This window comes from Rheinheimera lutimaris (genome assembly GCF_013283795.1).
Taxonomy (GTDB): Bacteria; Pseudomonadota; Gammaproteobacteria; order Enterobacterales; family Alteromonadaceae; genus Alishewanella; species Alishewanella lutimaris.
This window is the reverse complement of the sequence record NZ_JABSOD010000008.1, coordinates 114,760-172,430: the sequence shown is the minus strand read 5'-3', so window position 1 is coordinate 172,430 and position 57,671 is coordinate 114,760. Positions and strand designations below refer to the sequence as shown.

Below are 57,671 nucleotides of genomic sequence, written 5' to 3'. Positions count from 1 at the left end.
TCGGCGGTCCCGGGTTTCGGCCTCAGTCGGTTTCGATACGTGGTTCGGCTGCTGGTAATTACCAGTATTTAACCGGCACTGGCGCTAACCTTGATCCGCGTATTGATGTGCGAGGTACCACCACTGCTGCGCCACGTCATCGTTACCGTATTACGGTTGACTCGCGTGTTGCTGGTCAGGCATTGGTGTCAGTGCAACGCAAAACAGGCAGCGACTTTACCGACGTTATTCCAGAATTCAATGCGCTGGCATTTGCCGGTCAGGCACCGGTACCTGAGAATTTCTTCTTATCATTTACCGGCTCAACCGGAGGCTCCAATAATAATCACGAGCTGGATAACCTGAGTATCTGTGCCTTGCGTTCCGCGCCGGTCGGCCAGCAAATTGATCACTTTGAGTTTGACTACAGCGGCCGCGCGCTGACCTGTAATCCGGAAACCTTTACCGTACGCGCCTGTAAAAATGCCGCCTGCACGGAATTGGTTACCGAAGCGGTAACAGCTAATTTAAGCCCGGCCACAATAGCTAACGGCGGCTGGCTTGGCGGTAATGTGATTAATTTCAGCGGCGGCAGTACCACTGTTGCTTTACGTCGCAGTGTAGTCGGCAGCATCACTATTGGCGTTAGCGGCTCTGTACCCACCACGCGGCCGCTTAGCCAAACACTGTGTCGCGCCGGCAGTGGTGCGCTAACTACAGCGGCCTGTAGCATTAGCTTTGCCGACAGCGGCCTGGTGTTTGACGTGCCGGACGGTATCGCCAACCAACAAACGCAGAATATTGTACTGAGTGCGGTGCGTAAAGATGACAACAGCCAGCAGTGTGTGCCGCAGTTTGCCAATGTCAGCAGAGATGTGGCGTTCTGGAGCGACTATATTGACCCGGGGGCCGGCAGGCCGGTGTCCTGGCCGGTGCAGATAAACAATACCGACGTGGGCCTTACCGAGGCGACGCAACAAAGTCTTAGCCTGAATTTTAATGCACAGGGCCAGGCCAGTTTTGACCTCAATTATGCTGATGCCGGTCAGGTGCAACTAAATGCCCGTTACACCGGGTCGGCAAAAACGCAAGACAATGGCCTGGTAATGAACGGTGCCGACCAGTTTAAGCGCCGACCGGCCGGGCTGTGTATCCAAACCGGCGGTGAATGCGCTGCTGCGGACGCCAGCTGCGGGGTGTTTCGTCGCGCCGCTGAGAATTTTGATTTAACTATCAGCGCCCGCGCTTTTGCGCAGGGCAGTACAGATATTTGCCAAAACCCCGTTACACCTAACTTTAGCCTGAATAATATTGCGGTTACGCACCAGTTGCTGGCGCCGGTCAATGGTACGGCCGGTAGTATAGCGGTAAGCCAATACCAGCACCAACGTGCAGCTAATTCGGCCAACATCATTACGCAAAGTGTATCTGAGGTGGGTGTGTTCCGGTTTAGCACGCCGGCGCTGAACTATCTGGGGATGGCGGATACTATTCCTGCGGCTGGCAGTGCACCGACCGGGCGTTTTATTCCGCAGCGCTTTGCCCTTAACGCCGGCAGTGCTATTGCAGCATGCGCCAGCTTTACCTATTTCGGCCAGCAAGGCTTTAGCACGGCTTTTACCTTGCAGGCGCTGAATGCGGCCGGCGCGGTAACACAAAATTACCGCGATGCTTTTGCCAGGCTGGACGTGTCAGTATGGCGCGATGATACCGCAGAAGAGGGCATGCGCTACAGTGCGCCGGACTTACCCGCCGGCTCGGTGCTGGGCGAGGGCGCAATAAGCCCGCTGGGCAGTTGGCAAAACGGTGTGGCGCAAATGACAGTATCGCACTATGTCAGCCGGCCACCGCTGCCGGCAGCGCCACTGGATTTAACCGTATATGCCAGGCCGACAGATGCTGACGGTGTATCAACAGATATCAGCGCCTTAAACAGCGACCCCACGACATTACGCTATGGCCGCCTGGGCATGCAAAACCTGGCCGGGCCGGAAGATGAACCGCTACCGCTGGTATTTGCCGCCGAATATTGGGACGGCAATGACTTTTTGCTAAATACATTGGATAGTTGCACGTTAATCAGCAACAGTTCAGCTTTACTCACTACAATCAGCGGCTCGCCTGAGCTTAGTCTGATTGGTAACAGCGGCCTGATGCAGTCGGGCAGTTTGCCGGGGCAGGCATTATGGCTTAGCCCAACGGGCGCAGCGGGGTTTTGGCAGGTAGAGTATACCGCGGCGCCCTGGTTGCAATATTACTGGCGCGGGGCCACACCAAACTATCAGCAAAACCCTTCAGCAGAGGTCATGTTTGGTCGCTTTAGAGGTAATCCACGGCAAATTTCCTGGCGTGAACTGTTTCAGTAAACGCTAATCTTACTGCAGTGCCCTGTTACTTTGGCATAACAGCGAGATAAATGCGGCGGGGGCTTGGTTTAATTGCACAAAAATGTAAGATAAAGCTATTCACTTATCGGGGAGTTACTTAGAATAACTCTCGCTATGTTTATCAACGCTGCTATGCTAAGGCGAAGTAGTGCCGGGTGCTCGTGCGACACCCGGGTTTATAAGGATCCGGTTCTTTCATGTTTAATAAATTACGTGGCCTCTTTTCAAACGACTTATCTATCGATTTGGGTACAGCAAATACTCTGATTTACGTAAAAGATCAGGGCATAGTGCTGAATGAACCCTCCGTAGTGGCTATTCGTCAGGAACGCGCTGGCGGGCCCAAAAGTGTCGCCGCGGTTGGCCATGCAGCAAAACGCATGTTAGGCCGTACCCCGGGCAATATTAAAGCCATCCGGCCCATGAAAGACGGCGTTATTGCCGACTTTTATGTTACCGAGAAAATGCTGCAGCATTTTATCCGCCAGGCGCACAGCAACAGCTTCTTACGTCCCAGCCCGCGCGTGTTGGTATGCGTGCCGTGCGGTTCTACCCAGGTAGAGCGCCGTGCTATTCGCGAATCAGCGCAAGGTGCCGGTGCCCGTGAAGTGTATTTAATTGATGAGCCTATGGCAGCCGCTATCGGCGCCGGCTTGCCGGTATCAGAAGCAACCGGCTCTATGGTGGTAGATATCGGTGGTGGTACTACCGAAGTGGCCATTATCTCGTTAAACGGTGTGGTGTATTCCTCTTCTGTACGTATTGGTGGTGACAAATTTGATGACGCCATCGTCAACTATATTCGCCGCAACTACGGCATCTTAATTGGTGAAGCGACCGCAGAGCGTATTAAGACCGAAATTGGTTCGGCTTACCCCAGCGATGACGTACTGGAAATTGAAGTACGTGGCCGCAACCTGGCGGAAGGCGTACCACGCAGCTTTACCATGACCAGCAATGAAATTTTAGAAGCGCTGCAAGAACCGCTGGCGGGCATCGTCAGTGCAGTAATGGTCGCGCTGGAGCAATCACCACCGGAGCTGGCATCAGATATTTCTGAGCGCGGTATGGTATTAACCGGCGGTGGCGCACTGTTGCGTGACCTTGACCGGTTACTGATGGAAGAAACCGGTATTCCGGTGGTCGTTGCTGATGATCCGTTAACCTGTGTCGCCCGTGGTGGCGGTAAAGCACTGGAGATGATTGATATGCACGGTGGTGATGTGTTCAGTTATGACTAACTGAACCTGTCTGCTGTGTCTGCACCTGTATGAATCAGATTTATAGTCGGGGCCCGTCATTGCCACTGCGGTTGTTTTTAGCCGTGGTGTGCAGTGCTGGCCTGATGTTTCTTGACCGCTACACCGACAGCTCTACACAATTGCGCAGTTATCTTACTGCCGCCGTCAGCCCGTTGTTTTATGTTGCCAGTTTGCCGGAAACGCTGTTCTCCGGAGCGTCAGCACAATTTATGTCGCAACAAGCTGTGTTGGAAGAAAACGCCAGGTTAAAAGAAACCTTGCTGCAGCAAAGCGGCCAGTTACAGCTATTGCGGTTTTTACAGCAGGAAAATGAAAAGCTGCGCGCCCTACTGGGTTCGTCTTCTGTTATTGCCGGTGAGCGGCTGGTGGCAGAAGTCCTGGCCGTGTATAGCCATCCGTTCAGCCACCAGGTGGTGTTGAACAAAGGCAGCAGTGACGGTGTTACTGAACATCAACCGGTTATAGATGACCAGGGCGTGGTCGGTCAGATTGTTAGTGTCGGCCCTACCAGCAGCCGGGCACTGTTAATTTCAGATAATACTCATGCGCTGGCCGTAAGGGCCGAGCGCACCGGGGTGCGTGCTATTGTTGAAGGCTTGGGGCAATGGGACGTGTTACGGGTAATGCACTTACCGCACAGCGCCGACATTCGCGAGGGCGACCGCTTGCTGACATCCGGGCTGGATGGCCGTTTCCCGGAGGGTTATCCGGTAGCGCGGGTGGTCAGAATCAGTCAGGATGCCAGCCAACCGTTTATGTTGGTCTATGCTGAGCCTTATGCCCAACTCGATCGCATTCGCCATGTGCTGCTGCTGTCCGATAGCCGGCAGCTTCCGGCGGTGCAAACCACTGAGGAGCAGCCCTGATGCGCAAACCTCAAGGTACAGCGTTTATTTACCTGTCGATATTTGTCGGCTTGCTGCTTACGGTAATGCCGTTGCCGCAACTGGTAAAATTAGCCCGACCGGATTGGGCGTTGCTGGTGCTGATGTACTGGACCATGGCGCTGCCGCAGCGCGTTAGTATCGGCATTGCCTTTTTCACCGGCTTTGTGGTCGATGTGCTGGTTGGCACCGTTTTGGGGGTAAATGCGCTGGCCTTTGCTGTAGTTATTTTTGTGGTGGCGCTGCATCATCTTAAAATCCGTAACTTTTCTATCGTACAGCAATCGTTGTTACTGGGCTTATTGCTGGCGCTGTATCAATTGCTTTTATTCTGGCTCAGCCACTTCTTAACCGGGGTGTATTTTTTGCCGCAGTATTTGTGGCCGGTGCTGACCGGTATGCTGGTGTGGCCCTGGGTATTCTGGCTACTACGGCGTTACCGGCGACAGTTAAAAATCCAATGAGTTCTTTGTAATGAGCTACCCCGATATCGTTTTAGCGTCTGCTTCGCCACGCCGGCGTGAACTGCTGGCCCAACTGGGTGTGTCGTTCAGCCTTATCAGCGCCGATATTGATGAAACCCCGCAGCACAATGAAGCCGCTGCCGACTATGTGCAGCGGTTGGCCCTGCAAAAAGCCCGTGCCGGCCAGGCCATGTCACAAACGTCCTTACCGGTGCTGGGTGCCGATACCGTGGTGGTAGCCGACGGTGAAATTCTGGGTAAGCCGGCTGATTTTGCTGAGTTTGCCCGCACTATGCAGTTGTTGTCAGGCCGTTGCCATCAAGTCATGACGGCTATCGCACTGGTGAATGCTGAACGCCAACTGCAACAACTGGTCAGTACTGAAGTCTGTTTTCGCCCGCTTAACGCCGCAGAGATTGCGGCTTACTGGCACAGCGGTGAGCCACAGGACAAAGCCGGCGGTTACGGTATTCAGGGGCTGGCGGCAAAGTTTGTCCGGCGAATTAACGGTAGCTACACTGCAGTGGTGGGTTTGCCACTGTGTGAAACCGAACAACTATTATTACAGTGGCAGGAGCAGCTATGAGCGCAGAACTACTACTGAATGTAACACCAAGTGAAACCCGGGTGGCACTGATAGAAAACGGTGTATTGCAGGAATTGCATATCGAGCGTCAGGCCAAACTGGGGTTGGTGGGCAATATGTATGTCGGTAAAGTCAGCCGTGTATTGCCCGGCATGCAAGCTGCTTTTGTAGATATTGGCCTGGATAAAGCCGCGTTTTTACATGCCTCAGACATAGTGCAGCCCGACAGCGCTGCCGAGCTTGAGGGTAAGCCGGCAGTAAGCAAAGATATCCGCGTGTTGGTGCGTGAAGGCCAGTTTTTACTGGTGCAGGTGGTTAAAGATCCCCTGGGCACCAAGGGCGCGCGTTTAACTACCGACATTACCCTGCCGTCGCGTTATCTGGTGTTTATGCCGGGTTCACCGCATGTCGGGGTGTCACAGCGGCTGGAAAGCGACAGCGAGCGGCAGCGGCTGAAAGATATTGTCAGCCATTACCTGGACGACAGCGGTGGCTTTATCGTGCGCACCGCGGCCGAGGGAGCAAAGGAAGAAGAGTTGGCGCAAGACGCGAAATTCCTGAAAAAACTCTGGGCCAAAATAGTAAAGCGCAAACAAAAAACCCGCAAAGAGGGTGTGGTATACGAAGATTTAACTCTGACTTACCGTATTCTGCGTGATTTTGTCGGTACAGAGTTAGAGCGGGTGCGGGTTGACTCCAAACTTACCTATCAGCAACTGACGGCATTTTGTGAAGAGTTTATTCCGCATTTATCGCCGCTGTTAGAATATTACCCGGGCGAACGGCCGATTTTCGACATGTTTGATGTGGAAAACGAAATTCAGCGCGCGTTAGAGCGTAAAGTGCCGCTGAAAAGCGGTGGCTATCTGATCATCGACCAAACCGAAGCCATGACCACCATAGACGTCAATACCGGCGCCTTTGTCGGCCACCGCAATTTGGAAGAAACCATCTTTAATACCAATGCTGAGGCCACGCAGGCCATAGCCCGACAGCTCAGGCTGCGTAATCTGGGCGGCATTATTATTATCGACTTTATCGATATGCAAAGCAGCGAGCATAAAAAGCGTGTGTTTCACAGTTTAGAGTTGGCGTTGGCCCGCGACCGGGCAAAAACCAATATTCATGGCTTCTCGGCACTGGGGCTGGTTGAGATGACGCGCAAAAGAACCCGCGAAAGTTTGGAACATATTCTCTGTTCTGAGTGTCCTGTATGTGAGGGGCGCGGTAGTTTAAAAACGGTAGAAACGGTGTGTTTTGAAGTGCTGCGTGAAATTGTACGGGTAAACCGCGCTTATGCTGCTGATAAGTTTGTGGTTTATGTATCGCCGGCGGTAAAAGATGCGCTGACCAACGATGAGTTTCATAATCTGGCTGAATTGCAGGTGTTTATCGGTAAGCAAATCAGTATTCATACCGAACCTCTGTATACCCAGGAGCAATTTGACGTGGTGATGATGTAGTGCAAGGCACAAAGCGGGTTTGTTTTTATTGCTTACATAAACTCTGGCTGGCGTTAGCGCTGACGCTGGTGTTGCTTGCTGTGCTTATTTCCGTACTACGTTACAGCCTGCCGTATGCCGATGGCTACAAACAGCACATTGAACAACTGATTTATAACCGCTATGGCGCCGATGTCAGCATTGGTCAGCTCAGTGCCGGCTGGCAGAAATACGGCCCGGCCTTACTGCTCAAAGATGTACAGCTGCATGACGAGCAGCAACAACTGCAATTGAGCATTGCCCAAACCAGCGTCCGGCTGGATTTTTGGCGCAGCTTACTCAACCGTCAACTTACTGCACAGCATTTTGAACTCAGCGGCCTGAAATACTATATCGACGCCGACAGGTTGCTGCAGGCAGGGCAAAATGCCCCGCTGGATGCCGCGCCGGTGCTGGATGCGCTGGAAACGTTGTTTTTTCGCCAGTTGGCGTACTTTTCGGTGGTCGATAGTCAGCTGATCCTGCAAAACGACAACAACCCTGATTTCAGCATCATGATTAAGCAGCTGGATTGGGCCAACAGCGGTAACCGTCACCAGGGCTATGGCGACTTGTCGCTGGCCGGTGTTACTGCCAATACCGTGTCTTTTGTGCTGGATTTATACGGCGACAGCCTGGCGCAGGCATTCGGCCAGTTGTATTTACAAAGCGAACAGCTGGATGTGTTGCCATTGTTCGGCAAGTTATTACCGCCCAGCCGTAAGCTGGACCAGGCCAGCATTAACTTCGCCGCCTGGGGCCGGATAGATAAAGGCTTATTGCAACGCATCCAGGTCGAATTAGCGGACAACAGTCTGAGCTGGCAACACCAGGGGCAGCAGCACAGCCTGCAATTGGGGCAGGGCCAACTGCTATGGCAGCCGGCTGAGCAGGGCTGGTCAATGCAGTCAGGTGACTTAACGCTCAGCACCGCCACACAAAGCTGGCCGGGCTTGCAGTTTCAGCTGCACCGCCAGCACAACCAGTGGCAGGCAGGGCTGAATCAGTTTGCGCTGGCGGCTTTGTCGCCGTTGGCACAGCTGCTGGCTGAGGATATCGCGCCGTTGCAACAGTTAATGCAATATCAACCCAATGCGACGCTAACGCAGTTGCAATGGCACAGCGATGACGGGCAATGGCAATTTAGCGGCGATATTAATGCGCTCAGCAGTGAGCCGGTAGCTGATGTGCCGGGTTTGCAGCAGGTCAACGGTGACTTTGTTATCGGGGCCGAATTGGCGCGGCTGCGATTGCACAGCGAGAAGTCGCAGCTCAGCTGGGATAAACTGTTTAATGTGGCGACCGGGTATGACGAGCTGGCCGCAACCCTGTATTGGCAGGCTGGCACGGCAGACCGGCACTGGCGTTTAACTGCGCCACAGTTACAGTTAAAAGCCGGTGCCATGCAACTGGATGCCAGCCTGCAACTGGACGACAGCTTGCAGATATTAGCCAAACTGCAGCAGGCTGATGCCAGCCAGGCCGGACGTTTCTTCCCTGCACCTTATATGCTGGACAAAGTACGCGCTTATTTAGATCAGGCCATTGTCGCCGGCACCGTGGCTGAGGCTACTGTACTGTGGCACGGCAAGCCGGCCGACTTTCCTTATCGTGAACACCAGGGCGTGTTTCAGGTGCAGGCACAATTGGAGGACAGTCAGTTTGAGTTTGCACCGGAGTGGCCCCAGCTTAGCGGCTTAAGCGCTGAATTGCTGTTTGATAATGCCAATATGCAAATCCATACCCGCGCAGGCGAGCTGGCCGGTATCGCTTTGCATCAGACGGTCAGCGCTGAAATTCCTGACTTATTTGCTGCCGATACGCTGGATATCCGCATCAATCAAACGGTGGAAGCGTCAGCTTTGACCCAACTGATGCTGCAATCACCGCTGGCGGATAACCTGGGTAAAACCCTGCAGCACCTCGGCGCTACCGGGCAAGTGCATGGTGATGTATTGCTGGCCGTGGGCCTGAAGCAGCCGACTGTACAAGCCATTGGCACTGTGACCTTTGACGACACTGAACTGGCCCTGGCGGCGCCGGCGATGCAGCTGAGCCGGCTACAAGGTAAATTGACATTCGACAATGAGCAGATCAAAGCCGACAGCCTGAAGCTGCATTGGCGCGGTTTGCCGCTTAATGCGGCGCTGCAGGGCGAAAACAGTGCGCAGGGTTATCAGTTAGCCCTGCAGTTAACCGGCCGGCATCAGGCGCAGCAGTTAGCGCAGGCGCTGCATCAACCGCTGCAGCCATTGGTAGAGGGGGCAACAGACTGGCAGTTAAACCTGGCGCTTAACCTGCCGCAAAGCGGTTTTACTTACCAGGCTGAGCTAGTCAGCGATCTGCAGCAGACGGCGTTGTTATTACCGGCACCCTACGGCAAAACCGGTGCTGACCGGCGCAAGCTCAATGTCACCGCCAACGGTAATGAGCAACGCTCGCTATTGGCGCTACATTATAACGACCAGTTGCATTTTCATGCCGAGCTGTCGCATGAACAGCAGCGTTTAAGCCGTGCTCATCTGGTATTGGCTGAGACAGACATCGGGCTGAACAGCAACGGCTTTAACGTCAGCATTGATTTGCCGCAGGCAGAGTTTTTGCCGTGGTTTGAGCTGCTACAACAGCAACTGAGCGACAGTGCTGAGACTGAACAGCCGTTTTTTCCGCAGCTGAGCCTGGTGCGGGGCAAAGTGGCCAGGCTGGATATGGCGCCGGGTATAGTACTGAACAATACTGTGTTTGAATTAACCACTCTGCCCGATAGCTGGCAACTGCAACTTAACGGCACTGAAATTGCCAGCCGTTGGTCGTTCAGCAAAGACTGGCAGGGCAAGGGGATCAGTGCTGCACTGGATTATCTGCACTTGCCGCTGACCAACGCGGTGCTTAATACCGATGAATTGCCGCAAACCGTGGCAGAAGTAATACAGCATCCACAGCGCTGGTTGTTGCAGTTGCCACCACTGCAGTTAACCTGTGGCGATTGTTCGGTGGGTAATTACCGTTTTGGTAAAGTAAATGCCAAAGCGCAAAGCACTGCAGAGCAATGGCAGCTAAATGAATTCAGCGCCGACTACAAACGCAGCCGCTTAACGGCCAGCGGCAGTTGGCAAAACGACAGCAACAGTGCCGGCCGCAGCCAATTTAGCGGCCGGCTGCAAACCGCTAATCTGGGCGCCATGCTCGATGAGTTTCAGCTTACATCAGCGATATCCGGCAGCAGTGCCGATATTGATTTTGACCTGAACTGGCCCGGTGCACCACAGCAGTTCGCGCCGGACGAATTGGCCGGCAAGGTGAAATTTGCTTTAGGTGAAGGCTCACTTACTGAGGTCAGCGACCAGGGCTCGCGCTTGTTCTCTATTTTCAGCCTCGACTCATTACTGCGAAAATTGCGGCTGGATTTTCGTGATGTGTTTGCCAAAGGGTTTTTCTACAACAGCATGAGCGGCAATCTGGCGATTACACAAGGTGTGGCGCAAACCAGCGATGCCGCCATTGACGGTGTGCCCGGCAACTTACAAATTCAGGGCTATGCCGATTTAGTCGGTAAAGAGCTGGATTACCAAATGGCGTTCTCACCTAAGGTGACCTCCAGTTTGCCGGTGATCATTGCCTGGATGGTTAACCCGGCAACCGGGTTGGCCGCACTGGCGCTGGATGAAGTGTTTCAAAGCGCTGAGGTTATCTCGAAAATCAATTTCACCGTTACCGGCAGTTTCGACAAGCCGGTGGTAACCGAAGTAAACCGTCACAGCACCGAAGTGCCGGTGCCGGTGCGGGTAGCGCAGCCGGAAGCCATTATTAACCTGCCCGCAGCAGATCAACCGCAAGGGAAACAACCGCATGGCTAACTGGCGGCTGTCTGCCATCCAGCTTAGCAGCGTACCGCAGCCGGAGCAAAATCTGGCGCAAGTGGCTGAGTATTTACAGCAACTTTGTGCCGGCGTCGATAATACCTTACCGCATTTGGTGGCATTGCCGGAATGCTTTGCTGTGTTTGGCGGGCGTGACGGTTTGCAACTGCAGTATAAGGCTGCATTGGGGCAGGGCGTTATTCAGCAGGGCTGCGCCGCGTTGGCAAAACAGTTTGGTGTGTATTTGCTGGCCGGCTCTTTGCCCACCGCCAGCAAGGATCCACAGCGCTTTAGCGCCAGCAGCATAGTGTTCGCGCCTGACGGCAGCATAGTGGCCGATTACCAAAAAATGCACCTGTTTGATGTAGAGATCAGCGACAGCACCGGCAGCTACCGTGAGTCGGCCAGCACTTACGCCGGAGAAAAAATCAGCTTAGCCCATATCGACCGGTTAAAGCTTGGCTTGTCGATATGCTATGATGTGCGCTTTCCGGGCCTGATGCAGGCATTAGCGGCACAAGGCATGAATGTGCTTAGCGTACCGTCGGCTTTTACCAAAGTGACCGGCGCGGCGCACTGGCATACCTTGTTAAGGGCGCGGGCGATAGAAAACCAATGCTTTGTGCTGGCGCCAAACCAAACCGGGGTACATGCTAACGGCCGCGAAACATATGGCCACAGCCTGATCATCGATCCCTGGGGCTGCGTATTAGCCGATGCCGGCACGGCGCCGGGCTGGATATCAGCAGTAATAGATTTAACCGACTGCGTACAGCTTCAGCAAAAGATGCCGCTGGCGCACCATAACCGATTTAACAGTGAGCTCAAACCATGACTGCACCAGAGCAGAACCTGATCACCGCCTCCGGGCTGACCGCTGATGATTTACAGCAAACGCTGGGGTATTTATTTGATCATCAGCTGAATTTTGCCGATCTGTATTTTCAGTCCAGTGTGCACGAATCCTGGGTATTGGAAGATGGCCTGGTAAAAGACGGTTCGTTTAATATCGAGCGCGGCGTAGGCGTGCGGGCGATAAGCGGTGAAAAAACCGGCTTTGCCTATGCCGATACCATTAGTGCAGCAGCGTTAAAGCAAGCGGCAACGGCAGCGCGCGGCATTGCGGCGCAGGGCAGCAGTGGCAAAGTTAAAGCTTTCAGCAAAAGCGGCAACAGTGATATTTACCTGCCGTGTGAGCCGCTGCAAAGTTTAAGCAATACCGACAAAGTGGCGTTATTGCATCAGATTGAAGCCTATATCCGTACCCTGGACAACCGTGCCGAGCAGGTTATGGTGAGTTTATCCGGGGTATACGAAGAGATTTTAGTCGCCGCTACCGACGGTACCTTTGCCAGCGATATCCGGCCGTTAGTGCGGTTAAACTGTTCGGTATTGCTGCAACAGGGCGACCGGCGCGAGCGCGGCAGTGCCGGCGGCGGCGGGCGTACAGATTATTTATATTTCACTGAAACCGTGAACGGCGAGCCACGCTGGCAGCACTATGCCCGCGAAGCGGTGCGTCAGGCGCAGGTAAATTTAACCGCTATTGATGCGCCGGCCGGTACCATGCCGGTAGTGCTGGGCAGTGGCTGGCCCGGTGTGTTGCTGCATGAAGCGGTAGGCCATGGCCTGGAAGGTGATTTTAACCGTAAGGGCTCATCTACCTTTGCCGACCGTATTGGCGAGCAGGTCGCTTCTAAGCTGTGTACCATTGTTGATGACGGCACCTTAGCACACCGGCGTGGTTCGCTGAATATTGATGACGAAGGCGTACGTGGCCAATACAATGTGTTAATCGAAAACGGCATTTTAAAAGGTTACATTCAGGACAAACATAACGCCATGCTGATGAATGTCGACCCTACCGGCAACGGCCGGCGCGAGTCTTTTGCTCATTTGCCGATGCCGCGCATGACCAACACCTATATGTTGGCCGGCCAGCATGAGCCGGAAGAAATTATCGCCAGCGTGAAAAAAGGCATTTATGCGCCTAACTTTGGCGGTGGTCAGGTAGACATAACCTCGGGTAAATTTGTGTTTTCTGCCTCTGAAGCCTATTTAATTGAGAACGGTAAAATTACCACGCCGATTAAAGGCGCCACCCTTATTGGCAGCGGCCCTGAAGCCATGCAGCAGGTGTCGATGGTAGGCAACGATTTAGCGCTGGATGCCGGTGTCGGTGTCTGCGGTAAGCAGGGCCAGAGCGTACCGGTGGGCGTAGGCCAGCCGACACTGAAGCTGGATGCCATGACCGTAGGCGGCACGCAGTAAGGTGAGCTGCAGATATAAATTTTAGTGAGGGCAGCTTACTTTAAGCGAACCGTTGCAGGCCAGGATGGCCGAATCGAGCCTACAGGGATGTATTCACGGCGTGTTTGCGTAAGTAAGGTGCCCGGCTTGACACACAAATACAGTAAATAGAACAAATCACAGGGACATAACGCAAATGGCAGCATTTGGCACCGTATTTACCCCGGAGATGATCATCTCCCGTTTTAACAACAACAGCTGGAGCACGCCGGAAATTGTCGCAACCGACAGCATCAGCCTGCACCCAGGCGCGCATGTGCTGCATTATTCCAGCACCTGCTTTGAAGGCTTAAAAGCCTTTCGTCATGCCGACGGCGGTATTTATACCTTCCGCATGGAGAAAAACGTTGCCCGCTTAGCGCAAAGCAGCCAATTGCTGGCGCTGCCTGGCTTTGATAAAGCCATGTTAAGCAAGATGATTCTGGATATTGTCAGCCGCTATGCTGCCGATGTGCCGCAGCCTCCCGGCTCAATGTATATCCGGCCAACCCATATCGGTACTGAAGCATCAATTGGCAAAGCCGCGGCGCCAAGCCTGGAGTCTATGCTGTATGTGTTACTGTCACCGGTAGGCGACTATTTTGCCGGTGGTGCCAAACCGCTGCGCTTACTGCTGGAAGACAATGCCCGCTGTGCACCGCATATGGGCATGGTAAAAAGCGGTGGTAACTACGCCAGTGCGCTGCAGCCGATCATGAAAGCCCGCGCCAGCGTACAAGCCGACCAGGTGCTGTTTTGCCCGAACGGCGATGTACAGGAAACCGGTGCGGCAAACTTCCTGTTGATCGACGGTAATGAAATTATCACCAAAGCGCTGGACAGCTCGTTCCTGCACGGCATCACGCGTGATTCTATCTTAACCCTGGCCCGCGACCGCGGTATGACAGTATCTGAGCGCGAGCTTACGGTAGATGAGTTATTGGAGCGCGCCGCTAAGCCTGGCACTGAAGCCGCGTTATCCGGCACTGCAGCGGTATTAACCCCGGTGGGTACCTTAATTCACGGCGGCAAAGAATATCAGGTGGGTTCCGGTGTGGCCGGCGCTACTACCAATGCGCTGCGTCAGGCCTTAAATGATATTCAGTGGGGCAAAGCAGAAGATAAACACGGCTGGCTGACTAAGGTCTGCTAAGGCAGGCTACAACTCCGTTAGCGCAGCCACAGATATTTTCGCGTATAGCGAAGGCGGGTAAGAAATTCGTCGGGAACGAATTTCGTCAGCGTAGCTGGCCCGCCGGATGAGGGGCAGGATTGCCCCCGAATTTCGCTGTGGCGAGCATAACGGAAGTTGTTGCTGGCTTTAAAGTGAATTATTCTTCAATAATCAACGGTTTAATCAGCTGAAACAGCTCGCGGTAGGCTTTGGGCGGCTGCTGCCTTTCCTGCTCTTTCTTCGCATTGCGAATAAGCTGGCGCAGCTGCTGTACATCGGCTTCCGGATAGGCGGCTATAAAGTCGGTTAAGGTGTCGTCATTGGCCAGTAATTTATCGCGCCATTGCTCTACCTTATGGAATTGCCGTGTTGCTGCTTGGTTGGTGTTACGCAGTATGGCTAAGGCTTGCTCAATCGGCTCTAAATCGCGGGTACGCATTAAGCGGCCGATAAACTGGATATGCCGGCGCAGCGCTTCACGCTTGTTGCTCAGCTTGTCAGCTAATTGCAATGCATCGCGTAATTCATCGTCCAGCGGCACTCTGGCGCGTGAAGCGCCACTCAGTGCAACCAGCTCTTCGCCCAGCTTTTGTAACTCGTGCATTTCACGCTTTACCTGTGATTTACTCTTACCTTCTTCTTCATCCCAGGTATCGCCGTTTATAAAATCGGTCATGCTTGCTTCACTCTTAACAATAATGCGCTAAGTATACATGATAGTAGCGCGCAGCAGCAGCCAGCATAAGCAGACTATGATAAGCTTGTGGCAAATAATTTAGCTGAACAGACATTATGCAAGTAACTCAACCGACTATTTGGCAGGAAATTGACGAAGTAAAACACGCCGTAGCTGAAGTGCTGGCGCATGCGAAGCAATTGGGCGCCAGCAGTGCTGAGGCCTCTATGAGCCGCACTAAAGGTTTAAGCGTGGAAACGCGCCATGGTGAGGTAGAAACCGTCGAGTTTAATCAGGACGGTGGCCTGGGGATCAGTTTGTACTTTGGCCAGCGCAAAGGCTCAGCCTCTACAGCCGATTTAAGCCCCGACGCCCTGCGCCGCACGGTAGAAGCGGCGGCTGATATTGCCCGCTACACCTCAGAAGACCCGCATACCGGTTTGGCAGAAGCCGGCTGGTTAGAAATGTCGCCGCCGGATCTGGATTTATACTACCCCGAGAGTATCGGCACCGACGAAGCTATCCGCTTGTGTGCCGGCGCCGAAGAAGCGGCCTTTGCCACCGATAAGCGCATTACCAACTCCGAAGGCGCCTCGTTTTCGTCGCACACCGGGTTAAAGGTATACGGCAACAGCCATGGTCAGTTAGTCGGCCACCCGAGTTCACGCCACAGTTTCAGCTGTGTGGTAATAGGTGAAGATGGCGATGATATGCAACGCGACTACAGCTTTACCGTCGCACGGCGTTACAGCCAACTGCTGGATCCGAAACAAATTGGCCGCGAAGCCGCACTGGAAACCGTGGCCAGGTTAAATGCGCGTAAAATTGCTACGCAAAAAGTGCCGGTACTGTTTCGTGCCGACATTGCCAGCAGCCTGTTTGGCCATTTGGTGTCGGCCATCAGCGGCGGCAGCATTTACCGTAAATCCAGCTTTTTAATGGATAAGGTAGGCCAACAAATTATGGCACCGGGTATTACCATCCTCGAGCAGCCGCATATTAAGCAGGCGCTGGCCTCCAGCCCGTTTGACGGTGAGGGTGTAAAAACCCGCGATTTAGCCATAATAGAGCAGGGCGTATTAAACACCTACCTGACCACCAGCTACTCGGCGCGTAAGCTGGGTATGGCCAGTACCGGCCATGCCGGTGGTATTCATAACTGGCTGATACAGCACGGCGATGAAGACTTGCTGCAGCTGTGCCGCAGTATGGGTAAAGGCTTGCTGGTTACCGAACTGATGGGTCAGGGCGTCAATACCGTTACCGGCGATTACTCGCGCGGTGCAGCCGGTTTCTGGGTTGAGCACGGTGAAATTCAGTTTCCGGTGTCAGAAGTTACCATCGCCGGTAATTTAAAAGATATGTTTATGAATATCAGCGCCGTAGGCAACGACGTTGACCGTCGTGGCGGTGTATTAACCGGCTCAATATTAATCAGCCAAATGCAGGTCGCCGGCAGTTAATTAAGCAAGCGGCAATAAAAAGCCCCGCTAACTTAGCGGGGCTTTTTTGATGCATCAGCGGCAGGCGGCTAACTGGGTTGCTCACATCAACGCGCCGTAAATACATCCCTGTAGGCTCGATTATAAACTTCATCCATGAAGTTTATCCTTTCGGACCAGCGCAGCTGTTCAAATTCGCTCCCGGCGAATTTGTCAGGCATCCATGCCTTCAACGGTTGATTTAGGGTAAACCAATACCCGCCGGAATATTAATCTACTTTGGTTTTCAGGCCGCGGCGGATTAACAGTGCATCTGTAGTAGGCTCCTGACCACGGAAGGCTTTGTAAGACTCCATTGGCGGCCGTGAGTTACCCACAGACAGAATGTTTTTCCGGTAGTTCTGGCCGTTTTCCAGCTTTAAACCACCCTGCTGTTGCACATAAGCAAAGGCATCAGCAGCTAAAATTTCACTCCACATATAGGCATAGTAACCGGCAGAATAACCGCCACCCATAGAGTGTGAAAAGAAGGTTGATTTATAGCGCGGTGGTACCGCCGCTAAATCTACGCCGTGTTTTTTCAGTGCTGCTGCTTCAAACGCATTAACGTCCTGCAGTGGTTCATCGGCAGACAGTGAGTGCCATTCCATATCCAGCAAGGCTGCCGACATATACTCCAGCGTATCAAAGCCCTGGTTAAAGCTGCGTGAGTTCATTACTTTTTGCAGCAGTTCAGCCGGGATGGCTTCACCGGTTTGATAGTGCTTGGCGTAGTTAGCGATCACTTCCGGATGCGCGGCCCAGTCTTCCTCAAAGGTAGACGGAAACTCAACAAAGTCGCGCGATACTGAGGTACCGGCCAGGGTTGGGTATTTCACATCAGAGAACATGCCGTGTAAGCCATGGCCCAGTTCGTGGAACATAGTGGTCACGTTGTCATAGCTAACCAGCGTAGGTTCGCCGTCCGGTGCTTTAGGAATGTTCATCACGTTAACCACTACCGGCTTTTGTCCGGTTAAGTGCGACTGGCCAACGAACGAGCTCATCCAGGCTCCGCCGCGCTTACCTTCGCGGGCGAAGTAGTCGGCGTAGAAAATCGCCAGGCTGGTGCCGTCGGCATCAAACAGCTCATAGGCATCTACATCCGGATGGTAAGTCGGTAAATCCGGCCGTGGTTTAAAGGTAATGCCGTACAGACGGTTAAAGGTAAAAAACACACCGTCTTTTAATACGCGGTTAAACTCAAAGTACTGTTTAACTTCGTTTTCGTCCAGGTCAAACTTCGCCTGGCGCACAAACTCGGCATAGTATTCCCAGTCCCACGGTTGCAGCTCAAAATCACCGCCTTTCTCTTTAATCATCTGCTGAATGGCCGCAGCTTCCTTGTTAGTGTTGGCCACTACTGCCGGCACCATGCTGCCTAACATATCAAACACGGCTTGTGGCGTTTTCGCCATTTGGGCTTCCAGGCCATAGCTGGCCCAGTTGTCGTAGCCTAACAGTTTGGCGCGTTCAGCACGCAGCTGAGCCAAACGGGCTACCAGCGGGCGGTTGTCAGTTTCGCCGCTTTGCGCGCGGTTGGCAGAGGCTTCCCATACCCGCTTACGCAGCTCGCGGTTGCTCAGCTGTGCCAACACCGGCTGGCGCGTGGTATTGGTAATGCTTAACAGGTATTTGCCTTCGTGGCCGGCTTCTTTGGCTGCGTTGGCGGCCGCGGTAATTTGTGAGTCAGATAAACCGTCCAGTTCTTCTTTGGTATCAACCACTACGGCGATATTTTTGGTTTCAGCCAGCAGGTTCTGTGAGAACTGGTTGGTTAGTTTTGAGTGCTCTTCGTTCAGCGCGCGAATCGCGGTTTTTTGCTCTTCAGTAAGTTGAGCACCGGCGCGGACAAAGCGCTCGTAATACACTTCAATTAAGCGTACTGACTCGCTGTCCAGTTGCAGCTCGTTGCGTTGGTTATACAGGCTTTTAATCCGTGCAAACAGCTGTGGGTTTAAGTTGATATTGTCTGAGTGTGCGGCCATTTTCGGCGCCAGTTCAGACTGAATTTTACGTCGCTCAGGGTTAGAATTCGACCCCGCCAGGTTATAGAAAATGCGCGAAGCACGGGTAAGCAGCTCGCCGCTTTTTTCCAGTGCAACTAAGGTGTTGTCAAAGCTGGCCGGCTCCGGGTTATTGGCAATGGCCAGTACTTCAACCATATGCTGCTTCATGCCTTCTTCAAAAGCCGGCAGGAAATGCTCGTCTTTTATTTCATTGAAGTTTGGCGCTTCGTATTGCAGCATGCTTTTAACAAATAACGGATTAGTAGAAGTCACTTCAGTTACCGCGGCAGAGCCTTGTTGAGTAGTGGTTTGATTTGGCGCCGTATTATCTGAACAGGCGCTAAGCGCCAGCACGGCACTAACGGTGGTGGCTATCAGTGTTTTACGCATGAATATCTCCCTGGAAGATGTTAAAGCTTATTGTAATAGTTGCGCACAGGCGCATGGCTAACCCGAGTATGCCAAAAAGCAATACTAAAGCATTGTGTTTGCAGCCAGACGCCAACAAATTAAGACAAAAACCGGCTCAGGGCAATGTTTGTTGCTGTATGGCGGCAATAAAGGGCAAGTCGATGTAAAAACAGGCGCCATGTTGCGGTGCCGGTTTGTAGCCGATGCTGCCGTGCATTTGTGTTATCAGGCTGCGGCTGATGGCTAATCCCAGCCCGGTGCCGCCATGCTCGCGGGTATCGCTGTTGTCGGCGCGGCTAAAGCGGCTGAATAAGCCGGGGGCAAATTGTTCAGCCACACCCGGGCCGCAGTCCTGCGCGGTAACCCGTACTTTATCTCCGGCCATATTAATACTTAGCCGCACCGGCGTACCGGCGGGAGAGAACTTCACTGCGTTAGACAATAAGTGCATGATCACCTGCGTCAGTCGCGGGGCATCGGCACTGACATTAACCCCGGTTAGTGTAGCATCGCAGTGCAGGCTGATACTGCGGTCGGTGTTCAGCAGTTGTGCTTCGTCAACACATTGCTGCAGCAGCGGCCGCAGCGCTATAGCGCTGAGTTGCAGCGTCATGGTGCCACTGGTAATTTGCTCTATATCCAGTAAGTCAGTTACCAGGGCACTGAGGCGCTGGCAGTTGGTATGAGCCAGTTGCAGCATACGTTGTTGTGATGCGTTCAGATCGCCCAAAGCACCTGACACTGCCAACCCCAGCGCAGCCGATACCGAGGTTAGCGGGGTACGCAGCTCATGGCTCACGGTAGAGATAAATTGTTGTTTCAGTTGCTCGGTTTGCCGGCGCTCAGATAAATCACTCAGCACCAGTAATTGCCGCGATTGTTGCTGCAAACGAATATGACTGCGGTGCACCGACATCGGAAAAGTACTGCTGTCACGCCGCCGGCCGGTGGTTTCGTATTCCGCATTGCCGTTAGACGTGGCACTGTATACCTCGTCCAGCCGCTGTGGCTCGGCTAATAACACCGACCAATGTAAGCCCGGTAAAGTCGAGGTGGCATAACTAAACATCGGGTAGCAAGACAGGTTAACCTGCTCGATAATGCCATCTTCGTCAGTGGTAATAATGGCATCGGCGACATTATCCATCATGCTGCGCAAATACACTTTGCTGCGCTGTTGTTCTGCCACGCTGTCGCGTAAACGCTGGCGTGACATCAACAACCAGCCAAGCAGCCCCAGTAGCAGTGCTGTTATGCCATAGGCCGCGGTGCGTATTTGGCCCGAGCGGTCCGGCAGGCGTGCCAGCGAGCGCACCGCCATTTGCCACAGCGCTCCGCGCAGGCTGATCCCCAGCAACAGGCTGTCATCGTAAAACAAGCGGTCATCACCATAAAACGCCGCGCCGGCATGGCCCCGGGGTGACAAGCTGCGAATAGCTACCTGCACTTCCTGCTCGGTGGTTTGCTTTTCCAGCAAACTCCACACTGAATCTATATTTACTACAGTGCTGATGATGCCCCAGTAATTGTCGGCATTAAGGTACACCGGCAGGCGGTAAATAAAGGCATTACCGCCCTGCACCAGAGCAATGGGGCCGACCAGTCGCGCTTCGCGCTGAGCGATAATGGCAGCGATATCCGGCCATTGTTCTGTTAAATCAGGGTAATACAGGCCAATGGCCTTCTCGTTGCCACTGAGCGGATAGACATAGCGCAGGGTATTGCCGGGCGCGACACCAATATTGCGGATATGCCGCGCCTGATGCACTAACTCCGGCAGTAATAAATGCAGCTCGGCCGGTGAAATATCCCCGTTGTTAGCCTGTACATAAGCGGTAAGGCCAATGGTGAGGTACAGCGGAATATTCAGCTCCGATTCCAGCAGCGCTCTTAGCTGGCCGGCACTGGCGATTTCATGGCGCAGTTGTTGACTGCGAACATGCTGTGCTTCATGTCGCACCAGGATTTCAGTGCCGTACAACGCCAGCAACAGTAAAGCCAGCAGTAATATCCATTGCCAAAGCGGAATTAACTTAGTATCCATATTAAGTCGTAACACCAACGCTGAATGAGTTATCACTCTAGCTGTTACAGCTAAGGCTTGTAAATACGTGATTTGGAACTGAATGCTGAAAAAACGCACTGCCGGGCAATAGACACACAGGGCAAGGCTGTCTATAATGCGCAGCTTCTGCTTATTCGCAGATTGTGCACCCGTAGCTCAGCTGGATAGAGCGCTGCCCTCCGGAGGCAGAGGTCATAGGTTCGAATCCTATCGGGTGCACCAAAACAAACAACCGCCAATCAGGCGGTTTTTTGTTTTGTGTACCTGTGGATGAGAACCTGCGTTCGACAAAACGGCAGGACCGCCGTTTTGGACGTTGCGTGAGCAACGCCCGTAGGGCGAGCTACAGGATGTAGCGAGTCAATCCTATCGGGTGCACCATAAACGTCAAAACCGCCACTTCGGCGGTTTTTGCGTTTATAGCCCCGTAGGAGGCGAACCGTTAGGTTCGACAAAAACGTCAGGAACGTTTTTGAACAGCTCCGCTGGCCCGTAGGGTGAGGGCAGGACAGTCCGAATAATCCTATCGGTTATGCCATATAAATCAAGGTCTTAGCTGAAATCGAGCCCTTTTTTATGTCTTAAATTTGTTGGTGTAGCGCGTATGTAGCACATTTATAGCAAGTTGATCTTTATGTGATTGCCAGAAATTTGAAATAACTTCTATTTTTAGTGTTGATAATGCGGGTCTCAATCCGCTTTTGCAGATGTTCTGAAGTAACTTATGCTCTTATCAAGTAATCATTTTCGTAAATACCATTTGGGTTTAGATGGGTCTAACATCGAAACGATGGCTTCGATTTCTATGGGGCGGTCAAGCCCAATTTTAAAAGACGACGTATTGTTGAGAAAAAAATCTAAGTGAAATCTCGGGTGAATATCACCATTCTGATTTTCCTCGTCGTCATCAAACCTAAAGTAGCCATGATCTTGTGACACTAAGTGAAAGAAAATATCGCAGTAAAGGCATGCTGTCTGAACATCTAAACCAAAGGATTCTGCTAAGGTGAGTGCTATTTCGTCCGTAGAAATATTGCTGTCCAATGCTGTGTTTAAAGCAGATCTCATTAGAGATGTAAATCTTCCATCAACTATTTCGCCGAAATCTTCGAGAACAAGTGAAATAGTCTCCCCATCATCAATGATTTGAAAGGGAAGTTGAATACAGCTAAACCCATTAGCTCTTCTAACCAATACTCTCGGATTATGTGCGCCAAATACGATTATATCGAAGCCATCACGTAAATTTGATGCTTTGAGCTCGCTGTAATAATTAATGCACTCACATACCTGAAACACATTGTGTAGATGGTCAAAAACAGTTCTGGATGCACGAAATCCGTCAATTATGTGTTGAGGAACCCTATTGTAGATATATGCCGTCAAAATTGTTTTGTCCTCGAGAATTCGAGATCCAACAATCTTTCGAGATATTCTTCATCATAATCATCGTCACCTATACTCTTTGTTACTTTTGCCACCATTTTAGCAATATGACGAGGTGTTGCCCCTCGCTCCACACAAAAATCCGTGATTTGCTGTTTCAGAGTTGGTTTCTCATCGACTAATATCATTTGTCTCTGGTTTTCAATTTCGACTGGTTCAGGCAGCCTAACATCCATAAAATTGTTTTTATTTATGAATGCCAAACCGTTTTCAATGCTTTTAAATGCTTCGCTGTCTCTATTAATGCCAAGTAACAGATGGCTTTCTAAAAAAGACCTTGCCATCATCGTGTATAGTGCATTTCGAAATGTTCTTGTTTTATTAAGGTTGAATGTTACACAGATTACAAAAGGGAACTCGAGGCCTTTCGCATTGTTAACGTTGGATATAAAAAATCTACCAGGAACTCGCATCTTTGATTCATGTGAGATATTTACTTTCCAATTAAACCTGTCATAGATACCTTTGCTTATTTCATTGATAACGTTGTAGATATACTGATCTCTATCTAGAAGTATGACTGCAAAGTCATCTATTGTTGCAGTCTTGTTTCTTTTGATTATGTCTTCTATTGTTTGTAAGATTTGCTCTGTTGTGTCTGCATAGCTAGGAATCGTGTGCAATACGGTACTGGCATGTTCAGTAGGGATATCTTCAAACCTTCTTAATGGTGCCCTAGATAACTGCACTCTATCGTTTGATTCGGAGTATCTGTAGCCGCAAGCATCCCACTCTTGTTGAGTCAACCATCTTAGAACCGGCCTTTCGAATAGCCCCATACCGAGGGCATGAGAAAACATTAAGTTTCTAGGATCTGTGCGATAACACTTTCTTAGTACTAAGTCAGACTTAAACACCATCCCATCTATCGGGCTAAATATATTCTGGAATACATCACCCGCGACATATACTTTTTTTGATGTGACAAGGCAGCAAAGCTCAATAAAGCTTTCAGGAAAATCTTGGCTTTCATCAATGAAAACATAGTCAAAAAGTTGATTAAATTCAGTTGTTAATTGATTTATTTCTTTAATTGCTTTTTGACATAAATAGTCAAAACTTCCTGCTTGAAATGTACCGAATGTTATTCCGTAGGCGTGACATATATATCTGTACATGCCTGAATAAGGATCTCTCCCACTTCCCCATGCATGAAAACAGAAAAGCTTGTTATTCCAATCTATCTGTTTTTCAACTCTCATAAAATCAAAAAAGTCTGGAATTCGAGATTTCATTGATGAAGCAAGTATTCTGTTGTAACAAGTGAATGCGATCTTTGAATCACGCTTTGAATATATTTCCTTCATTTTATGAAGGAGGAGTTCTGTTTTCCCAGAACCCGCAAGTCCTTGTATGATATATTTTTTATCACCGCCGGTTCTAAATACAAATTCTGTTTGGTCGGTATCAAAAAGGATTATTTTTGATTTTACTTTGTCTAGTAAATTGTCAGCATCAATATTTATTGTAGATATATCGTTTATGCTGCCAATAACAAGTGATGTTATAAGGTCGCTTAGGATTTTTTCTGAACTATTTTCGGTTTCGATTAAGCTGAAATTAAAGCTAGAAATGTCGCTGCTTACAAATAAAGCCTGCCATTTTTTTCTACGACCAATTTTGTCTTTATATTTAAACTTCTCTGAAAGATAAGATAAATCGTCAGTGAACTCATCTGTGAACTCTTCAAACTCCTCTTCGTCTCCGCCAAGGTTTATGAAGCAAGGTTTCATGCCAGACGTAAATAACACTACGGAATTCTCATAGTCATATGTAGCGTCATTTTTAGATAATGGCTGTCTGAGTATATAAATTTGCTTTTGTCGCTGGTCTGCAAATGAATTTATGACGCCAAAGAGTGGTGTATCCTTGAGCAGGTCGTGAGCTTCGGGAGAGTAATAACAATACGAAGACATAAATATTTGCTCCGAGCCAAGTTAAAAATTTGGTTAGGCTGCTTAGAATTGAGAGTAGTTAATTGATTAGATTAATCACATCGTAGGCTTAAAGCCATTAAAATTCTTCCATGTACGATTACAAAGCTTTCAGTAGTACACTTATTTACAGAACTCCAAGTGAGAGCGAAAAGCGCTTTGACAGATTTCAAGCCTCCATTGGTGCAGGCGTGTGATTATTGCCTGGCCAAGGTAGCAAATGCATTTTAGCTTGGCTGTATTGACGAACGTCAGTGTCTGGTTTAAGTTTACAACCGAACTGGAAACACGCCCCTGAGGGGCTGATAGCAGTATTAACGAAGAGTATGAGGATATCTCAGAAATTCGGGACTGGCCTCCGTTACTGCTCGATACAAACGATACGTTGTATAGTGCTTCTTAAATTATTTAGGGACAAACCAAAAGGTTGTCTCTGTCGTTAGCGATGTAGCCACAAAACACGCAGCGGCATTAATTTTTGGATTAACTATGCCACTTAAAACCTCTGTTTTAGCTTCAGAACAACATCGTCATTACCAAAGCCACTCTTTTGAGCAATATGCCGCCAGCCTCTTTATGAATGATGGCTGGGAAGTATTTCACCCAGCTTTAGACCATGGTCGCAAAACTGATTTGGTCATTTCTGACGGCCATGTGTTTTATCGGGTTCAGATAAAGTCACTGGAAGCCACTGATGATACCGTTCTGGTGAAGAACCAGTGGAAAAACACTGATACCAAAATCGACTACGTGATCTACTTCTCACAAAAGGGTAATTGGGGTTACGTAATCAAGCCTTTCAACTGTAATCAAAAACGTTTAAATGCAGCCGGCGGGCAGCGATTTCACAAACATCAAAAGCACTTTTCACATGCGTTTGCCAAGATTTAATTGCGTGGATTTCCTTTGATTATTAGGGCGGCGATTCCACCTGTTTACTCAGTTTCAGGTTTCTTTGCCCTAATTTCACTAATTGAGTCTAATGGAATTATTGCCACTTGTTCTTGAGTTATATCAACGGCATCACTATCTTATCTGTTCATTTTTCAAACAGAGCGACAAGTGCAGGGAGTTAAATGTGAGTATTAAGCCAGGCCCAAAAAGAAAAAATGAAGATGGCACGCCAGATAAACGCCAGCGTGTTACGCCAGAGAAAAAGAAGGGTCACCCTGATTTAAAGCCCCACAAGCACAAGAAAGGCGAATGAGCATCTGAACTACATGCCTGACACTCTTTGTAAATCTGTGCTCGTGCTGTACAACATACCTAAAGCGATGCTGTATGACATGGGCGGTTTTGATTTCCATTTAACTGATACTGGTTACGAAAACGTAGCTACTTTAGGCAGTAAGAAATGAGCCACACCTACCAAAACAGACTCTGCCTTTTCCTTGATATTTTGGGCTTTTCGGCCTTGGTAAAGGGAGAAAATTGTGATGCCGTTCATCAAGTTATCCGAAAAATTAAGCGTGAGCTTAAATCCAGCAAGGATTACATGGAAAAAATTGGTAGCAGCCCTATTGCCACTACATTTAGCGATTGCATCGTGCTCTCTATCGAAGTTAAAAACGAGGATGTTGCAGAAGCATCGAACATCCTGGTTACTGCTACTGTAAAAATGCTGCAGGATACGTATCTGAACCAAGCTATCGCTCTACGAGGCGGCATGGCTTATGGAAAGCTATACCATCGAGCGGATGGCGTCTTTGGCCCGGCTATGATTAAAGCCTATGAACTTGAAAGCCAATATGCAGATTGGCCAAGAGTTATTTTTGACCGGAGTATTGTAGAGCATTTTACGGGTGAAAATGGTTTATTAAGTATCGGTTTTACCAACTATGGTGATGGTTTCTTCGGTGTGGATTGCTCAAATCGCATTGAAGATGTACTAAATACTGAAAGTATTTATCTATTTCAACGAGGTGAAGGAAGAGAGAATTTAGAAAAGCTGCACAAGATGAGCCGGATCACGCTATCCAAGTTGGAAGAGCACTATGGCAATCCAAAAGTCTATTCCAAATACCTTAAGTTAAACGCTCGTATACGTTCGCTATTGAAAAGGTTTAATCAGCTTCCTGCTTTTATCGACGATCTTGATTGATACTTCTCCCGTGGTGTTTGCGGCGGACTGCTACTTGCCATTTTTGTCAAATGGTTAGGAACGATTTGGAACAGCTCCGCTGGCCCGTAGGGTGAGGGCAGGAATGCGCTCAACCGTTTACCGCATGGGTTAGAAAATTGCCTGCTTTCAGCGCTGTCATGCTAAGGTAAAGCGATAAAACGCAGCCCTTTGATTAGTCTGGAGAACACCCGTGCTCAGGTCCCGTAAACTTATAACGTTATTAACGCATGTTTTATTTAGTCTGGCTTTATTGGCCGCAGCCCCGGCCATTTTGGCCGCTACTGCAACGGAGCAACTGCAGCAGGTGATTGACGATCACTGGCAATACAGCCTGCAGGAAGATCCGGTTACCGCCGGCCGCATGGGGTTGGCCGGCTACAATGACCGCTTGCCGGGTGTTACAGCGGCAGACCGTGCGCGGCGTCTGGCCAGCGAGCAAAAGCTGCTGAAGCGGCTGGAGGCGATTGCGCCGGAACAATTAAGCGATGCCGACCGGGTTAATCATCAGTTGCTTAGCTGGGTGCTGCGCAATTCGATTCAAGCCAACCAACTGTTTCTGGATCGCATTCCGGCCAATACCTTTTACAGTTTCTGGAGTCTGGCGTTAGATGCCAGCAGTGGCTTGGCCATGCCGAAAGTAACTGATTATCAAGACTATATCAGTCGCATCAAGGATTTTGGCCGCTACTTTGATGAGAACATCAATAATATGCGTCAGGGTATAAAAGACGGCTTTGTATTGCCGAAAATTGTTATTCAGGGCATAGCCCCCACGGTGCGGGCACAGGTGTACAACGACCCGGAGCAAAGCAGCCTGTACCAGCCGTTTAAAGAGCTGCCGGCGGCGTTTTCCAAAGCCGAACAACAGCAGCTGCAATATGCCGCAAAACAGGCTATTGCGCAGGTTGCATTACCGGCATTTGCACGGTTAGCCGATTTTCTCGAAGGCGATTACATGCAGGCTGCCACTGTCAGCTTAGCGGCAGAGCAATTACCCAACGGCAAAGCCTATTACCGCCATACTATAAACACTTACGTTACCCTGGATATGGACCCGGCTGAGATCCACAACACCGGCCTGGCTGAAGTAAAACGTATCCGCGCTGAAATGGACGAATTGATAAAACAAAGCGGCTTTAGCGGCAGTTTTGCCGACTTTACCCACTTTTTACGCACCGATCCGCAGTTTTATGCCAGCACGCCGCGTGAGTTACTAAAAGAAGCCTCTTACATTGCCAAGCGCATTGACTACCGCCTGCCGGAGTTTTTCGGCAAGCTGCCACGCCTGCCTTATGGTGTGGTACCGGTACCGGCCGAAATCGCGCCGAACTACACCACCGCCTCTTATAATTCAGCCGCGATTGGCGGCACCCGTGGCGGTGCCTATTGGCTTAATACCGACTCATTGGATCAGCGGCCCTTGTATGAACTGGTGGCCTTAACGCTGCACGAGTCGGTACCTGGCCACCACTTACAAAGCGCTTTGTCACAAGAGCTGGAAAATGTGCCACAGTTTCGGCGTAATTTATATTTAAGCGCCTATGGCGAAGGCTGGGGCTTGTATGCCGAACGGCTTGGCGTGGAAATGGGCGTGTATGAAAACGCTTATCAACAATTTGGCCGTCTCAGCTATGAAATGTGGCGCGCCTGCCGGCTGGTGATCGACACCGGCATTCACTCGCAGGGCTGGAGCCGCCAGCAAGCGCTGGACTTTTTATCAAGCAACACCTCGTTATCACAAGCCAATGTGCGCGCCGAGGTAGACCGCTATATCTCCTGGCCCGGCCAGGCGCTGTCGTACAAAATGGGTGAAATTAAAATTCGCCAGCTGCGCGCCAAAGCGGAGCTGGCGCTGGGCAACAACTTCGACATCAGGGCGTTTCATGATGCGTTATTAGCCAATGGTGCGCTGCCGCTGGAAATTCTTGAGGCCGAAATGGAGCGCTTTATTGCCACCGCTGCCAAAAGCAGCAGTAGCCGTCACTAACATTAACTAAAAAGCTAAACACAACCGTAGCTGTCGGTTGGTTTAGCTTTTAGGGTTATGCCGCTATGGCGGCTGTTGTGTTACACCTTACAGGTTTTAATCCCCAGCAAGCTGTACAGCGGGCAAAAGTTAAATAATCCGGTCAACAGCGGCACTATGCCCAGCCAGCCCCATACACCTATGGTGCCGGTTGCGGCCAGCGTCATTAATGTCATACCGGCAATAATACGCAACCCTTTATCAATACCACCTACGTTTGCTTGCATCACTCACTCCATAAATTAGCGTAACCTTATTTATGATAGTCCGGCTTTGATGGCCGCTGCTAAGGTTATCGCGCTAAAACTTGCGCTGCGTCAATATATCGTGCAACAGGTCAATGCCGTTGCAACAAGACAGTAAAACCGGCATGTGATACTTTCTGCTCAGGCTTTTTGTGGAGCAGCTCAATGTCATCGTCTTACCATTATTTTGATCAGCAGCGTTTAACTCTGCACTGCGGTAGCCATTTACCGGCGGCGCAATCCTTGCTGCAGCTGGCCGGCAACAGTGCTTTGGCGGCGCAACTTATGCCGGCACCGACAGCACAGCAATTACTGGATGCAGCAGAGCAGGCCTATAAGGCCGGTTACGAGCAAGGCGCCTCTACCGAGTTTGAGCTGCAGGGCCTGGCCATCGCCGGTATCGGCGATCCGCTGCTACACATGGACTTGCTGGCGGAGTTTTTACCGGCGTTCAAAGCCAAACGCCATGGCGTGCCGGTAACCTTAGTCAGTTATGGTCTGGTGGCACCCGGCGAGGCCACGGCATTATGCCAACAGCTTATAGCGCTGGAAGTAGAAAAACTGGAAATTTACCTGCCGGCCAGCAATCCGCCGGCGTATCAGCAGGCGGTTAAGCCAACACAATTGGGTTTTAGCGAGGTGTGCCAGTTTATCCACAGCGCCAGCGATGCGGGCTTACAGGTCACCTGCTTTGCCTATGCGCCGGTAGCACAGCAAAGCGAACTGCGCGCGCTGGCGCTGGATTTAGGCGCCCGCGGCTTTGTGGTTAAACCTCAGTATAGGGCTTAAGCAAGCTATCCAGTTCAGTGCGTTGGCGTGGCAGCACCGCCAGTTCTAATCCGAGCAATTTAAAATAGCTGCGTAAATTATCTAACCGCGGGTTGCCATTATCGTTTTCTATATCGCTGACAACCTGGCGGCTCAAACCGGTAAGTTTGCAAACTTCGGTTTGTGACATCTGCAAGCCTCCGGTGCGTAAGGCTTTACCAATCTGGCCCAGAGTTGTGTTGCCCGACAACATTTGCTGCACCAGACGTTGCTTTAGTTCAAAGCGATCCGGCACCGCGTCCGTCCGGCGTTTTTGTTGTGTCATGCTAATAATCCCCACTTTTGCAGCCTGGTTTCCAGATAAGCAAAGCCCATCACCGGCATCTGCATGATACTGGCCGGTACGCCGCGCTTGGTTAAGCGCCCGGCTAAGTGTTGTAGTTTGGCGGCCAATTGGCGTAATTCAGTTTTAAACAATTCAGGTTCACCATAACAGGCCAGGCTGTCACATAACTCCAGCCAGTCAATATCTCCACCGCGCTCAAATGTGTTGCTCCAATGGGTTGTACGCATAACCACTTCCGGGTCTGCCTTCATTGGGGCAAAGTCATAAATAGGGGCCAGTGATACCACCGCCGCATGTTTTAGCACCGCCATATTGCGGCCATGGTTATCAGAGTTACCAAATACGATGTTTAACAAATCACGCTTCAGGTATTCTGCGGTTAATTCTGCCGTAGTTTGGCTATTAACCACTTGTGTAAGCGCTTTTAATACCTCTTCATGTTTCAAGTGGCTGCCAGCGGGTTTATTTAACAGCGAGAACACAGACTCAACACCATAACGTTGTACAGCACCGGCAATAAACGCCCTGTCAAAGCGCGGTAACCAAAGCGAGGGCTGCTTGCTACCTTCGTGTAGCTGCAGTTTGGTAACGTCCATGCTGGCGAACCCCAGCTCTGCCAATTCACAGTAGTAGTGGTATTCCGTGCGCAAAATATCCTGGTCTATCGCAGTGTTACCGCGTGGAAACTTCACCAGATAGTGCTCATCTGCACTGTTATCGTTTTGCAGGGTGTCTATCCACACCTCGCGCTGCGGGGTTAGCCTGACCAACAATTTAGGTGCAGCACCACCGGCACCTGTTGCGCCGCCCGACACTGCGCCGCGCTGCCTGGCATAGTTTAGAAAGTCATGGTTGCGCTCTACTACCTGCTGTTGTTCAAAGCGCATTTGCTGCAGTGCAGTTACCTGTTGCACTGCGGCCATTTCAACAGACTCTTTCAGGCGCAAGTTACCCACAGGTGCAATGGTACCGGCTTGCAATAAGGTGATATCCTGCATGGCAACCGGCTGTTGCTGCAGGCCCAGCATATCCAGCCACAGCGCGCGGGCGTAGCCCATCGGCATAATATCTTCAAACACGCCGGGCCAACTGGTAAAGCTGTACACGTCCATAGGGTTAACCGGGTACATTGCCGAAAAACTACGTGAGCCCGTTTCATCAAAATAAGCTGCGGCATATGTTGTCCGGGCCTGCAAAGATACCCTGCTATGTTTACCTGCCTCCGGGGAGGCGATGGTAATAACAAAAGCATCCTGCCAGTGGCCATCATTAAAAGCTTGCAAAGTAAGCTGCATAAATGTTTTTCAGTTGCTGCGGTTCTGTCTAATATAGCGTACAAAAAGCCAGAAAGGACAATTTTTTGTCTAACATAAGGCGCAATTTTGCTAGAAAGACAATTATTTGTCTGACATATTAGACAAATAATTGGCTTGCTAAACCCTGCGCGGTTAAGGCTTAAGTTTAACGCCTGGCGGCGGCCGGTTTTACCCGGGTGTCATATAAATGCTGCAGTGCTTCGGTTATGGTCATATCAATGTTTTCACTCAGGTAGCGCTCTACCTGTTTGTGCACAAAAATTACCGCTTGTTTATGCTGTTTGGCAAAGGCCGCGCACTGCTGTTTTAGCTGCTGGTTAAATTCTTTCTCTGCCGCTTGCTGGTGTATGGTGTTAATCGCCTGCTCAAAGCTGTTGCCGTTATCAGCAAAGGCTTCTTTTAAGGCGTTTTTCGGTATGCGGTAGGCTTTACTGGCAAAATCCAGCGCCTCACGAAAGCTATCAAAGCTTTCGCCAAACACGTCAAAGTGCAGCGGGGCGCTATCGTGCACCTGTTGGCTAACACCACCGGCTTCATAGTCAAAACCAAAAAAGTTAAGCCGCTCGGTAGTTTCCGCGCCCAGCTTTAAGCCCGCTTCAATACTGTGGCGCAGGCTAAAATCCAGCCCTTCCAACTCTTCCACCGTCCACATGTCATAAATGCTCAGCGCTTTGGCATACTTTTTAGCCAGTTTGGTTTTGGCAAATTTGTGCCGCTCATCCAAGGTGCCGGCCTTGCAGGTTTTCAGCAGTTCATGGCACTCATTGCAGCTGGGTATTTTTAAAAACTCACTGGCCTCGCGGGTGGCCAGGTAAAACTCCAGGTACTGTTGCGGCGGCGCATAGTCATGCGTAGCGGCAATGCAACCGCAGTAATAGCAGGTGTTAAAGTGGTTGCTACGGGTGGGTACCAGCAGGTTGTAATCGGTATCAGTTGGCATAGTAGCGTCCAAAGCTGAGGATTATAACTAAATTGGGGGGAGGGTGTTGGGGTTATTCAACGATGCCTTTTAGCCTGGCGAAAGTTCGCATGGTTTCATCGGCTGCAAGTGGCGGATAATCCGTGTTTTTAGCTATTAACAGGTATTGCCCGTCAGCGACCTTTTTAACATCACGCAGTAGATATTGGTTGTCGCCACTTGCATCCTGACGTTCTATGGCAACAGTGCAGTTTTGCAAAGAGCCTGCGCTGGTCGGGCTAATCAGCTCCAGCAAAAGCAGTTGGCCGTCTAATATAGGGTTCTTGCCTCCGTTCATTGAGTTGCCGCTGGCGTGGGCTAAGAAGTGTTTTTCCGGGTTAAGCGTGCCAAACCCAATTGGGGCTGCAACGTGTTCGGCATTACCGGCATCGCCGGTTTTAAAATGGCCGCAGGCAATTTTAATGTCAGGAAAATAGGGTAGCAACAGGCTGTCGGCGGCCTGTTCCGTTGCGACCTGATCATTGGCGGCAAGTGCATTAATGTGCAGTATCAACGGTTTAGCTACTACTGTGGTAGTGGTACCAGCATACACAAACTCATCTTTGCTTAGCCACAATTTAGCGCCGTTGGCCTGTGCAACACTGTAAGCCCAGTCACTTACTGCGCGTGATTTTTCGGCATCACAGTAAAAGTACGCTGCCAGCTCAGAACTTAGTACCGCAGTGTGCTCTACCAGATTTTGCTGTTGCCAGTTGTCACGATGTCGCTGCGCTGCTAAATGATCTCGTTTGCTGTTGTTACAAGCGCTGTGGGCAGCAACAAAGTTGTGGCCCAGGTCGGTGGAGTAGCGGGCAAACGGAATAAAGTGATCAACATCGGCGCTGTTATTGTTTAGCGGTTTATTGCAGTAAAAACATTGACCACGCTGAATTTCAATCAGTACCGGCCGCGCTTTATTCAATGCATTACGATCGACACCAAATAAAAACTGCTGCAACTGGCTTTGCGGGCCTATCAGCTGTTGGTTGTCTTTAATGCTTTGAATTTTCTGCAGCCAGGCATTTTTTGCCAGGTACACTACCAGATCATAAAAGCGACGAAACGAATAAGCGATACCTGAATTCAGCGTAATAAACTTGCTGCTATTGGTATGCAGATATAAAAAACACTCTGCTTGCTTAGACAAGATCTGCAAGCGCCATAGGGGGCCATCTTTTAATGTTGCCAGCGTAGCGCGATAAATCTCGGACCAGTATTGGCTTTGTTTTAACTGGCGGATATTTCGAATATTATTTTGCTGACATTCGTACAACACACTGATCACTTTGGATTGTTTACCAGTGTTTTGTTTTAGCAGCGCGGCATCGCCGTTACTGCCGGCGGTAAAAGGCACAGCATGATGCCAGTACAGCAGGATAAATTTATCTACCAGTTCATCCAATGTAATAACCAGTTCGCTGTCTGGTTGTTGCAATGGGTGTTCAACGCAGATATCGGCAATAGCATGCAATAGGGCGAACTTATAGGTAGCGCTAAAGTCGCCTTCATTTAACATGCGCTGGATATAAGCGATAAAGTCGAGCTGCTGTTGCATACCAGCCATAGCTAAACAGCTTCCTTTATCAGTAATGCATTAAGCCAGTTTTCGTTGTCACGCTCTGGCCGCTGGTCGCAGGTTAACCAGATTTTTTTAGGTGTTAGCCCTGGTATATCTGCCAGCAGTGCTGTTAGTTGTTGCTCGTTCATATCGGTAAAACGTCGGCTGGTTACTTCACGCTCTGAGTCACCATATTTAAACGACACATACAACACCGCCGTTGGTTTAAGCGCCCGTTGTAACCGGGAGAAAACAGCAGGTAAGGTTTTGCTGGCGACATGCAGTAAGCTGGCGCAACACCAAATGCCATCAAAGGTTTCCGGTTCATCCAGTTGCTCAAAGCTAAGCACTGTAACAGTTTGTTGTAAACGCTCACTGGCAATTTTCGCCATTGCTGTACTGGCATCAAAAGCACTGACGGTAAAGCCCAACTGCTGAAAATAATAAGCATCACGGCCACTGCCGCAACCGGCATCCAGAATATGGCCACCGGATTTAACCATAGGCAGAAACTCAGCATACAGTGCAGCCATATCGACGTTAACCGTTGCCTGCACATATTCCGCTGCATGCTGATTGTAATAATCTATTGTTTCAGATGACATTTATCTGGCCGTGATGTCGCTACAAACGCCTTGATACTACCTGTGTTCTTTACTATTTCAAAGTAGTGCATCTGAGTATTGCAGATGCAGGCTCATTGTATATGTTCTGCGTTCGCAGAATAGTCGCGCTTGGTTGGGTAAACATCAGAGTTGCGAATTGTTCTTAAAATGTAAACTGTGTTATATTTCCGGTTTTCAAGGATGAAGCCCTCTTATGAAAACACTGCACGATATTCAACGTACTAACCAAATTCGCCAGCAAGCGCAGCAAAATCAGCAAAGAGAAGCGCTGGCCAAGGCATTAGCTGCCAATTCACACACTATGTTTGTGATGAACGAAAATGAGTTTTTTGAACTGGCGGTAAATATTAAACGCCAGCAAGGTATGCAATCAGCACAGATCCGGGCGTGGATGGAGCAATTAGTGCTTCAAAGTCCGGCGTTAGGCCAGCTATGGCGCCGCTATGATGACCAAGTTAAAATTTTTACGTCTGCTATTCCTGTAACCGTAGATGCTGCTGCACTGGCCGTGCTGGCAAAAGATTTAAGTAAAGGCGGCAATATACTGACGAAATACCAGATTAAAAATTTCCATGGCCGTACTTATGTAATTATTAAAGGCTATCCAGCGCTGAGGCAGCATCTAACCGGCACCCGCTATCTGGCTAGCCACCCCAAAGTGCTGTCAATGGGTATAGGTAAGACAGATGCTGTTAAATCGATTCGAACAGGCTTTGTGCTTTCATTGGTATTATCAGTGGGTTTTCATGCTGTTGATCAGCTGCTAAATGATCAAAAAACTTGGCATGACTTTGTGGGAGGTGTAGCGGCAGATGTTATTTATGCTGGAGCCGCCTCGGCGATAGCTCTGGGGTTTCTGTCCTTGATTGCAGGAGGCTCCGCAACTTTAATTGTTGGGCCACTTTTAATCGTATTGGCCGTTGGCGTACTCGCAACAACTCTGTTTCTGTTGATTGATGAGCATATACAACTTGGCCGTCATATTTCTCAGATGCTATCAGAAGCTCAAGCTCAAATTGAAACTGATATGCTCAGAGCAGAAATGAAATCTAAAAAGTTAAAAACTCAGTGGAGCGAAGATACGCTGGCGTTTTTACATAAGTTATTTGCAGTCCCGAAGTGGAGCTTAGAGTAATGCCGCTGCAGACTGAGAATTTTGAACGTAAAAAAGGGCTGGCAGTTTCTTTGTCAGTAGTAATGTTAGCTATGACTGCTGGATACGCCTTTTTTTCCGCTGAGTTTTTACACCAGCTTAGCAGTTTGGATGCGCAAGCGTTTTACCTCAGAGTATCCATGATGGTAATACCTGGTTTAATTGCTGCACCCATTTTCTTGATGTCAATTTACATTATGTTGCGGCGGCATTTCGGCCGTTTGCCAGAGCAGCATTTTGCATTGTGGGTAAAAGTGTCATTGGTGTTGTTGGCCGGGGCTTTTGTGCTGCGCATTGTGCTGGGTTTTTGGTTACCTGGCTATGTAGCTGCGAATGGTTTTACGCATTGCAGCAAGCTTGAGAATCCTTCGCCTTTTGCCTCGCAAGTATGGGTGCGCCAGCCGGAATACTGCCATGAATTATCGTATTTGGTTAACGGTGAAGTGCTGGATTGGTTTGACGAACAAGAAGTCGCTGGTAAGCGCCCCTCTGTTGACGAAGTCACCGCACAGATTGAATTATTAATCGCTCAATACAAACAGCGCTATCAATAGAACTATAGCGAACTGGCACCGGCCGGTTAGCTATAACTCGTATTCACCTCTGTGGTCGCTGCTGTCATCAGCTTATGGATCGGGCATTTATCGGCGATGGCCGCCAGTTGGCTTTTTTGCTCGTCGGTTAATTGCCCCAGCAGGCTTAAGGTAACGTTTAACACATAGACACCCTGGGCTTCGCGGCTGTTGTCGCGCTCTATTACGATGTCGATATAGTCCAGCGGTAGTTGTTTGCGCTTGGCGTACATCATTACCGTGATGGCTTTGCAGGCCGCCAGGGCGGCGTCGTAGTAGTCGTGCGGATCGGGGGCGCTGTTATCACCGCCGAGGTCTTTGGCGACGTCGGCAAAGACGGTGTACTGATTAATACGAATGGTTTGGCGGTATATGCCGCTGTCGCTTTTACGTAGTTCTATGCTCATGCTGCACCTGTTTTGGTTGGCTTGCCCGGGTTAATGTCGGGCATTAAGGGTACGGAATAAACTCGTCTTCATCACCGACAACTTTAGCAAAGCGGCCGGCTTGCCAATCTTGCTTGGCTTGCTCGATACGCTCTTTGCGGCTGGAGATAAAATTCCACTCTATATAACGCTTGTTCATGCTTTCACCGCCGATAAGTGCAATGCGGCTGTCGGCGTTGGCTGTTATTACCACGCCCTCAGCGGCGTGCAGTATGACCATGGCGTGTTCGGGCACTGTGGTATCTTTTAGCTGTAATTCACCTTTGGCAACGTAAATGGCGCGCTCGGCACAGTTGGGCAGGGTAAGGCTTTGGCCGGCTTTTAATTCGGCTTCGACATACAGGGTTTGGGCGTAGGTTTTTACCGGTGAGGTATAGCCGTATGCGCTGCCCATTAATACCCGCACGGCCACGCCGTCGATGCTGGCGGCAGGGATGCCGGCGCCGGGGTAGTGGTAAAACGCCGGGGCAATTTCTTCGTCGGCTTCAGGCAGGGCCAGCCACAGTTGCAGGCCGTGCAGGCGATGCGCTGTGGCGGTAACTTCAGGCCGCTCGCGCTCAGAGTGGGTAATGCCCCGGCCTGCGACCATCAGGTTGATATCGCCAGGGGTAATGGTTTGGTAACTGCCTAACGAGTCGCGGTGCAGTATTTCGCCTTCAAACAGGTAAGTGACGGTAGCCAGGTTAATGTGCGGGTGGGGCCTTACGCTGATGCCTTTGCCGGCGGCAAATTCGGCCGGGCCCATATGATCGAAGAAAATCCACGGCCCGACCATTTTACGCTCTTTAGTGGGCAGGCTGCGGCGCACGGAAAAGCCGCCCAGGTCTTTATCGCGTGGTTGGATAAGTAAATCGATGGCACCGCAGCCGTTATCGATATCGCAATCCTGCTCGTTTACTTTGGTTTCAGTGCTCATGATGGGTATCCGATTGTATTGCAACCGCCAGATGGCGCAGCAGGTTGAAAGAAATCAACAGTATAGGATAAGTTGGGCAGAATAAAGAGTTAATAAAACTGTCGATTAACTATAGTTTTTTGCACTGTTTGCTGCCGGCCCGGCCTACGGCACAGGCTATACTGGACACAGTTTACCATTGGTCAGCTTTTTCCGGCTGTTGGTCGCGGGGGTTAGCCACGGCGCTTGATTACATACACTCTTGTATGTATATTGCCAATCTTATTCTGCCTAAGCTGTGCACAGCGTGTTAAGGCAGTGTCTCACAGGAGTTTGTATGCGTTTAAATGTAAAGCTGTTAACTGTTGCGTTGGCAGCATTAACTTTGGTGGCCTGTAGCGAGCCACAGCAAGGCGCTGCGCAAAGCGCGCCGGCACCGGAAGTTGAAGTGGTAACTCTGGCTACCACGGCGCTGGCGCTAACTTCAGAGCTACCCGGTCGCACTACTGATTACCGCCAGGCTGAGATCCGGCCACAGGTAAACGGCATTTTACAGCAACGCTTATTTACCGAAGGCCAGTTAGTAGAAGCCGGCCAGGTGTTATACAAAATTGATGCGGCGCCTTACCAGGCAGCATTAGCCAATGCCAAAGCCAATCTGGCCAGCAGCAAAGCGGTGCAGCATAACGCTAAGCTAAAAGCCGACCGCTATAAAGGCTTGTTAAGCAGCAAAGCGGTAAGCCAGCAGGATTATGACGATGCACTGGCCACATTAATGCAGGCTGATGCCGCCGTTGCCAGCAGTGCAGCCGCCCTACAAAGTGCGCAGATAAATTTGGATTACACCGAAATTAGCGCGCCGATCAGTGGCCAGATTGGCCGCTCGCTGGTAACAGAGGGCGCCTTGCTTACTGCCAACCAAAGCCAGGTTATGGCGACGATTCGCCAGTTAGACCCGATCTATGTTGATTTAACCCAGTCCAGCTCTGAGCTGTTAAAGCTGAAAAAACAACTGCGCGGCGACAGCAGCGAAGCGGTAAGCGTTGATTTGCTGCTGGATGACGGCAGCGAATATGCGCACCAGGGCAGTCTGCAGTTTTCTGAAGTTAACGTAGACCCGGGCACCGGCATGGTTACGCTGCGGGCGGTATTTCCGAATAAAACCGGTGATTTACTACCAGGCATGTTTGTGCGCGCCCGTTTGCACCATGGCAGCGATGACAATGCCCTGTTAGTGCCGCAGGCTGCGGTAAGCCGCACGCCAAAAGGCCAGGCGTCGGTAATGATAGTAAACAGCGACAACAAGGCAGAAGCCCGGTTGATTGAAATTGGCCGTACGGTGGACCAAAGCTGGCAAGTACTGTCGGGCCTTAACGCCGGTGACAAAGTCATAGTAGCGGGCTTACAAAAAATACGCCCCGGCGCTGCGGTAAATGCGGTAAACGCAAAGGCTGCAGATAGCCAGACTGCGACAGAATAACGGGAGCAGCAGATGGCTAACTTTTTTATTAACCGGCCTATTTTTGCCTGGGTAATCGCCATTGTGATTATGCTGGCCGGTCTTTTATCGATTAAACAATTACCGATAGAGCAATACCCGCGTATTGCGCCACCGGCGATCAGTATCAGTGCCTCTTACCGTGGTGCCTCGGCGCAAACGGCGGAGGATGCGGTAACTCAGGTGATTGAGCAGGCGATGAATGGCCTGGATAACCTGATGTATATGTCTGCTAATTCAGATTCTTCCGGTAATGTCAGCTTAACCCTGACCTTTGAAACCGGCACCGATGCCGATATTGCCCAGGTGCAGGTGCAAAACAAGCTGCAGCAAGCCTTGCCGTTGTTACCACAAGAAGTGCAGCAAAACGGCGTTCGCGTTGCCAAAAGCAGCGGCGGCTTTTTGATGGTGGTGGGCTTTATCTCAGAAGATGGCAGCCTGGCACGCGATGATATTGCCGACTTTGTGGTGGCTAATGTTAAAGATCCGCTCAGCCGCACCACCGGGGTGGGTAATGTGCAGGTGTTTGGTAGCCAGTACGCTATGCGGGTGTGGTTAGATGCCGATAAGCTGAACCAGTATCAGCTGACGCCGGCTGATGTTACCTCGGCTATTCAGGTGCAAAATAATCAGGTAACAGCCGGTCAGTTAGGCGGTGCTCCGGCGCTACCCGGCCAGCAGTTTAATGCGGCGATACTGGCGCAAACCCGGCTGACGACGGCGGAAGAATTCGGCCAGATTTTACTGAAAGTGAATGCCGACGGCGCTATGGTAAAGCTGTCTGATGTGGCACGGATTGAACTGGGCGGTGAAGATTATTCAGTTATTGCCCGCTACAACGGCAAAATGGCCACCGGTTTGGCCATTGAGCTGGCCACCGGCGCTAACGCACTGGATACCGCTGATGCGGTGCGGGCCAAACTGGCCGAACTGGAGCCGTATTTTCCTGAAGGTTTAAGCACGGTTATTCCTTATGACACCACGCCCTTTGTTGAGGTGTCGATAAGTTCGGTAGTACAAACCCTGATTGAAGCCATTATTTTGGTGTTCCTGGTGATGTATCTGTTTTTACAGAACTTTCGCGCCACGCTTATTCCTACGCTGGCGGTGCCGGTAGTACTGCTGGGCACCTTTGGTATTATGTCGGTGTTTGGCTTTACCATTAATACCCTGACCATGTTTGGTATGGTACTGGCGATTGGTTTGCTGGTAGATGACGCCATAGTGGTAGTGGAAAACGTTGAGCGGGTAATGTCTGAGGAGGGCCTGGGCCCGGTAGAAGCTACGCGCAAATCGATGGGACAAATTACCGGCGCTCTGGTGGGCATTGGTTTGGTGTTGTCGGCAGTGTTTGTGCCAATGGCGTTTTTCGGTGGTGCCACCGGTGCTATTTATCAGCAGTTCTCTATTACCATCGTAACCGCCATGGCGTTGTCGGTGCTGGTGGCGTTAATTTTTACCCCGGCACTGTGTGCCACTATGTTAAAACCGGTTAACGGCGATCATCACGCCAAAGGCGGCTTTTTCGGCTGGTTTAACCGTGGTTTTGACAGCACCAACCGCAATTATCAGCGCGGTGTTGCCGGTATGTTGGCACGGCCAAAGCGCTCGATGCTGGTGTACGGCGCTATCGTTGCGGTAATGGCAGTGATGTTTATGCGCTTGCCTACCTCGTTTTTACCGGAAGAAGATCAGGGCGTATTTTTATCCATGGTACAGCTGCCTACCGGCGCCAGCCAGGAGCGCACTGAAGCGGTATTGGATAAAGTGTCGGCACATTATGTGTCTGAGCCTGCGGTGCAATCGGTATTTACCGTATCGGGCTTCAGTTTTGCCGGCCGTGGCCAGAATATGGGCCTGGCCTTTGTGCGGTTAAAAGACTGGAGCGAGCGCGGCCCTGCCGATAGCGTACAAGCGGTTATCGGCCGTGCCTGGGGCTTTTTCGGCACGGTAAAAGAAGCGCAGATTTTTGCCTTTAACCTGCCGCCGATTGCTGAGCTTGGCCGTGCTACCGGTTTCTCGTTGTTCTTGCAAGACCGCGGCGGTGTCGGCCACGAAGCCTTGCTTAATGCGCGTAATCAGTTACTTGGGATGGCCGCGCAGCAAGCCAACCTGGTGGGTGTACGCCCCAATGGTATGGAAGATGCGCCGCAACTGAAAATCTCAGTAGACCAGCTTAAAGCGCAGGCACTGGGCGTATCGCTCAGCAACATTAACCAAACCTTGTCTATTGGCTGGGGCTCTACCTATGTTAATGACTTTGTCGACCGTGGCCGGGTGAAAAAAGTGTATGTGCAGGCCGAGCCACAGTTTCGCATGACGCCGGAAGATATTAACCGCTGGTATGTGCGTAACAACAGCGGTGAGATGGTCAGCTTTGCCTCGTTTGCCAGCAGCGACTGGGTATATGGCCCGCAGCGGCTGGAGCGCTACAACGGTGTGTCGGCGATGGAGATTCAGGGTGAGCCGGCACCGGGCACCAGCTCGGGCGATGCCATGGCCACCATGGAGCAGCTGATCAGCCAGTTACCGCCGGGTATTGGCTTTGAGTGGACGGCGACCTCGTATCAGGAAAAACTGTCCGGCTCGCAGGCGCCGGCGCTGTATGCGTTATCAATACTGGTAGTATTTTTATGTCTGGCGGCGCTGTATGAAAGCTGGAGCGTACCGTTTGCGGTAATTTTAGTAGTGCCGCTGGGTATTATCGGCGCCTTAATTGCTGCCTATATGCGCGGCCTGGGTAATGATGTGTACTTCCAGGTAGGCTTATTAACCACCATGGGCTTAGCGTCGAAAAACGCCATTTTAATTGTCGAGTTTGCCCGCGAGCTGCAACAGCAGGGTAAAGAGCTGACCGCTGCGGTACTCGAAGCAGTACGCTTACGCCTGCGGCCGATTATTATGACCTCAATGGCGTTTTCGCTGGGCGTACTGCCGTTGGTAATAAGTAGCGGTGCCGGTTCGGCCAGCCGCAATGCCATTGGTACCGGTGTACTGGGCGGCATGATATCAGCCACGGTATTAGCAGTGTTTTTAGTGCCGGTGTTTTATCTGGTGATAATGCGCTTTTTTGCTAAAAGCGCAAGCGGCAGAGCAATAAGGCGCGGCTGAAACATTACGGGCAGCTAAGCTGCCCGACAGTTTGTACCTTTACCGGCATTTCAGTCCCACGCTGACTTGCCGGTTTTTTTATGGCTGAGCTAACCGGTTAAGGATTTTTCAGGCCTTGCAACATGGTATTAATCAGCGCCGGCGCATGTTGTTGCAGATCGCACTGCTGCGGGCGTAATAAGAAGTTACTGATGATACCGCCAACATACATATGCATAGCATTGGCGGCCAACGCCGGCGATACACCCTCGCGCAAGGTACCGGCTGCTGCGGCACGTTCAAAGGCGCGTTGCATTACGGCCACGGTTTGCGCGTCTAATTCATCTTGTTTGGTTACGGCGGGGTTAAGCTCGTCGATATATTCACAGCGATGAAATACGATGGTGAGTACGCGCTGCTTTTGCTCGCTGGCGGCAATCAGTTGCAGGCCATTGGTAAATAACTGCTGCAACTGCGCAAAAGGTTCAGCGTTGGTGTCGTTATCTAATTCGGTTAACATGGTTTGAAACGGCAAGCGTACCCGCTCCATCATGGCGTTAAATAAATCGGCTTTATTTTCAAAGTGCCAGTAAATGGCGCCGCGGGTAACGTTGGCGGCAACGGCAATTTTTTCCAGTGTAGTGCGTGACACGCCGTGCTGAAAAAACAACACTTCTGCCGCATCTAAAATGGCGGCGCGGGTGCTCTCTGCTTCGGCCTTGGTACGTCTAACCATTTTGCTGTCTCTTAACCATGTTATCTGCTTAATACGGCAGCAATTTTAACATAACTTAACGGTTTCGGCCTAACCTAATCTGGCCGTTGGCAATGGACGGTTTAGCGTGCAAATGCTACCTGATTACGGCCGGCTTTTTTTGCGCTGTACAGCGCTTCGTCGGCGCGTTTAAGCAAGGCGGTAGTGCTTTCGCCGCTTTGGCGGATGGCACAGCCGAGGCTGATGGTTATGTGCACGGTTTTGCTGCCGGCGTCTTTACCACGCTGTTGTTTGCCTTCGCTGCTGTCTTTCGGCCGGGTTTGCTGGCGGATCACCAGCGGGTAGTCCGCTACCGCCGCACGCACCTGCTCCAGTTTTTCTGCCAGGTTGTCTTTATTGTTGTGGCTGAACACCAGGGTAAATTCTTCGCCGCCGTAGCGGTAAGCTTTGACGCCGCGCTCACTGCCCAGCACAGAACCCAGCAGTTTTAATACCTGGTCGCCGACATCATGGCCCCAGGTGTCGTTAAACTTTTTAAAGTGATCGACATCCAGCATTACTAAAGCACTGCGCCGGCCCAGCCGGCTTAAGTGGCTGAGCAACGCGCGCCGCTGCGGCAGTTGCGTCAGCTCGTCGATATAGGCCAGTTGCAGCATTTGGCTGGCTAAGCTGAACAGCAGGGCAAAGCAGGCGGCCAGTGTCATCCAGCCGGACATATGTGGCTGTTGAATGGCCAGATAAAACACCATGATAGCTAACCAGGCGCCAAACTGGCCCCAACGTTGGCTGCCGGCGGCGTAAAAGTTCAGCAAACCCAGCCAGCAGGCGGCAACAACCGCCATCCACCACAGTTGGCCCCAGCTAAACAGCAAGGTTGTGCTTACCGGCTGTAAAAATGCTGCCGGCAAACCGGCGTTAGCTAACACGCCGGCTAACGGCAACAGCAAGATGGCAATCGGCACCAGTACAGTAAGCAGCAACAGTGAAATGCCGCGTGGGGTAGGCAGTTGCGGTTTATTTTGCAGTTGCAGCAACAGCATTACTGCAGTGAAAGCCAACGGCAGCACTATGGCGATAGCAGCGGTGTCGGCGTTAGTCAGGGGTTGTTGTAAGGCGCTTTGCACTACCCAATAATGGCTGGCCAGTAAGCTGAGGGTGTACAGCCAGTTCCATTGCCGCATCAGGCCTGCCAACAGCCCGGTAAGGCCCAACATGGCGTAGATAAGCAGCGGGAAAGCAGCGCTGAACGTAAGCATCAGTTCAGGTAACATCCATTGCAGTACAATCAGCAGCAATAGCGGCAATAAAACAAAAAGATGCACCTGAACCTCAATAGCAAAAGGGTTTAGCCGGCAGCGCCTGTAGTAGTAGCGACATTTAATGCCTTTACATCACGGCTGTTGCCAACGGCGGCAGGCTTGTCCTTCAGCCGCAGTTCTTTTTGGCTGTCGGCAGCATGAATTTCGCCGATAAAGCGGCCGCCTTGCTCAATGCTGAGATTATCGCTGTAAATGGTACCGCTGACCAGACCGGATTGCAGGATCTCGACACGGTCTGCATAAAACTCGCCTTCAGCACGGCCTTTAATAATAATGTGGTCGGCATAAATTTTGCCTTTTATCCGGCCCGGTTGGCTTACCGTAACCGAATGGCTGCAACGAATTTGGCCGAGTAACTGGCCGTCAATTTGCATATGGCAATCCAGTATCAGCTCGCCTTCGAGCTCACAACCCTGGGAAATTAAAGTCGCATTTTTCGGACTGGCTTTTACGCTGTCAGTTTTGGCAGAGAACATGGCTATGGGCTTCCTGTAGTAAACCGGCCGCGGTTTTACAGCGGCATGGCGGGGTAGCTGGTACGGCTGTGCATCCCGGTAAGTTTTTGCATTAACTGGCGCTGGGAGGCCAGCAATTTACCGCTTTTTTCGTTTTGCGCATGGCATAAACGCGCTTTTAGTGTCAGCTCTTGCAACAATTGTCGCGTGCCTTGTTGCACAGCTGCCGGCAAACGGCTAACAAGGCTGTGCATGCCGCTGCGGTTATGCTGCAGACCAAACTGCTGCAACAGTTGGTCACGTTCAGCATGGCTTAACTCCACCGCCGCCATAAGTTGCAGCGTTTGTTGATTCAGCTGCTCTAATGGCGCAGTGTTACGCCGGCTCATCAGTTCGTATTGCTGATCCAGCAACTGACTGAGTTGATCCAGCCGCTGCACGTCCTGTTGCAGGCTGCTGATAAATTGTTTCAGCAGCTGTGCACTCATCGCTTATGCATGTCCAGCATGGCGCTGACGATGGCATCGTCATCCAGTTTCAGCTCGCCATTGGCAATGGCCAGCTTTAACTGCTGCACTTTGGCCATGTCGACGCTGTCATGCTCTGACAACGCCTTATAGCTTTCGGCTACGGCATGGCTAAAAGCGCTGACCTGGCTTGCCGGGGCATCATTGTTAACGCTAACCGCGGTTGGCGTGGCTTTGGCAGCAGGTTGCTGCTCATTCTGCAGCCGGTTTACCGGGTTTACCTGCAGGTTGTTTTTCGGGTCTATTTGCATGGCTGTAGTTCCGCTAACTTACTCTGTTTATCTAAAGCGGCAGAAATGCCCGCTGACTTAAATTTATTTATTGCCGGTTTCAACTAAATCTTCACCTACCACAACAGCGTCAATTACCTTGCCGGAGCTGAGGTTTTGCACACTGATTTTTTCGCCCAATTGGCCATTGCTTAATGCCAGGCCTTTGGTGCTTACGGCAAAGCCGTCACCGCTGAATTGCAGTGTAACCTGCGCGCCTTTTTGCACCGGCCAGGCTTGTTGCAGCAAGTGCCGGCTTACCGGGCTGCCGGCATCAATGCGGCGTTTTACCGTCATACCGAGCAAGGCGCTGCTGTCAAACTCCAGGCCATGGCGCAAGGTGGCGATATCCAGGCTCTGCGTGGTCAGCATAGTGTCGTCCAGTATTTCGTCACGCTCCAGCGTGCGGCTGGCTACTACCAGGTTTAACCACAGCGCCACTTTAGCCGTAGCGCGGCTTTGCCAGCGCTGCGGGCTGTCGCAGCTTAGCGTATAGCTTACCCGACCCAGCGGCGGCTCCTGTTGCTGGCGTCTGGAAACCTGCAAGTTATCGCATTGATTACCGCTCAGGCCGCCCGGCAGCGTCAGTTGAATATCCTGTTGCTGCGCCGGCATGCCCAGTTGCTGCAGGTATAACGCCAGCTCTTGCTCAATATGGCTGCGTAGCTGCGCCTCAATATCGGCCGCTGCAACCGGCATAACGGTAAGCCAACACAACCAAAGCGGAAGCCGGCACAGAGCCGGGAACGCGGCGCGCTTCCGCTGCGGAAGTATTGCTTCCGCTTTCTGGCGGAAAAACAGGCTGCTTGTAAAGTAAATCATTAATAATTATCGCTTTTTAATTGTGGCACAGAGCTTGTAATAGCAACCGCAGCTAATGACAACCTGTGTTATGAGGTCATCCGGAATATGTTTGATAAAGCGCTCGGTGTACACCCTTTTTCATTGCAACTGCGGCTGGACAGAGCAGAAATTATTGCAGGCAATCTGGCCAATGTCGATACGCCGGGCTTTAAGGCCCGCGATATCGACTACAAGCAAGTTATGCAAGACGTGGCTTACGGCATAGAGCAGGGTAAGGCGCGGCCCTATGCGGCGGCTGAAACCGGCCACCAGCTAATGTTTCGCACGCCTTACCAGCCTTCCGCTGATGGCAACACCGCCGAGTTGAATATTGAGCAGGCTAACTTTGCTGCCAACAGCATGGATTTTCAAACCAGCCTGACCTTTATGAATATGAAAGTCAGTGGCTTACATAAAGCCATTAAAGGAGAGTAAGGATGTCATTTAACAGTATTTACGACGTCAGCGGCAGTGCCATGCGGGCGCAGGTAATGCGGTTGGACACCATAGCGTCGAACCTGGCCAATGCCAACACTGCCGCACCGACAGAAGCTACGGCCTACCGCGCCCTAAAGCCGGTGTTTGCCGCCTTATATAAGCAAACGGCGGAGCAGCAAAGTTTATCTGCCGAAGTGCAGATGCTGGGAATTACCACCTCAGCCAAGCCGGTTGAGCAGCGTTTTGAGCCAAATAATCCGCTGGCGAATCAAGACGGTTATGTTTTTTATTCCAACGTTAATGTGCTGGAAGAGATGGCTGACATGATGTCAGCGTCGCGCAGCTACCAAACGTCGGTAGAAGTTATGGGCCGGGTATCGAGCATGCAGCAAAGTGTGCTGCGGCTTGGCCAGTAAAGGAGTTATCGCGTGAGTGCAATCAGCGGCCTGGGGGCCGGCAATACAACAGCCAACAATAATACCATAGCGCCAAACGGAGCCACCTCCGCTGAAGGCTTATCTACCATGTTTTTAGATTTGCTGGTGGCACAAATCAGCCACCAGAATCCGCTGGATCCGATGGACGGCACCCAGTATGTCAGCCAACTGGCCGAGTTTGCCAATGTTGAAAGCCTGCAAAGTCTGAAAATTGATTCCGGCAAAAACCTTGAACTGCAAGCCAGCCAGCAAGCACTGCAAGCCACGGCATTAATTGGCAAGCAGGTAGATGTGGCCGCCGACACCATTTTGCTGGAGCAAGCAGCACCGGTAAAAGGCGCTGTTAACCTGGGTGTGGAAGCGCAAAGCGTAACCGTACGGTTGTATAACGCTCAGGGCCAATTAATGGAGCAGCAAGAGCTGCCGTTTACCGGTGTCGGCACTCTGCGCTTTGCCTTTGAGCAACAAGAGGCAGGCGGTTACTACGTGCAGGCCGACGCCAATATAAACGGCAAGCCACAGCCTTTAACCACCTTGCTTAGCGGTGAGGTAGAACGGGTGTCGGTAGGCAGCAACAAAGACGACATTATTTTGCAAGTCAACGGCCTGGGTAACCATGCCCTGTTAGATACCAATCAGCTGGCCTTTGGCGGCAACAGTTAAGGAATTTGTACTATGTCTATGTTTAATATCGGTTTAAGTGGATTAAAAACCACGCAGAAAGCCCTGGAAGTTACCAGCCATAACATTGCTAACTCCTCTACTGCTGGTTTTAAAAGCGGCAGTGCTGAATTTGCCTCGGTGTATAACGGTGGCCAGCGTGGTGGTGTCGACGTTAGCGATATTAAAGAAAACTTTACCCGTGAAGGCGGTGTGGTAAACACCGGTTCAGCACTGGATTTAGCCATTACCGGCAAAGGCTTCTTTGTGGTGTCGGAAAACGGCCGTACTGCTTACACCCAGGCCGGCCAGTTTGGCTTGGATAAAAACCAGAATATTATTAATGCCAGCGGTAATAACCTGCAGGGCTACGGTATTGACGCCCAGGGCAACCTGGTGCCGGGTATTTTAACTGACCTGAAAATTGAAGCGGCCAATATACCGGCTGAAGCCTCTACTGAAGTGGCGTTTTCGCTGAATTTAAGTTCGGCCAGCGATGTAATAGACCCGATAGGCCCGCCGGCTAACCCATTCGATCCGGCTGTTGGCAGCAGTTATAACTACTCACAGTCGAGTGAAATATTCGACTCTTTGGGTAACAGCCATACGTTAACCCAGTATTTTGTCCATACCGCGCCTAATACCTGGCAAGCACACTATTTTGTTGATGGTGCAGATTTACTCACACCGTCTACCATGACCTTTGATGCTAACGGTCTGCTGACTTCTGCTACAGCAGTGCCGTTAACGCACAACCCGGGTACCGGTGCTGCTGTAATGAACTTCGATATTAACCTAACCAACAGCACCCAATTCGGTAGCGGTTTTAATATCTATAAAAACGATGCTGACGGCTTTACTGCCGGTGAATTTGCCGGGGTGGCTGTAGCCGAAACCGGCGAAGTGTTTGCCACCTTTACTAACGGTGAAACCAAGCTGCAGGGCCAGGTGGTGTTGGCTAACTTTGCCAACGTTAACGGCCTGGAAACCGGCAATAAAACCGTATGGTATGCCAGCAACGAATCCGGTGCTGCTCTTTACGGCACGCCGGATGCCGGCAGCTTTGGCTCACTGTTATCCGGCGCCTATGTTGGCTCTAACGTTGATATCAGTGAACAGCTGGTAGATTTAATGGCGTTTCAGCAAAACTACCAGGCCAATGCCAAAACCATCAGCAGCGCTGATGAAATGATGCAAATTTTGTTTAGCGCCACCTAAGGTAACGCATTATGGAACGCTTAATTTATACCGCGGTATCCGGCGCTGAGTTAAACCAAACCGCGCTGCGGGTTAGCGCTAACAATCTGGCTAACGTTAATACGCCGGGTTTTAAAGCCGATATTGAACAAGCCCAGGCCATGATGATTGCCGGTGACGGCTTCCGCACCCGTTACCAGGCCCAGTTAATGCCGGTGTTTACCAGCTTAAGCGAAGGCCCGGTGCAGCAAACCGGCCGCGACCTTGACATAGCGCTGAGCGAAGGCGGCTTTTTAGCTGTGGCCGACGCCAACGGTAATGAAGCTTACACCCGTGCCGGTAACCTGCATGTCGATGCCGACGGCCGTTTAATGCTGAATGGCTATGCGGTACAGGGCGAGCAGGGCGACATCGTATTGCCGGAGTTTGGTGATATCGACATTGGTGCCGACGGCACTATTAACCTGCTGCCGGTGGGCGGTGGCGTAATAGAGCAGGAAGGCCGGCTGAAACTGGTGAGTGTGGGTGATGATACCTTAACCAAAGGCCTGGACGGTTTGTTGCGGCCACAGCAACAAGAACAATTGGCGGCGGATCTGACTATCACGCTGCGTACCGGTGTACTGGAAGGCTCTAACGTTAATGCGGTAGAAGAAATGGTTAGCACCATGACCATTAGCCGCCAGTTTGAAATGAATATCCGCATGATGAAAACCGCCGATGAGCTGGCAACAGCCGGTAATAAATTGATTAGCGGCAACAGCTAACAGGAGCAGCACAATGAATTCAGCCTTATGGGTCAGTAAAACCGGTTTAGCCGCGCAAGATATGCGCATGACCACCATCTCTAATAACCTGGCGAACGTCAGCACTGCCGGCTTTAAAAAAGACCGGGTGGTATTTGAAGATTTGTTTTATCAGGTGCAACGCCAACCGGGCGCCCAGGCCGATGAATTAAACCAGGTGCCGTCGGGCATTCAGGTGGGCACCGGGGTGCGGGTAAACGGTACACAGAAAATTTTTACCGAAGGCAACTATGAAACCAGCGGTAATGCACTGGATGTGGCAATTACCGGTCAGGGCTTTTTTCAGATAGAAAATCCGGACGGTGAAATTCTGTACAGCCGTAACGGCCAGTTTCAGCTAAATGCCGAGTCGTTAATGGTTAACGCTAACGGCCTGCCACTGCTGCAGAATATTGCGGTGCCGGAAAACGCCATGAGCGTAACCATCGGCCGCGACGGTACTGTTACGGCAACCGTTGCCGGCCAGGCTGAGCCGGTTGAGCTGGGCCAAATTCTTACCGCTAACTTTGTTAACCCGGCAGGTTTGGAAGCGCTGGGCGGTAACCTGTTCCGTGCTACAGCAGCGTCCGGCGAAGCAATTGAAGGCATTCCTGGTGAAGACGCGCTGGGCGCATTGCAGCAAAACACCATTGAAGGCTCCAATGTCAGTGTGGTGGACGAGATGGTCAGCATGATAGCGGTGCAACGTGCCTACGAAATGAATGCCAAAGTGGTATCGGCAGCCGATGAAATGCTGCGCTTTATTAACCAGAGCCTGTAAGCCAATGAAAAGCCTGTACTTACTGTTGTGTATTTTGAGTGTTGTTTTGCTGAGCGGCTGTGCCAGCCAACCGGAGCCGGTGCATCAGGCCGACTGGGAGCAGGTAGTGGCCGAACGCACCGCAGATGAGCCCTTGCCATCGCAACAGCAAGGCAGCCTGTACAACGACCGCTATATGTTCACGCTATACGAAGATAAGCGCGCTTACCGCGTCGGTGACATTCTTACCGTTGAGCTGAACGAGCGTACCCAGTCGAGTAAAAGTGCTGACAGCAGTATCGACAAAAGTACCGGCATTAACGTTGGTGTGCCGCTGGTAGGTAACTTAAATGTGGCAGAGCTGGCAATGGAGCTTAATTCCCGCTCCCAGTTTGACGGCGAAAGTGCTGCCAGCCAACAGAACTTTTTACGCGGCTCTATTACCGTGCGGGTGACCGATGTGCTGCCAAACGGTGCTTTGGCCATTCGCGGTGAAAAGTGGATTAAGTTAAACCAGGGCGATGAATATATTCGTCTGCAGGGTTTAGTGCGGCCGGAAGACATCGATGTAACCAACCGCGTATCATCACAGCGTATTGCCGATGCGCGCATCAGTTACTCCGGCAAAGGCGACTTAGCCAATGCCAGCCAGCCCGGTTGGTTTACGCGGCTGTTTAACCGTTTTCTGAACCCGTTTTAACGCAGCTGAGGTGTTATGAAAGCTTTTATAAGTGCGCTGGTGTTGCTATTGCCGCTGGCATTGCAGGCCAGACCGCTGCTGGATTTAGTCGATATTCAGGGTGTGCGCGATAACCAACTGGTGGGTTATGGCCTGGTAGTGGGTTTGCCGGGATCAGGTGATAAAGCGCAAATTAAATTTGCCGCCCAGTCACTGAACAATATGCTGAAACAGTTTGGTGTGCAGTTAGATGAAAACAGCCTGCCAAAATCAAAAAACGTGGCGGCGGTTGCGGTTACTGCTACCTTGCCGGCCAATGCCAGCCCGGGCCAGGCGCTGGACGTGACTATTATGTCGCTGGGCGATGCCAAAAGCTTACATGGTGGCAGCTTAATGCTGACGCCGCTGCGTGGGGTAGACGGCAAAGTGTATGCACTGGCACAGGGTAATCTGGTGGTGGGCGGCTTAAATGCCAGTGGCCAGAATGGTTCTTCCGTTACCGTTAACGTGCCAACCGCCGGTATTATTCCGTCCGGCGCTATTGTGGAGCGCGCCGTACCGCAGTTTTATCAGCCGCACGAAGTGGTACTGAATTTAAAGCAACCGAATTATCAAACCGCGCGCAATGTGGTTACCGCGGTAAATGCCGTATTTGGCCCCGATGTGGCCCGCGCCGAACACAAGGGTAAGTTGGTGCTGAGCGCACCGCAAGATGCCAACAGCCGCATTACCTTTATGTCGTTGTTGCAGGACATAGAGGTAACAGAAGGCAGCCAGCGGCCACGGGTAGTGTTTAACAGCCGCACCGGCACGGTAGTAATGAACGACATAGTGCGGGTAAAACGCGCCGCGGTAAGCCATGGCAGTTTAACCATTACTATTACCGAGCAGCAGGGCGTAAGCCAGCCGTTGCCGTTTTCTAACGGCACTACCACGCCAATACAAAACAGCGGTGTAGATGTACAGGAACGCACCGCCAATATGATGTTGTGGCCGGAAGGCAGCTCGCTGGATGCCATAGTGCAGGCGATTAATGCGCTGGGGGCAACCCCGGCAGAACTGATGTCAATCCTGATTGCGCTGGATAACGCCGGCGCACTGGATGCTGATTTACTGGTGATCTAAATGACTATTACCTCTTTATCCGGCCATTTTTCCACCAACCAGGCGCTGGCTATCGATCCGCGCACAGCCGGCAGTATTGCCACGAATCAGGCACCGGCAGAGCGGTTAACTAAAGCTGCCGAACAGTTTGAGGCGATATTTTTGCAATTGGTGTTAAAAAACATGCATGCCGGTACCGAAGCGATGGCCGGTGAGAATGGCATGTTCAGCAGCAAAGAGGCCGGCACTTTTCGTGATATGCACGATGCCCAGCTGGCGCAATCGTTAGCATCTAACCAGCAATTGGGCCTGGCAGAAGCCATAGTGCGTCAATTGGGTGATGGTCTGGTGCAGACAGAAAATAAATTTAAGCAGTTAGCTGACGCCGTCGCTTTACCCGATAATGGGGCGCTGACGCCAGCGGCGCCGGAATACAACAACAGCGCGTTTAACCAGCCATTGTGGCCGGTTGAAAACGGTGGGAAATCCAGCTTATGAGTATGCTTTTAAACGGTGTGTCGGGGCTTAATGCCGCCAACAGTGCGCTGAATGTGGTTGGCCAAAACGTCGCTAATGCGGCGGTAAAAGGTTACAGCCGTCAGACGGTATACCTGGAAACCGCCGGCGGCAGCTTAAACGGCGTGAAAGTCACCAAGGTCGATCGTATCGTTAATGATTTCTTAAACGATGATATCTGGCGTACCGGCTCGGATGTTGGCTACTACGAAGGCTTTCAAAGCTACCTCGGCTATCTGGAGCAAATCCTCGGTACTGAGTCATTAAACCTGAATGATGCCGTAGCCGATATCAGTGCCGCCTTTAACGCGGCCATGTCGGCACCGGACTCGAATGCCTATCGGCAGCAGGTGTTGTCATCGGCGCAGGCACTGGTGCAGGATTTATCGCAAATCAACGGCGCCTTATCCGACCAGCAAGACAAGCTGAGTAACGAATTAAGTAACCTGGCCGGCAACAGCAGTTCGTTGTTTGAGCAAATTGCGGAACTGAACGGCAAAATAAGCAAGGCACAGGCGCTGGGCCAACCCACGTCTGAGTTATCCGATGCACGCGAAGTACTGGTAACGGAATTGTCGGCCTATATGGGTGTCGACATTGTTGACCCGGGCGACGGCAATATTAATATCAGCAGTAAAAACGGTGCGCCGTTGGTGGTAGGTTCGAAAGCCGCGGCAGTATCGGTGACCGGCACTGCGGTAAATGTAGATTTTAACGGCCAGGGCTTTCCGTTAAATGAGTTTGTCGGTGGCCGTATCGGTGGTTTATTAAATGTTGACGTCAATGTGCTGCAACCTTCCAAGCTTAAACTGGAACAAATTGTGACTAACATTGCTGACTCGGTAAACACCGCTTTATCTCAGGGCTTTGATTTAAACGGCCTGCCGGGCGAACCGCTGTTTGAATATAACCCTGCCGATGTGCTGGGCACCATTAGTGTTAACCCGGATTTAGAAACCGACGACCTTGCTTTTATCGGTGACGACGGCTTCGGTAACCCGGCAGGTGGCCGCGGTGACAACGGTAATATCGCCAACCTGGTAGCGTCATTAAACGGTGGTACGGCAGGCTACGATACCCTGATCGGCGACCTGGCGATTCAGAGCAAACAAGTACAAAGCAGTATTAAAACCGCGCAGGTACTGAACAACGATGCAACCGCAGCGCGTGACAGTGTAAGTGGTGTAAACCTGGACGAAGAAGCAGCTAACCTGATGTATTATCAGCAGTTGTACGATGCTAATGCCCGGGTGATCAGCACTGCTGATCAATTGTTTAAAACCCTGATTAATATTTTCTGAGGTAGTGGCCATGCGCGTTAGCAGCAATCAGTATCATTTAACCACTATTCGCAATATTCAGCAGTCCACTGCTGAGTACAGCAAATTATCTACCCAGCTGGCCACCAACCAGCGTATTCAGCGGCCGTCTGACGATCCGCTGGGCTCGGTAATGCTACTGACGTTGAACAGCGAGCTGACCAAGCTTGAGCAATACAAAAAAAATATGGATGCGGTGCATTTTAACCTGGGCCAGCAGGAAACTCAGCTTAGCAGCATTGTAAATACACTGGGTTCGATACAGGAAATCGTTACGACCGCGGCTGATGGTTCTATGGGCCAGGCCGAACTGGAGGCATTCAGTCAGGAGTTGTCGGTATTGTTTCCGGCTATTGTCGACTTGCTTAATGCCAAAGACGGCAATGACAACTATTACTTCTCCGGTAGTTTAACCGATGTTAAACCCTTTGAGCGCGATGGTGCCGGGGTGTTTCAGTACAACGGTGACGACCGCGTGCGTGATGTAGCCGTGTCGGACAACTCAAGTGTACCGGCGAATATTGTCGGCAGTGAGTTGGATCCCGGGGTGAATTTCTTAAACGAGATGCAAACCTACCTGGATCTGATCAGTACAGCACCGGCAGCCGGTGTCGGCAACGAATCACGGGATATGCTGAATCATATCAGTACTTTTCTTGGCACCATAAGCGGCGAAATTACCCGCATTGGCGGTACCCTGGCGTCGTTGGATGAAATGGAGCTGGGCAATGATGATATCGCGCTGTTTACCGAAACACTGCGCGATGACATTAAAGAGGTGGATTACCCGGAAGCCTATGTACAGATGAACCAGGCGATGGCGGCGTACGAGTCGTCGCTGAAAGTGTATTCCAGTGTGTCTAAGATGACGCTGTTTTCTTACGTCTGAATAAGGTAAGGCTATGCAGGTATCCGCTACGCTCGATAAAGTCAGTACCAGTGCACTTAGTCCGTTAAGTGCCACTGACCGCGCCGCTGTAATTAAAGCCGTTAGCGCAGATGACAGCGGCCGGCGCGTGCCTGTATCGCGCCAGGCACGGCAAATTCAGGTATTAAGCAAATGGGCGCAGGCAGCAGATGTCAGCAAGCAACTTAGCCAAACCGACCAGACCGAACGTAATATCCGCCAGGCTTATCAGGCACTGGAGAATTTAAAACGTCAGCTTAACTCGCCGGCGTACAGTAAGTTAACCGCCGAACAGCAGCAAATGGCGCAGCAGCAGTTGCAACAGCTGGAGCAAAAGCTGCAAAAACCTGCTGCCGGCATCAATGCCGATTTGTTGCTTACCGGGCCGGACCCGGCACCGGTTAAAGCCGGTTTAAACCATAACATTGATTTATTAAGCGAGCGGCGCCAAACCGAGCAGGTACAAATTCTGCTGGGCCGAAGCGGCGGCGCAGTGAGCCTGGTGCTGGAAGCCGGCCAAACTGCAGAGCAAAACCTGCACACCATGAAGCAAGCGTTCAGCCGCCAGCAAATCAGCGTAGAGGTTAACCAGCAACAGCATTTGTATTTTTCTGCCGAAGCACGTGACGCGCGTAAACTGCAGGAACCCTGGCTTATCACCGGCCAGGGCGTGCGGGTGGCGGCCGGTAATCCGGTTAGCGTAAAATTACAACCGGCTGACAGCAGTCTGGCACAGCTGGGTAAAGCGGCAGCAACGGCAGCTAATGTGCAGGTGTATCAGCAGCAAATTCAGCAAGCCCAGCAACAGTTGAAAGATGCGTTGGCAAAGGTTCAGGCGCAGCGCACTGCACTGCAGGCGCAGTTGGCGGCCATTCAGCAAAGCCAGGGCAGCAATACTGAACTTAACGCGTTGAGTGAACAACTGCAGCTGGACATGCGGGGTGGTAGCAAAAGTGCGGTGTCAGTGGTGATGTCGCAAGCCAATATCACCCGCAGTTTGGTCGAGTTTGGTTTGGGCTGAGCGGATGACCAATGACTGTTTTAAGCAAAATATGGCGGTTATCCGCCGCCGCTGGCCGCAACTGGCCGATGTAATACAACAGGCTGCGGCAGAGCAACACCGGCCGGCAGTGCGCTTAGCTGAAGGTCGCGACAGCACCCTTATTATTAACGGTGTGCAACTGACCAGCCGGCACGACCGTCAGCGTGAAGCCTTGCAGCAAATCAGCAAAATACCCGGCCACAGCAAACAGGTTACCGTGTATGGCACCGGTCTGGGTGACTTGCAACAACAGTTGCTGAACCGTGAGCTGCTGCAGCAACTGACAGTATGCATTTTAAACGAATATATTTTCGCCCTGGTGCTGCAATTGTTAGATCAGCGCCACTGGCTGAATAACCCTAAGGTAGAATTGCAACTGGCGGCAACGCAAGCCGATTTGCAGCTGCCCTATGCCGTGTTGCCGTCGGAGCTGGTTCTGGCCGGTGACGGCGGTTTAAAAATACGCGACCGGCTGTACGCCGAGTTGGAAGCCGGTTATGCCGCTGCCCGCCTAAAGCAGGATATCAGTGAGTTTTTGCCACGTTTGCAGCAAAATAAACGCTTTTGGCAGCATGATAGTCCCGTGCAAAACTTATTTAATTCGCTTGCTGCCAACAAAGACGTTTATGTTATTGCTACCGGCCCTTCACTGGAGACGCATTACGCTTATTTGCGCCGGATACAACAAAACGCCGGCGCGCCGCTGCTAATCTGTGTTGATACTGCTGTAGCCGGCTTACTGGCAGAACAAATCCGGCCGGATATTATTGTCAGCCGCGATCACAAAGTGACTGCGGAACATTTGCCCTGCAAGGCCTTAACCGCGGCCAGCAGCCTGGTGTATTTCCCGTTGACTAACCCCGATGTACTGCAACATTTCCCCGGCCCGCGCTATGTGGCGATGAGCGACAGTGCTGTATTTGAACCGTTGCGCAAGCAGTTGCCGGCAGCGCCATTATTCAGTTATGGCAGCGTTATTCATCCGGCAGTAGATTTAGCGGTAAATATGGGCGCCAAACGTATTTTTTTATTTGGTGCCGATTTTGCTTTCAGCCACCAGAAAACCCACGCTAATTGGCAAAATGGCAGTATTGGCCCAGCTTTTCAACAAGCCACCGAACAGGTGATTAACGGCTTTGGCGAAAAAGTGCCGACGCTGCGTAATCTGCTAACGTACTTAACCGGGCTGGAGCGCTATATAGCCAAGCAGCCTGCAGTGCAGTTTTTTAACACCTCGAAAGCCGGCGCGGTTATAGCCGGTACGGAATATTACCCGGAGCTGACAGCCTGATGCCCACTATTGCTAAATGCCGGCAGCACGCCGCGAAACTGGCGCTGCAATTTCGTCTTGGCTCGACCACTGCGCCGGCGCTTGAATTAGCGTCTTTGGCCGAGCAGTTAATTGCCTTATTTTCCCGCGCAACGCCACAGCAATATGGCCAGTTGCAGCAAATTCTCACTGCTGTATTACAGTGCCAGCAACAACGGGATTGGTTAGGTCTGGCCGATTATCTGGAATATGAGCTGGCAGAGCTGTTGCAATAAAGCCGCTAAAAATTTCAAAAAAATAATTTCAGTTCTTTTTCGCCGTCGTCGCTTTATATCCCTGAGCAATCAATCACAGGAGATTCCACGATGGCTTTATCAATTCAATCTAATGCAGCTTCAAAGTCGATCCAAAACCAACTGGGT

At 51.2% G+C, this 57,671-nt stretch carries 53 protein-coding genes, 1 tRNA gene and 1 pseudogene (2 of these 55 only partly in view); 36 read left to right on the top strand and 19 right to left on the bottom strand.

The window, feature by feature from the left end:
* The 10 genes and pseudogenes from HRH59_RS10430 to HRH59_RS10385 form a co-directional block, all read left to right on the top strand.
* A protein-coding gene (locus HRH59_RS10430; protein ID WP_173501205.1) for a DUF6701 domain-containing protein crosses the window boundary here: on the top strand, positions 1 to 2,345 show its 3' portion. Its footprint begins 1,231 nt before the window's first position; 2,345 of the gene's 3,576 nt are visible here — the last part of the coding sequence; its start codon lies beyond the left edge, outside the window; its stop codon occupies positions 2,343 to 2,345.
* A 218-nt stretch (positions 2,346 to 2,563) separates the two neighbouring features.
* Entirely contained in the window at positions 2,564 to 3,607 is a 1,044-nt protein-coding gene (locus HRH59_RS10425; protein ID WP_008219881.1) for a rod shape-determining protein, read from the top strand.
* A 29-nt stretch (positions 3,608 to 3,636) separates the two neighbouring features.
* Complete coding sequence (gene mreC / locus HRH59_RS10420) at positions 3,637 to 4,494, top strand: rod shape-determining protein MreC (protein ID WP_173501204.1); 858 nt, start codon at positions 3,637 to 3,639, stop codon at positions 4,492 to 4,494.
* The gene (mreD, locus tag HRH59_RS10415; RefSeq protein WP_173501203.1) at positions 4,494 to 4,976 is read left to right on the top strand and encodes a rod shape-determining protein MreD; all 483 of its coding nucleotides are present in this window, start codon (positions 4,494 to 4,496) and stop codon (positions 4,974 to 4,976) included. The genes mreC and mreD overlap by 1 nt, the downstream gene beginning before the upstream one ends.
* 10 nt (positions 4,977 to 4,986) lie before the next feature.
* Positions 4,987 to 5,562, top strand: a complete 576-nt coding sequence (locus HRH59_RS10410) for a Maf family protein (protein ID WP_173501202.1) — start codon at positions 4,987 to 4,989, stop codon at positions 5,560 to 5,562.
* Positions 5,559 to 7,025 carry a ribonuclease G gene (rng, locus tag HRH59_RS10405; RefSeq protein WP_173501201.1) on the top strand — a complete coding sequence of 489 codons (1,467 nt, stop codon included), beginning with the start codon at positions 5,559 to 5,561 and terminating at the stop codon, positions 7,023 to 7,025. The genes HRH59_RS10410 and rng overlap by 4 nt, the downstream gene beginning before the upstream one ends.
* A complete protein-coding gene (locus HRH59_RS10400; RefSeq protein WP_173501200.1) occupies positions 7,025 to 10,900 on the top strand; it encodes a YhdP family protein in 3,876 nt (1,291 codons plus the stop codon). Before rng ends, HRH59_RS10400 begins: the two co-directional genes overlap by 1 nt.
* On the top strand, positions 10,893 to 11,738 hold the full coding sequence (locus HRH59_RS10395) for a carbon-nitrogen hydrolase family protein (protein WP_173501199.1): 846 nt from the start codon (positions 10,893 to 10,895) through the stop codon (positions 11,736 to 11,738). Before HRH59_RS10400 ends, HRH59_RS10395 begins: the two co-directional genes overlap by 8 nt.
* Positions 11,735 to 13,174 (top strand): metalloprotease TldD, encoded by a 1,440-nt coding sequence (tldD, locus tag HRH59_RS10390; RefSeq protein ID WP_173501198.1) that lies wholly within the window; start codon positions 11,735 to 11,737, stop codon positions 13,172 to 13,174. The genes HRH59_RS10395 and tldD overlap by 4 nt, the downstream gene beginning before the upstream one ends.
* Positions 13,175 to 13,325: 151 nt before the next feature.
* Positions 13,326 to 14,345, top strand: a pseudogene (locus HRH59_RS10385) (branched-chain amino acid aminotransferase); the annotation flags it as partial.
* Between the two features lie 178 nt (positions 14,346 to 14,523).
* Here the strand turns inward: HRH59_RS10385 and yjgA are convergent.
* Positions 14,524 to 15,042 (bottom strand): ribosome biogenesis factor YjgA, encoded by a 519-nt coding sequence (gene yjgA, locus HRH59_RS10380; protein ID WP_173501196.1) that lies wholly within the window; start codon positions 15,040 to 15,042, stop codon positions 14,524 to 14,526.
* A 116-nt stretch (positions 15,043 to 15,158) separates the two neighbouring features.
* Here yjgA and pmbA point away from each other — a divergent pair, with 116 nt between their 5' ends.
* Positions 15,159 to 16,505, top strand: coding sequence for a metalloprotease PmbA (gene pmbA, locus HRH59_RS10375; protein ID WP_173501195.1), 1,347 nt, complete (start codon positions 15,159 to 15,161; stop codon positions 16,503 to 16,505).
* Positions 16,506 to 16,753: 248 nt separating this feature from the next.
* On the opposite strand, the gene HRH59_RS10370 is transcribed toward pmbA, so the two are convergent.
* The gene (locus HRH59_RS10370) at positions 16,754 to 18,922 is read right to left on the bottom strand and encodes a M3 family metallopeptidase (RefSeq protein WP_173501194.1); all 2,169 of its coding nucleotides are present in this window, start codon (positions 18,920 to 18,922) and stop codon (positions 16,754 to 16,756) included.
* Positions 18,923 to 19,058: 136 nt separating this feature from the next.
* On the bottom strand, positions 19,059 to 20,987 hold the full coding sequence (locus HRH59_RS10365; protein WP_231702454.1) for an ATP-binding protein: 1,929 nt from the start codon (positions 20,985 to 20,987) through the stop codon (positions 19,059 to 19,061).
* A 166-nt stretch (positions 20,988 to 21,153) separates the two neighbouring features.
* On the opposite strand from HRH59_RS10365, the gene HRH59_RS10360 reads away from it, so the two are divergent.
* Positions 21,154 to 21,230: transfer RNA gene (locus HRH59_RS10360), tRNA-Arg, on the top strand.
* A 519-nt stretch (positions 21,231 to 21,749) separates the two neighbouring features.
* Here the strand turns inward: HRH59_RS10360 and HRH59_RS10355 are convergent.
* Complete coding sequence (locus HRH59_RS10355; protein WP_173501193.1) at positions 21,750 to 22,394, bottom strand: hypothetical protein; 645 nt, start codon at positions 22,392 to 22,394, stop codon at positions 21,750 to 21,752.
* Complete coding sequence (locus HRH59_RS10350) at positions 22,391 to 24,370, bottom strand: DEAD/DEAH box helicase (protein ID WP_173501192.1); 1,980 nt, start codon at positions 24,368 to 24,370, stop codon at positions 22,391 to 22,393. Before HRH59_RS10350 ends, HRH59_RS10355 begins: the two co-directional genes overlap by 4 nt.
* 507 nt (positions 24,371 to 24,877) lie before the next feature.
* Here HRH59_RS10350 and HRH59_RS10345 point away from each other — a divergent pair.
* The 4 genes from HRH59_RS10345 (at position 24,878) to HRH59_RS10330 (ending at position 28,497) form a co-directional block, all read left to right on the top strand.
* A complete protein-coding gene (locus tag HRH59_RS10345; RefSeq protein WP_173501191.1) occupies positions 24,878 to 25,279 on the top strand; it encodes a group I intron-associated PD-(D/E)XK endonuclease in 402 nt (133 codons plus the stop codon).
* A gap of 91 nt (positions 25,280 to 25,370) precedes the next feature.
* A complete protein-coding gene (locus HRH59_RS10340; protein ID WP_173501058.1) occupies positions 25,371 to 25,595 on the top strand; it encodes a hypothetical protein in 225 nt (74 codons plus the stop codon).
* A 147-nt stretch (positions 25,596 to 25,742) separates the two neighbouring features.
* Entirely contained in the window at positions 25,743 to 26,489 is a 747-nt protein-coding gene (locus HRH59_RS10335) for a hypothetical protein (RefSeq protein WP_173501190.1), read from the top strand.
* Between the two features lie 211 nt (positions 26,490 to 26,700).
* Entirely contained in the window at positions 26,701 to 28,497 is a 1,797-nt protein-coding gene (locus tag HRH59_RS10330) for a DUF885 domain-containing protein (protein ID WP_173501189.1), read from the top strand.
* Positions 28,498 to 28,577: 80 nt separating this feature from the next.
* Here HRH59_RS10330 and HRH59_RS10325 read toward each other — a convergent pair whose 3' ends face one another.
* Complete coding sequence (locus tag HRH59_RS10325; RefSeq protein WP_173501188.1) at positions 28,578 to 28,763, bottom strand: YgaP family membrane protein; 186 nt, start codon at positions 28,761 to 28,763, stop codon at positions 28,578 to 28,580.
* Positions 28,764 to 28,946: 183 nt separating this feature from the next.
* Between HRH59_RS10325 and HRH59_RS10320 the strand changes: the two genes are divergently transcribed.
* Positions 28,947 to 29,570, top strand: a complete 624-nt coding sequence (locus HRH59_RS10320; RefSeq protein WP_173501187.1) for a chlorophyll a-b binding domain-containing protein — start codon at positions 28,947 to 28,949, stop codon at positions 29,568 to 29,570.
* Here the strand turns inward: HRH59_RS10320 and HRH59_RS10315 are convergent.
* The 5 genes from HRH59_RS10315 to HRH59_RS10295 form a co-directional block, all read right to left on the bottom strand.
* The gene (locus tag HRH59_RS10315) at positions 29,548 to 29,874 is read right to left on the bottom strand and encodes a helix-turn-helix domain-containing protein (protein ID WP_173501186.1); all 327 of its coding nucleotides are present in this window, start codon (positions 29,872 to 29,874) and stop codon (positions 29,548 to 29,550) included. The two genes, HRH59_RS10320 and HRH59_RS10315, sit on opposite strands and share 23 nt — an antisense overlap.
* Positions 29,871 to 31,190 (bottom strand): type II toxin-antitoxin system HipA family toxin, encoded by a 1,320-nt coding sequence (locus tag HRH59_RS10310; RefSeq protein WP_173501185.1) that lies wholly within the window; start codon positions 31,188 to 31,190, stop codon positions 29,871 to 29,873. The genes HRH59_RS10315 and HRH59_RS10310 overlap by 4 nt, the downstream gene beginning before the upstream one ends.
* Before the next feature lie 166 nt (positions 31,191 to 31,356).
* Complete coding sequence (locus tag HRH59_RS10305) at positions 31,357 to 32,151, bottom strand: hypothetical protein (RefSeq protein ID WP_173501184.1); 795 nt, start codon at positions 32,149 to 32,151, stop codon at positions 31,357 to 31,359.
* Between the two features lie 52 nt (positions 32,152 to 32,203).
* Entirely contained in the window at positions 32,204 to 33,733 is a 1,530-nt protein-coding gene (locus HRH59_RS10300) for a S24 family peptidase (RefSeq protein WP_231702453.1), read from the bottom strand.
* 2 nt (positions 33,734 to 33,735) lie between these two features.
* Positions 33,736 to 34,332 (bottom strand): class I SAM-dependent methyltransferase, encoded by a 597-nt coding sequence (locus HRH59_RS10295; RefSeq protein ID WP_173501183.1) that lies wholly within the window; start codon positions 34,330 to 34,332, stop codon positions 33,736 to 33,738.
* A gap of 214 nt (positions 34,333 to 34,546) precedes the next feature.
* Between HRH59_RS10295 and HRH59_RS10290 the strand changes: the two genes are divergently transcribed.
* Entirely contained in the window at positions 34,547 to 35,488 is a 942-nt protein-coding gene (locus tag HRH59_RS10290) for a hypothetical protein (protein WP_173501182.1), read from the top strand.
* Positions 35,489 to 35,559: 71 nt separating this feature from the next.
* Positions 35,560 to 36,060 carry a hypothetical protein gene (locus HRH59_RS10285; protein WP_231702452.1) on the top strand — a complete coding sequence of 167 codons (501 nt, stop codon included), beginning with the start codon at positions 35,560 to 35,562 and terminating at the stop codon, positions 36,058 to 36,060.
* Between the two features lie 26 nt (positions 36,061 to 36,086).
* On the opposite strand, the gene HRH59_RS10280 is transcribed toward HRH59_RS10285, so the two are convergent.
* Both HRH59_RS10280 and HRH59_RS10275 read right to left on the bottom strand, forming a co-directional pair.
* Positions 36,087 to 36,485, bottom strand: coding sequence for an OsmC family protein (locus HRH59_RS10280; RefSeq protein ID WP_173501180.1), 399 nt, complete (start codon positions 36,483 to 36,485; stop codon positions 36,087 to 36,089).
* Positions 36,486 to 36,528: 43 nt separating this feature from the next.
* The gene (locus tag HRH59_RS10275) at positions 36,529 to 37,440 is read right to left on the bottom strand and encodes a pirin family protein (RefSeq protein ID WP_173501179.1); all 912 of its coding nucleotides are present in this window, start codon (positions 37,438 to 37,440) and stop codon (positions 36,529 to 36,531) included.
* A 316-nt stretch (positions 37,441 to 37,756) separates the two neighbouring features.
* Between HRH59_RS10275 and HRH59_RS10270 the strand changes: the two genes are divergently transcribed.
* The gene (locus HRH59_RS10270) at positions 37,757 to 38,899 is read left to right on the top strand and encodes an efflux RND transporter periplasmic adaptor subunit (protein ID WP_173501178.1); all 1,143 of its coding nucleotides are present in this window, start codon (positions 37,757 to 37,759) and stop codon (positions 38,897 to 38,899) included.
* 12 nt (positions 38,900 to 38,911) lie between these two features.
* A complete protein-coding gene (locus tag HRH59_RS10265) occupies positions 38,912 to 42,028 on the top strand; it encodes an efflux RND transporter permease subunit (protein WP_173501177.1) in 3,117 nt (1,038 codons plus the stop codon).
* A gap of 97 nt (positions 42,029 to 42,125) precedes the next feature.
* Here the strand turns inward: HRH59_RS10265 and HRH59_RS10260 are convergent, their stop codons facing one another.
* The 6 genes from HRH59_RS10260 to flgA form a co-directional block, all read right to left on the bottom strand.
* Positions 42,126 to 42,743: a TetR family transcriptional regulator gene (locus tag HRH59_RS10260; RefSeq protein WP_173501176.1), complete on the bottom strand. Its 618-nt coding sequence runs from the start codon at positions 42,741 to 42,743 to the stop codon at positions 42,126 to 42,128.
* Between the two features lie 101 nt (positions 42,744 to 42,844).
* Positions 42,845 to 44,044: a GGDEF domain-containing protein gene (locus HRH59_RS19555; protein WP_173501175.1), complete on the bottom strand. Its 1,200-nt coding sequence runs from the start codon at positions 44,042 to 44,044 to the stop codon at positions 42,845 to 42,847.
* Positions 44,045 to 44,067: 23 nt separating this feature from the next.
* Positions 44,068 to 44,517 (bottom strand): bactofilin family protein, encoded by a 450-nt coding sequence (locus HRH59_RS10250; RefSeq protein ID WP_173501174.1) that lies wholly within the window; start codon positions 44,515 to 44,517, stop codon positions 44,068 to 44,070.
* Between the two features lie 35 nt (positions 44,518 to 44,552).
* Positions 44,553 to 44,984 (bottom strand): flagellar export chaperone FlgN, encoded by a 432-nt coding sequence (gene flgN, locus HRH59_RS10245; protein ID WP_173501173.1) that lies wholly within the window; start codon positions 44,982 to 44,984, stop codon positions 44,553 to 44,555.
* Positions 44,981 to 45,274, bottom strand: a complete 294-nt coding sequence (gene flgM / locus HRH59_RS10240; RefSeq protein ID WP_173501172.1) for a flagellar biosynthesis anti-sigma factor FlgM — start codon at positions 45,272 to 45,274, stop codon at positions 44,981 to 44,983. The genes flgN and flgM overlap by 4 nt, the downstream gene beginning before the upstream one ends.
* 63 nt (positions 45,275 to 45,337) lie before the next feature.
* Positions 45,338 to 45,991: a flagellar basal body P-ring formation chaperone FlgA gene (gene flgA, locus HRH59_RS10235; protein WP_173501171.1), complete on the bottom strand. Its 654-nt coding sequence runs from the start codon at positions 45,989 to 45,991 to the stop codon at positions 45,338 to 45,340.
* A gap of 210 nt (positions 45,992 to 46,201) precedes the next feature.
* On the opposite strand from flgA, the gene flgB reads away from it, so the two are divergent.
* The 15 genes from flgB to HRH59_RS10160 form a co-directional block, all read left to right on the top strand.
* Positions 46,202 to 46,570, top strand: coding sequence for a flagellar basal body rod protein FlgB (flgB, locus tag HRH59_RS10230; RefSeq protein ID WP_178089534.1), 369 nt, complete (start codon positions 46,202 to 46,204; stop codon positions 46,568 to 46,570).
* Between the two features lie 2 nt (positions 46,571 to 46,572).
* Positions 46,573 to 46,989 (top strand): flagellar basal body rod protein FlgC, encoded by a 417-nt coding sequence (flgC, locus tag HRH59_RS10225; protein WP_173501170.1) that lies wholly within the window; start codon positions 46,573 to 46,575, stop codon positions 46,987 to 46,989.
* 12 nt (positions 46,990 to 47,001) lie between these two features.
* Positions 47,002 to 47,673 carry a flagellar hook assembly protein FlgD gene (locus tag HRH59_RS10220; protein ID WP_218573496.1) on the top strand — a complete coding sequence of 224 codons (672 nt, stop codon included), beginning with the start codon at positions 47,002 to 47,004 and terminating at the stop codon, positions 47,671 to 47,673.
* Positions 47,674 to 47,685: 12 nt separating this feature from the next.
* Entirely contained in the window at positions 47,686 to 48,888 is a 1,203-nt protein-coding gene (flgE, locus tag HRH59_RS10215) for a flagellar hook protein FlgE (protein ID WP_173501169.1), read from the top strand.
* 11 nt (positions 48,889 to 48,899) lie between these two features.
* The gene (locus tag HRH59_RS10210) at positions 48,900 to 49,634 is read left to right on the top strand and encodes a flagellar basal body rod protein FlgF (protein WP_173501168.1); all 735 of its coding nucleotides are present in this window, start codon (positions 48,900 to 48,902) and stop codon (positions 49,632 to 49,634) included.
* Between the two features lie 13 nt (positions 49,635 to 49,647).
* Entirely contained in the window at positions 49,648 to 50,433 is a 786-nt protein-coding gene (flgG, locus tag HRH59_RS10205) for a flagellar basal-body rod protein FlgG (RefSeq protein WP_173501167.1), read from the top strand.
* A gap of 4 nt (positions 50,434 to 50,437) precedes the next feature.
* On the top strand, positions 50,438 to 51,112 hold the full coding sequence (flgH, locus tag HRH59_RS10200) for a flagellar basal body L-ring protein FlgH (RefSeq protein ID WP_173501166.1): 675 nt from the start codon (positions 50,438 to 50,440) through the stop codon (positions 51,110 to 51,112).
* A 15-nt stretch (positions 51,113 to 51,127) separates the two neighbouring features.
* Positions 51,128 to 52,216, top strand: a complete 1,089-nt coding sequence (locus HRH59_RS10195) for a flagellar basal body P-ring protein FlgI (protein ID WP_173501165.1) — start codon at positions 51,128 to 51,130, stop codon at positions 52,214 to 52,216.
* On the top strand, positions 52,217 to 52,693 hold the full coding sequence (locus tag HRH59_RS10190) for a rod-binding protein (RefSeq protein ID WP_173501164.1): 477 nt from the start codon (positions 52,217 to 52,219) through the stop codon (positions 52,691 to 52,693).
* Positions 52,690 to 54,012, top strand: coding sequence for a flagellar hook-associated protein FlgK (flgK, locus tag HRH59_RS10185; RefSeq protein WP_173501163.1), 1,323 nt, complete (start codon positions 52,690 to 52,692; stop codon positions 54,010 to 54,012). Before HRH59_RS10190 ends, flgK begins: the two co-directional genes overlap by 4 nt.
* Before the next feature lie 10 nt (positions 54,013 to 54,022).
* Entirely contained in the window at positions 54,023 to 54,919 is an 897-nt protein-coding gene (gene flgL / locus HRH59_RS10180) for a flagellar hook-associated protein FlgL (protein WP_173501162.1), read from the top strand.
* A 13-nt stretch (positions 54,920 to 54,932) separates the two neighbouring features.
* Positions 54,933 to 55,958 (top strand): hypothetical protein, encoded by a 1,026-nt coding sequence (locus HRH59_RS10175; protein WP_173501161.1) that lies wholly within the window; start codon positions 54,933 to 54,935, stop codon positions 55,956 to 55,958.
* 4 nt (positions 55,959 to 55,962) lie between these two features.
* Complete coding sequence (locus HRH59_RS10170) at positions 55,963 to 57,270, top strand: motility associated factor glycosyltransferase family protein (RefSeq protein ID WP_173501160.1); 1,308 nt, start codon at positions 55,963 to 55,965, stop codon at positions 57,268 to 57,270.
* A complete protein-coding gene (locus HRH59_RS10165) occupies positions 57,270 to 57,524 on the top strand; it encodes a hypothetical protein (RefSeq protein ID WP_173501159.1) in 255 nt (84 codons plus the stop codon). Before HRH59_RS10170 ends, HRH59_RS10165 begins: the two co-directional genes overlap by 1 nt.
* A gap of 90 nt (positions 57,525 to 57,614) precedes the next feature.
* A protein-coding gene (locus HRH59_RS10160) for a flagellin N-terminal helical domain-containing protein (RefSeq protein WP_173501158.1) crosses the window boundary here: on the top strand, positions 57,615 to 57,671 show its start. Its footprint extends 786 nt past the window's final position; 57 of the gene's 843 nt are visible here — the first part of the coding sequence; the start codon lies at positions 57,615 to 57,617; the stop codon falls past the right edge of the window.

What these genes read in the sequence shown, in the direction of transcription:
- HRH59_RS10425 (WP_008219881.1), top strand. Translation starts at nt 2,564, where the DNA reads ATGTTTAATAAATTACGTGGCCTCTTTTCAAACGACTTATCTATCGAT.
- mreC (WP_173501204.1), top strand. Translation starts at nt 3,637, where the DNA reads ATGAATCAGATTTATAGTCGGGGCCCGTCATTGCCACTGCGGTTGTTT.
- mreD (WP_173501203.1), top strand. Translation starts at nt 4,494, where the DNA reads ATGCGCAAACCTCAAGGTACAGCGTTTATTTACCTGTCGATATTTGTC.
- HRH59_RS10410 (WP_173501202.1), top strand. Translation starts at nt 4,987, where the DNA reads ATGAGCTACCCCGATATCGTTTTAGCGTCTGCTTCGCCACGCCGGCGT.
- rng (WP_173501201.1), top strand. Translation starts at nt 5,559, where the DNA reads ATGAGCGCAGAACTACTACTGAATGTAACACCAAGTGAAACCCGGGTG.
- HRH59_RS10395 (WP_173501199.1), top strand. Translation starts at nt 10,893, where the DNA reads ATGGCTAACTGGCGGCTGTCTGCCATCCAGCTTAGCAGCGTACCGCAG.
- tldD (WP_173501198.1), top strand. Translation starts at nt 11,735, where the DNA reads ATGACTGCACCAGAGCAGAACCTGATCACCGCCTCCGGGCTGACCGCT.
- yjgA (WP_173501196.1), bottom strand. Translation starts at nt 15,042, where the DNA reads ATGACCGATTTTATAAACGGCGATACCTGGGATGAAGAAGAAGGTAAG.
- pmbA (WP_173501195.1), top strand. Translation starts at nt 15,159, where the DNA reads ATGCAAGTAACTCAACCGACTATTTGGCAGGAAATTGACGAAGTAAAA.
- HRH59_RS10370 (WP_173501194.1), bottom strand. Translation starts at nt 18,922, where the DNA reads ATGCGTAAAACACTGATAGCCACCACCGTTAGTGCCGTGCTGGCGCTT.
- HRH59_RS10365 (WP_231702454.1), bottom strand. Translation starts at nt 20,987, where the DNA reads ATGGATACTAAGTTAATTCCGCTTTGGCAATGGATATTACTGCTGGCT.
- HRH59_RS10350 (WP_173501192.1), bottom strand. Translation starts at nt 24,370, where the DNA reads ATGTCTTCGTATTGTTATTACTCTCCCGAAGCTCACGACCTGCTCAAG.
- HRH59_RS10345 (WP_173501191.1), top strand. Translation starts at nt 24,878, where the DNA reads ATGCCACTTAAAACCTCTGTTTTAGCTTCAGAACAACATCGTCATTAC.
- HRH59_RS10340 (WP_173501058.1), top strand. Translation starts at nt 25,371, where the DNA reads ATGGAATTATTGCCACTTGTTCTTGAGTTATATCAACGGCATCACTAT.
- HRH59_RS10335 (WP_173501190.1), top strand. Translation starts at nt 25,743, where the DNA reads ATGAGCCACACCTACCAAAACAGACTCTGCCTTTTCCTTGATATTTTG.
- HRH59_RS10325 (WP_173501188.1), bottom strand. Translation starts at nt 28,763, where the DNA reads ATGCAAGCAAACGTAGGTGGTATTGATAAAGGGTTGCGTATTATTGCC.
- HRH59_RS10320 (WP_173501187.1), top strand. Translation starts at nt 28,947, where the DNA reads ATGTCATCGTCTTACCATTATTTTGATCAGCAGCGTTTAACTCTGCAC.
- HRH59_RS10315 (WP_173501186.1), bottom strand. Translation starts at nt 29,874, where the DNA reads ATGACACAACAAAAACGCCGGACGGACGCGGTGCCGGATCGCTTTGAA.
- HRH59_RS10310 (WP_173501185.1), bottom strand. Translation starts at nt 31,190, where the DNA reads ATGCAGCTTACTTTGCAAGCTTTTAATGATGGCCACTGGCAGGATGCT.
- HRH59_RS10305 (WP_173501184.1), bottom strand. Translation starts at nt 32,151, where the DNA reads ATGCCAACTGATACCGATTACAACCTGCTGGTACCCACCCGTAGCAAC.
- HRH59_RS10300 (WP_231702453.1), bottom strand. Translation starts at nt 33,733, where the DNA reads ATGGCTGGTATGCAACAGCAGCTCGACTTTATCGCTTATATCCAGCGC.
- HRH59_RS10295 (WP_173501183.1), bottom strand. Translation starts at nt 34,332, where the DNA reads ATGTCATCTGAAACAATAGATTATTACAATCAGCATGCAGCGGAATAT.
- HRH59_RS10290 (WP_173501182.1), top strand. Translation starts at nt 34,547, where the DNA reads ATGAAAACACTGCACGATATTCAACGTACTAACCAAATTCGCCAGCAA.
- HRH59_RS10285 (WP_231702452.1), top strand. Translation starts at nt 35,560, where the DNA reads ATGACTGCTGGATACGCCTTTTTTTCCGCTGAGTTTTTACACCAGCTT.
- HRH59_RS10280 (WP_173501180.1), bottom strand. Translation starts at nt 36,485, where the DNA reads ATGAGCATAGAACTACGTAAAAGCGACAGCGGCATATACCGCCAAACC.
- HRH59_RS10275 (WP_173501179.1), bottom strand. Translation starts at nt 37,440, where the DNA reads ATGAGCACTGAAACCAAAGTAAACGAGCAGGATTGCGATATCGATAAC.
- HRH59_RS10270 (WP_173501178.1), top strand. Translation starts at nt 37,757, where the DNA reads ATGCGTTTAAATGTAAAGCTGTTAACTGTTGCGTTGGCAGCATTAACT.
- HRH59_RS10265 (WP_173501177.1), top strand. Translation starts at nt 38,912, where the DNA reads ATGGCTAACTTTTTTATTAACCGGCCTATTTTTGCCTGGGTAATCGCC.
- HRH59_RS10260 (WP_173501176.1), bottom strand. Translation starts at nt 42,743, where the DNA reads ATGGTTAGACGTACCAAGGCCGAAGCAGAGAGCACCCGCGCCGCCATT.
- HRH59_RS10250 (WP_173501174.1), bottom strand. Translation starts at nt 44,517, where the DNA reads ATGTTCTCTGCCAAAACTGACAGCGTAAAAGCCAGTCCGAAAAATGCG.
- flgN (WP_173501173.1), bottom strand. Translation starts at nt 44,984, where the DNA reads ATGAGTGCACAGCTGCTGAAACAATTTATCAGCAGCCTGCAACAGGAC.
- flgM (WP_173501172.1), bottom strand. Translation starts at nt 45,274, where the DNA reads ATGCAAATAGACCCGAAAAACAACCTGCAGGTAAACCCGGTAAACCGG.
- flgA (WP_173501171.1), bottom strand. Translation starts at nt 45,991, where the DNA reads ATGCCGGTTGCAGCGGCCGATATTGAGGCGCAGCTACGCAGCCATATT.
- flgB (WP_178089534.1), top strand. Translation starts at nt 46,202, where the DNA reads ATGTTTGATAAAGCGCTCGGTGTACACCCTTTTTCATTGCAACTGCGG.
- flgC (WP_173501170.1), top strand. Translation starts at nt 46,573, where the DNA reads ATGTCATTTAACAGTATTTACGACGTCAGCGGCAGTGCCATGCGGGCG.
- flgE (WP_173501169.1), top strand. Translation starts at nt 47,686, where the DNA reads ATGTCTATGTTTAATATCGGTTTAAGTGGATTAAAAACCACGCAGAAA.
- HRH59_RS10210 (WP_173501168.1), top strand. Translation starts at nt 48,900, where the DNA reads ATGGAACGCTTAATTTATACCGCGGTATCCGGCGCTGAGTTAAACCAA.
- flgG (WP_173501167.1), top strand. Translation starts at nt 49,648, where the DNA reads ATGAATTCAGCCTTATGGGTCAGTAAAACCGGTTTAGCCGCGCAAGAT.
- flgH (WP_173501166.1), top strand. Translation starts at nt 50,438, where the DNA reads ATGAAAAGCCTGTACTTACTGTTGTGTATTTTGAGTGTTGTTTTGCTG.
- HRH59_RS10195 (WP_173501165.1), top strand. Translation starts at nt 51,128, where the DNA reads ATGAAAGCTTTTATAAGTGCGCTGGTGTTGCTATTGCCGCTGGCATTG.
- HRH59_RS10190 (WP_173501164.1), top strand. Translation starts at nt 52,217, where the DNA reads ATGACTATTACCTCTTTATCCGGCCATTTTTCCACCAACCAGGCGCTG.
- flgK (WP_173501163.1), top strand. Translation starts at nt 52,690, where the DNA reads ATGAGTATGCTTTTAAACGGTGTGTCGGGGCTTAATGCCGCCAACAGT.
- flgL (WP_173501162.1), top strand. Translation starts at nt 54,023, where the DNA reads ATGCGCGTTAGCAGCAATCAGTATCATTTAACCACTATTCGCAATATT.
- HRH59_RS10175 (WP_173501161.1), top strand. Translation starts at nt 54,933, where the DNA reads ATGCAGGTATCCGCTACGCTCGATAAAGTCAGTACCAGTGCACTTAGT.
- HRH59_RS10170 (WP_173501160.1), top strand. Translation starts at nt 55,963, where the DNA reads ATGACCAATGACTGTTTTAAGCAAAATATGGCGGTTATCCGCCGCCGC.
- HRH59_RS10165 (WP_173501159.1), top strand. Translation starts at nt 57,270, where the DNA reads ATGCCCACTATTGCTAAATGCCGGCAGCACGCCGCGAAACTGGCGCTG.